Source organism: Blautia sp. MSJ-19, from assembly GCF_018918125.1.
In the GTDB taxonomy this organism is placed as follows: domain Bacteria; phylum Bacillota; class Clostridia; order Lachnospirales; family Lachnospiraceae; genus Blautia_A.
This window is the reverse complement of the sequence record NZ_JAHLQA010000025.1, coordinates 1-57,671: the sequence shown is the minus strand read 5'-3', so window position 1 is coordinate 57,671 and position 57,671 is coordinate 1. Positions and strand designations below refer to the sequence as shown.

Annotated in this window: 44 protein-coding genes and 3 pseudogenes (1 of these 47 running past the window's edge); 31 read left to right on the top strand and 16 right to left on the bottom strand. The window is 39.5% G+C overall.

Annotated features, from left to right (window positions below; all coding sequences use genetic code 11):
• From KQI91_RS09195 to KQI91_RS09090, 23 genes are all read left to right on the top strand, one after another.
• On the top strand, nt 1-1,189 hold the 3' portion of the coding sequence (locus tag KQI91_RS09195; protein WP_216392495.1) for a recombinase family protein. It extends 509 nt beyond the left edge of the window; the window shows 1,189 of its 1,698 coding nt (coding positions 510-1,698); the start codon falls outside the window, past its left edge; it ends in the stop codon at nt 1,187-1,189.
• Between the two features lie 24 nt (nt 1,190-1,213).
• Entirely contained in the window at nt 1,214-1,345 is a 132-nt protein-coding gene (locus KQI91_RS09190) for a Maff2 family mobile element protein (protein ID WP_411328439.1), read from the top strand.
• Nucleotides 1,346-1,349: 4 nt separating this feature from the next.
• Nucleotides 1,350-2,222 carry a VirB6/TrbL-like conjugal transfer protein, CD1112 family gene (locus tag KQI91_RS09185; RefSeq protein ID WP_005426566.1) on the top strand — a complete coding sequence of 291 codons (873 nt, stop codon included), beginning with the start codon at nt 1,350-1,352 and terminating at the stop codon, nt 2,220-2,222.
• A gap of 14 nt (nt 2,223-2,236) precedes the next feature.
• On the top strand, nt 2,237-2,665 hold the full coding sequence (locus tag KQI91_RS09180) for a PrgI family protein (RefSeq protein WP_118516206.1): 429 nt from the start codon (nt 2,237-2,239) through the stop codon (nt 2,663-2,665).
• Between the two features lie 55 nt (nt 2,666-2,720).
• Entirely contained in the window at nt 2,721-5,102 is a 2,382-nt protein-coding gene (locus KQI91_RS09175) for a VirB4-like conjugal transfer ATPase, CD1110 family (protein ID WP_117640066.1), read from the top strand.
• A 27-nt stretch (nt 5,103-5,129) separates the two neighbouring features.
• Nucleotides 5,130-7,970, top strand: a complete 2,841-nt coding sequence (locus KQI91_RS09170) for a CD1108 family mobile element protein (RefSeq protein WP_242999692.1) — start codon at nt 5,130-5,132, stop codon at nt 7,968-7,970.
• 12 nt (nt 7,971-7,982) lie between these two features.
• Entirely contained in the window at nt 7,983-8,231 is a 249-nt protein-coding gene (locus KQI91_RS09165; protein WP_055066060.1) for a DUF4315 family protein, read from the top strand.
• Nucleotides 8,215-9,711: a CD1107 family mobile element protein gene (locus tag KQI91_RS09160; RefSeq protein WP_216392494.1), complete on the top strand. Its 1,497-nt coding sequence runs from the start codon at nt 8,215-8,217 to the stop codon at nt 9,709-9,711. Before KQI91_RS09165 ends, KQI91_RS09160 begins: the two co-directional genes overlap by 17 nt.
• Nucleotides 9,712-9,759: 48 nt before the next feature.
• On the top strand, nt 9,760-11,862 hold the full coding sequence (locus KQI91_RS09155) for a DNA topoisomerase 3 (RefSeq protein WP_216392493.1): 2,103 nt from the start codon (nt 9,760-9,762) through the stop codon (nt 11,860-11,862).
• A complete protein-coding gene (locus KQI91_RS09150; protein WP_216392492.1) occupies nt 11,852-18,589 on the top strand; it encodes a SpaA isopeptide-forming pilin-related protein in 6,738 nt (2,245 codons plus the stop codon). Before KQI91_RS09155 ends, KQI91_RS09150 begins: the two co-directional genes overlap by 11 nt.
• Nucleotides 18,590-18,652: 63 nt before the next feature.
• Nucleotides 18,653-19,123 carry a helix-turn-helix domain-containing protein gene (locus KQI91_RS09145; RefSeq protein WP_216392491.1) on the top strand — a complete coding sequence of 157 codons (471 nt, stop codon included), beginning with the start codon at nt 18,653-18,655 and terminating at the stop codon, nt 19,121-19,123.
• A 130-nt stretch (nt 19,124-19,253) separates the two neighbouring features.
• On the top strand, nt 19,254-19,355 hold the full coding sequence (locus KQI91_RS16095) for a putative holin-like toxin (protein ID WP_015524590.1): 102 nt from the start codon (nt 19,254-19,256) through the stop codon (nt 19,353-19,355).
• A gap of 200 nt (nt 19,356-19,555) precedes the next feature.
• Entirely contained in the window at nt 19,556-27,340 is a 7,785-nt protein-coding gene (locus tag KQI91_RS16490; protein ID WP_216392490.1) for a DEAD/DEAH box helicase family protein, read from the top strand.
• A gap of 54 nt (nt 27,341-27,394) precedes the next feature.
• Nucleotides 27,395-32,212, top strand: a complete 4,818-nt coding sequence (locus KQI91_RS09135; RefSeq protein WP_216392489.1) for a DUF3849 domain-containing protein — start codon at nt 27,395-27,397, stop codon at nt 32,210-32,212.
• Nucleotides 32,209-32,460: a transposon-transfer assisting family protein gene (locus KQI91_RS09130; RefSeq protein WP_117739739.1), complete on the top strand. Its 252-nt coding sequence runs from the start codon at nt 32,209-32,211 to the stop codon at nt 32,458-32,460. The genes KQI91_RS09135 and KQI91_RS09130 overlap by 4 nt, the downstream gene beginning before the upstream one ends.
• Before the next feature lie 277 nt (nt 32,461-32,737).
• Complete coding sequence (locus KQI91_RS09125) at nt 32,738-33,250, top strand: RNA polymerase sigma factor (RefSeq protein WP_021650349.1); 513 nt, start codon at nt 32,738-32,740, stop codon at nt 33,248-33,250.
• On the top strand, nt 33,247-34,011 hold the full coding sequence (locus KQI91_RS09120) for a hypothetical protein (RefSeq protein WP_118012907.1): 765 nt from the start codon (nt 33,247-33,249) through the stop codon (nt 34,009-34,011). Before KQI91_RS09125 ends, KQI91_RS09120 begins: the two co-directional genes overlap by 4 nt.
• 69 nt (nt 34,012-34,080) lie before the next feature.
• Nucleotides 34,081-34,968, top strand: a complete 888-nt coding sequence (locus tag KQI91_RS09115) for an ABC transporter ATP-binding protein (protein ID WP_118012906.1) — start codon at nt 34,081-34,083, stop codon at nt 34,966-34,968.
• Nucleotides 34,955-36,184 carry an ABC transporter permease subunit gene (locus KQI91_RS09110; protein WP_233435751.1) on the top strand — a complete coding sequence of 410 codons (1,230 nt, stop codon included), beginning with the start codon at nt 34,955-34,957 and terminating at the stop codon, nt 36,182-36,184. Before KQI91_RS09115 ends, KQI91_RS09110 begins: the two co-directional genes overlap by 14 nt.
• Before the next feature lie 77 nt (nt 36,185-36,261).
• Nucleotides 36,262-36,648 carry a winged helix-turn-helix domain-containing protein gene (locus KQI91_RS09105; RefSeq protein WP_118012904.1) on the top strand — a complete coding sequence of 129 codons (387 nt, stop codon included), beginning with the start codon at nt 36,262-36,264 and terminating at the stop codon, nt 36,646-36,648.
• 414 nt (nt 36,649-37,062) lie between these two features.
• On the top strand, nt 37,063-39,165 hold the full coding sequence (locus KQI91_RS09100; RefSeq protein ID WP_118012903.1) for a penicillin-binding transpeptidase domain-containing protein: 2,103 nt from the start codon (nt 37,063-37,065) through the stop codon (nt 39,163-39,165).
• Nucleotides 39,166-39,205: 40 nt separating this feature from the next.
• Nucleotides 39,206-40,363, top strand: coding sequence for a DUF6070 family protein (locus tag KQI91_RS09095; RefSeq protein WP_216392488.1), 1,158 nt, complete (start codon nt 39,206-39,208; stop codon nt 40,361-40,363).
• On the top strand, nt 40,350-41,597 hold the full coding sequence (locus tag KQI91_RS09090; RefSeq protein WP_117628249.1) for a DUF6070 family protein: 1,248 nt from the start codon (nt 40,350-40,352) through the stop codon (nt 41,595-41,597). Before KQI91_RS09095 ends, KQI91_RS09090 begins: the two co-directional genes overlap by 14 nt.
• 27 nt (nt 41,598-41,624) lie before the next feature.
• Here the strand turns inward: KQI91_RS09090 and KQI91_RS09085 are convergent, their stop codons facing one another.
• Nucleotides 41,625-43,421: a BlaR1 family beta-lactam sensor/signal transducer gene (locus KQI91_RS09085; protein WP_216392487.1), complete on the bottom strand. Its 1,797-nt coding sequence runs from the start codon at nt 43,419-43,421 to the stop codon at nt 41,625-41,627.
• A 10-nt stretch (nt 43,422-43,431) separates the two neighbouring features.
• Complete coding sequence (locus KQI91_RS09080) at nt 43,432-43,806, bottom strand: BlaI/MecI/CopY family transcriptional regulator (RefSeq protein WP_092073165.1); 375 nt, start codon at nt 43,804-43,806, stop codon at nt 43,432-43,434.
• 118 nt (nt 43,807-43,924) lie between these two features.
• Between KQI91_RS09080 and KQI91_RS09075 the strand changes: the two genes are divergently transcribed.
• Complete coding sequence (locus KQI91_RS09075) at nt 43,925-44,338, top strand: winged helix-turn-helix domain-containing protein (RefSeq protein ID WP_118045776.1); 414 nt, start codon at nt 43,925-43,927, stop codon at nt 44,336-44,338.
• 23 nt (nt 44,339-44,361) lie between these two features.
• Here KQI91_RS09075 and KQI91_RS09070 read toward each other — a convergent pair whose 3' ends face one another.
• Together KQI91_RS09070 and KQI91_RS09065 are read right to left on the bottom strand one after the other, a co-directional pair.
• Nucleotides 44,362-45,741 (bottom strand): relaxase/mobilization nuclease domain-containing protein, encoded by a 1,380-nt coding sequence (locus KQI91_RS09070; RefSeq protein WP_216392486.1) that lies wholly within the window; start codon nt 45,739-45,741, stop codon nt 44,362-44,364.
• Nucleotides 45,690-46,031: a plasmid mobilization protein gene (locus KQI91_RS09065; protein WP_005426517.1), complete on the bottom strand. Its 342-nt coding sequence runs from the start codon at nt 46,029-46,031 to the stop codon at nt 45,690-45,692. Before KQI91_RS09065 ends, KQI91_RS09070 begins: the two co-directional genes overlap by 52 nt.
• Before the next feature lie 400 nt (nt 46,032-46,431).
• On the opposite strand from KQI91_RS09065, the pseudogene KQI91_RS16410 reads away from it, so the two are divergent.
• A pseudogene (locus tag KQI91_RS16410) lies at nt 46,432-46,790 on the top strand (MmcQ/YjbR family DNA-binding protein).
• A gap of 53 nt (nt 46,791-46,843) precedes the next feature.
• Here the strand turns inward: KQI91_RS16410 and KQI91_RS09055 are convergent.
• The 3 genes from KQI91_RS09055 to KQI91_RS09045 all read right to left on the bottom strand — a co-directional run bounded on the left by KQI91_RS09055 (nt 46,844) and on the right by KQI91_RS09045 (nt 47,700).
• Nucleotides 46,844-47,182: a type II toxin-antitoxin system RelE/ParE family toxin gene (locus KQI91_RS09055; RefSeq protein ID WP_019162149.1), complete on the bottom strand. Its 339-nt coding sequence runs from the start codon at nt 47,180-47,182 to the stop codon at nt 46,844-46,846.
• Nucleotides 47,169-47,342, bottom strand: a complete 174-nt coding sequence (locus KQI91_RS09050; RefSeq protein ID WP_005426514.1) for a hypothetical protein — start codon at nt 47,340-47,342, stop codon at nt 47,169-47,171. The genes KQI91_RS09055 and KQI91_RS09050 overlap by 14 nt, the downstream gene beginning before the upstream one ends.
• A 94-nt stretch (nt 47,343-47,436) precedes the next feature.
• Nucleotides 47,437-47,700 carry a helix-turn-helix domain-containing protein gene (locus KQI91_RS09045; RefSeq protein ID WP_015541275.1) on the bottom strand — a complete coding sequence of 88 codons (264 nt, stop codon included), beginning with the start codon at nt 47,698-47,700 and terminating at the stop codon, nt 47,437-47,439.
• A gap of 171 nt (nt 47,701-47,871) precedes the next feature.
• Here KQI91_RS09045 and KQI91_RS09040 point away from each other — a divergent pair, with 171 nt between their 5' ends.
• Entirely contained in the window at nt 47,872-48,207 is a 336-nt protein-coding gene (locus KQI91_RS09040) for a hypothetical protein (RefSeq protein WP_253288477.1), read from the top strand.
• Nucleotides 48,208-48,270: 63 nt separating this feature from the next.
• Here KQI91_RS09040 and KQI91_RS09035 read toward each other — a convergent pair whose 3' ends face one another.
• Nucleotides 48,271-48,630 carry a helix-turn-helix domain-containing protein gene (locus KQI91_RS09035; protein ID WP_015524620.1) on the bottom strand — a complete coding sequence of 120 codons (360 nt, stop codon included), beginning with the start codon at nt 48,628-48,630 and terminating at the stop codon, nt 48,271-48,273.
• Between the two features lie 504 nt (nt 48,631-49,134).
• Between KQI91_RS09035 and KQI91_RS09030 the strand changes: the two genes are divergently transcribed.
• From KQI91_RS09030 to KQI91_RS09015, 4 genes are all read left to right on the top strand, one after another.
• Nucleotides 49,135-49,572 (top strand): RNA polymerase sigma factor, encoded by a 438-nt coding sequence (locus KQI91_RS09030; RefSeq protein ID WP_216392484.1) that lies wholly within the window; start codon nt 49,135-49,137, stop codon nt 49,570-49,572.
• Nucleotides 49,559-49,831, top strand: coding sequence for a helix-turn-helix domain-containing protein (locus KQI91_RS09025; RefSeq protein ID WP_118248127.1), 273 nt, complete (start codon nt 49,559-49,561; stop codon nt 49,829-49,831). Before KQI91_RS09030 ends, KQI91_RS09025 begins: the two co-directional genes overlap by 14 nt.
• Nucleotides 49,832-50,254: 423 nt before the next feature.
• The gene (locus KQI91_RS09020; protein ID WP_021650362.1) at nt 50,255-50,476 is read left to right on the top strand and encodes an excisionase; all 222 of its coding nucleotides are present in this window, start codon (nt 50,255-50,257) and stop codon (nt 50,474-50,476) included.
• Nucleotides 50,477-50,580: 104 nt separating this feature from the next.
• Entirely contained in the window at nt 50,581-51,795 is a 1,215-nt protein-coding gene (locus KQI91_RS09015; protein ID WP_044960653.1) for a site-specific integrase, read from the top strand.
• Nucleotides 51,796-52,022: 227 nt separating this feature from the next.
• On the opposite strand, the gene KQI91_RS09010 is transcribed toward KQI91_RS09015, so the two are convergent.
• Complete coding sequence (locus KQI91_RS09010) at nt 52,023-53,066, bottom strand: MFS transporter (RefSeq protein WP_216392483.1); 1,044 nt, start codon at nt 53,064-53,066, stop codon at nt 52,023-52,025.
• A 146-nt stretch (nt 53,067-53,212) separates the two neighbouring features.
• Between KQI91_RS09010 and KQI91_RS09005 the strand changes: the two genes are divergently transcribed.
• Nucleotides 53,213-53,749 (top strand): flavin reductase family protein, encoded by a 537-nt coding sequence (locus KQI91_RS09005; RefSeq protein WP_216392482.1) that lies wholly within the window; start codon nt 53,213-53,215, stop codon nt 53,747-53,749.
• A gap of 58 nt (nt 53,750-53,807) precedes the next feature.
• Here the strand turns inward: KQI91_RS09005 and KQI91_RS09000 are convergent.
• The 7 genes and pseudogenes from KQI91_RS09000 to KQI91_RS08970 all read right to left on the bottom strand — a co-directional run.
• A pseudogene (locus tag KQI91_RS09000) lies at nt 53,808-54,347 on the bottom strand (manganese catalase family protein); the annotation flags it as partial.
• An 85-nt stretch (nt 54,348-54,432) separates the two neighbouring features.
• Complete coding sequence (locus tag KQI91_RS08995; RefSeq protein ID WP_216392481.1) at nt 54,433-55,875, bottom strand: recombinase family protein; 1,443 nt, start codon at nt 55,873-55,875, stop codon at nt 54,433-54,435.
• A 195-nt stretch (nt 55,876-56,070) separates the two neighbouring features.
• On the bottom strand, nt 56,071-56,535 hold the full coding sequence (locus KQI91_RS08990; RefSeq protein ID WP_216392480.1) for a hypothetical protein: 465 nt from the start codon (nt 56,533-56,535) through the stop codon (nt 56,071-56,073).
• Nucleotides 56,536-56,554: 19 nt separating this feature from the next.
• Nucleotides 56,555-56,854 carry a DUF2442 domain-containing protein gene (locus tag KQI91_RS08985; RefSeq protein WP_216392479.1) on the bottom strand — a complete coding sequence of 100 codons (300 nt, stop codon included), beginning with the start codon at nt 56,852-56,854 and terminating at the stop codon, nt 56,555-56,557.
• Between the two features lie 13 nt (nt 56,855-56,867).
• Nucleotides 56,868-57,095: a type II toxin-antitoxin system MqsA family antitoxin gene (locus tag KQI91_RS08980; RefSeq protein WP_216392478.1), complete on the bottom strand. Its 228-nt coding sequence runs from the start codon at nt 57,093-57,095 to the stop codon at nt 56,868-56,870.
• Complete coding sequence (locus KQI91_RS08975) at nt 57,095-57,415, bottom strand: DUF4258 domain-containing protein (RefSeq protein WP_216392477.1); 321 nt, start codon at nt 57,413-57,415, stop codon at nt 57,095-57,097. Before KQI91_RS08975 ends, KQI91_RS08980 begins: the two co-directional genes overlap by 1 nt.
• A 1-nt stretch (nt 57,416) precedes the next feature.
• Nucleotides 57,417-57,671 (bottom strand): annotated as a pseudogene (locus tag KQI91_RS08970) (hypothetical protein); the annotation flags it as partial.

Here is a 57,671-nt window from a genome sequence, read left to right as displayed (position 1 = left end):
TGTTCCACCACTGGGATATCAGAAAGACCCGGAGGAAAAGGGACATCTCCTGATTGACGATGAGACAGCACCGATTGTCCGGAAAATCTTTCAGTGGGCGGTGGATGGTCATGGGATTAACTTCATATCCAGAGAACTGGAACGCCAGCAGATTCCCTGCCCGTCATGGTGGCACCGGAAACGGGGACTCCGTACCTATTACACAAAATGGGAAAAGAAAGACCCTGAAAATGGGAAATATGTATGGGATGAATCCTATCTGAAATCCCTGCTGATGAATCCCGTTTACTGTGGTGACATGGCTTCCCAGAAGAGGTACTACCGTTTTAAGATTGGCAATCAGGGAGATAAAGCTCCGGAGGACTGGATCACAGTCAGGGATACCCACGAAGCAATCATTCCACAGGATGTATTTGCTCTGGTACAGGCGAAGATGAAAGGCAGGAAACGCCAGACAGAACAGGGAGAATACAGTATGTTTGCCGGTTTACTCCGCTGTGCAGAGTGTGGCGGTGCATTAACATTAAAGAAGACACACACCAAAGACCAACATGAAGTTTATACCTGTTCCACTTATATCCATAAGGGGAAAGCACACTGCACTCAGCACCGAGTGGACGCTGATGATCTGTATGATGCAGTCCTTACCAGAATCCAGGAATGTGCAAAAGCAGTCACCGGAGATGGAACAGAACTGGAAGACAGGGTAAAAGAGTTGTGTGAGGAAGATACGCAGGGACACAGAGACAGTCTGGAGAAGCTGGTATCAAAGCAGAAAGACCGTCTGGAGACGTTAGACCGGCTGATTGCAAAACTGTATGACGACCTCATCAATGACAAGATTACAGAATCTGTTTTTGATAAGATGTTGGAGAAGACGCAGAAAGAGCAGTCGGACATCAAAAAGGAACTTTCCCAGAATGAGAGTGTGCTGAACACAGAAGAAAAACTGGACGCACAGTCCCAACAGTGGATTGACGATATCAGCGAGTATGCGGATATCAAAGAACTGGATGCCAATCTTCTGAACCGGCTGATCAGTAAAATCATTATCTCAGAACCGCAGGAGAAAGACGGAACAGAAAATTACCGCCGTACTCCTGAAACGGTTACAATGGAAATTCATTTCAATTTAAAATCAATACCGGAGCTTGGAACCATCGAAAGAGGTTCCGGCTCCCATAAATAAGAAAAATCTATCAAAATTTAATCTATTTTAATCTTTTCAAGGCTCATTTCGAGCCAATATTTTCTCATAAAAGACATAAAACAGTTGATGGCGGGCGGTGGCATCGTACTGATTGGAATAAACCTGATTCCACAGCTTGCAACTTTGTTTGGATAAATAAATGGGTGGAATAACCGAAAAAATAACAGAGTTCATAAAGGATCTGCTAACAGGCTGGATCACATCAAACCTGGATACCATGTTCACCGATGTAAATACCAAAGTAGAAACGATTGCTACAGAGGTTGGGAAAACACCCCAAAATTGGAACAGTGGCATTTTTTCCATGATAAAAAATCTGTCGGATAATGTCATTGTCCCCATTGCGGGGATGATTATTACATTTGTACTGTGTTATGAGCTGATTTCCATGATTATGGAAAAAAACAATATGCACGATACGGATACGTTTATGTTTTTCAAATACATTTTTAAGATGTGGGTAGCGGTATATCTGGTTACTCATACTTTTGATATTGCGATGGCAATTTTTGATGTAGCGAATCATGTGGTATCCAATGCTGGTGGTATGATAACCGGTTCCGCATCTATTGATGTTACAGAAGCATTGAAAACGCTTCTTGAAACACAGATTGAAGATATGGGAATCGGAGAATTACTGGGGCTTGGTCTGGAAACGATGCTGGTCAGTTTATGTCTAAAAATCATATCAGTCCTGATTACCGTCATTTTATATGGACGAATGATAGAAATATATCTTTATGTCTCTGTGGCACCTATTCCGTTTTCAACATTTACGAACAGGGAATGGGGAAGTATTGGAAATAATTACGTGAAGGCATTATTAGCGTTGGGATTCCAGGGATTTTTTATGATGGTATGTGTTGCGATTTATGCAGTTCTGGTAAATGCTATTACAGTTGCGGATAATCTTCATACAGCTATCTGGTCAGTTGCAGCATATACAGTTATTTTATGTTTCAGCCTGTTTAAGACCAGTTCCCTGGCAAAATCAATCTTCAATGCACATTAGGAGGAAACAAGAATATGGCATATGTTCCAGTGCCGAAAGATTTTTCAAAAATAAAGACAAAATTAGCACTGAATTTAACTAAAAGACAAATTATATGTTTTTCTCTGGCAGGAATTTGTGGTGTTCCGGTCTATTTGCTGACAAAAGCAGGAATGGGAACAGATGTGGCAGCAACGCTTATGATCATAGTGATGCTGCCATTTTTCTTTTTTGCAATGTATGAAAAGGATGGATTTCCAGCAGAGAAAATATTGCTTCACATTATCCGGCAGAAATTTTTAAGACCTGGAATCAGGGTCTATCGTTCCCAAAACTTATATGACCGGATTATAGAGTACGATAAATTAGAGAAAGAGGGTGCATGGCTTGAGAAAAAGGCAAAAGAAGCCAGGGAAGCGAGAAATCCGTTCCATTTCTTTAAAAAAGCAGACCGAAAAAAATAAGAAACAGAAAACCGGGCTTACGAAAGAAGAAAAAAAGCGTCTGAAAGAACTTCGAATGATAAAAGCGGAGAATCAGAAGAAGAGAAAGCCTTTTACAGCGCAGGATACGATTCCATATAAGGAAATATATAAGGATGGTATCTGCAGGACGGATGATAATTATTATTCAAAAATGGTGCAGTTTTACGATATAAATTACCAGTTAGCGCAGAATGATGACAAAGCGGCTATTTTTGAAAACTATTGTGAGTTCCTGAATTCATTTGACAGCTCTGTCGAGGTACAAATTACATTTCTTAATCAACAGGTGAATTTTGATGAGTATGCAAAAAATATTGATATTCCAGAGCAGGATGACTGTTTCAATGATATCCGGAAAGAATATTCGGATATGTTGAAAATGCAGCTTTCCAAAGGAAATAATGGGCTTGTAAAAACAAAATATATTACATTTTCCATTAAAGCGGATAATCTGCGAAATGCAAAATCCAGGCTGGAGAGAATTGAAGCCAGTGTATTGAATAATTTTAAGGTGATGGGAGCCATGGCAGAGCCTTTAAATGGGGTAGAACGTCTGAAAATTCTGCATGATGTGATGAATATGGACACAAAAGAATCTTTTCATTTCCATTATGGGATGGTTGCAAAAACAGGTCTGCAGACAAAAGACTTTATTGCACCTACCGGATTTGATTTTCGCAATGACAGCTATTTTCGGATGGGACAGACTTTTGGATGCGTGTCATATTTACAGATTACATCACCAGAACTTACGGATAAACTGCTGGCAGATCTGCTGGATCTGGAAGAGAATCTTATCATCAATATGCACCTGCGTCCAATTGATCCCAAGGCAGCTATTAAAAGCCTGAAAAGTACGCTGTCAAATATTCAGAAAATGAAAATTGAAGAACAGAAGAAAGCGGTCAGAAGCGGATATGATATGGATATTATTCCAACGGACATTTCTACATACGGAGAGGATGTGGAGGGATTGCTCAATGAAATCCAGTCCAGGAATGAGAAACTTTTTGAACTTACTTTTTTGCTGATGAATACAGCGGACAATAAGAGAAAACTGGACAATATTGTGTATCAGACTGCAGGAATCGCCCAGAAATATAATTGCAATATACGGAGACTTCAATATCAGCAGGAACAGGGACTTGTGGCATCACTACCACTGGGAATGAACCAGACTGGAATACAGAGAATTATGACTACGACTTCTACAGCAATCTTTGTTCCGTTTACCACACAGGAACTTTTCCAAGGCGGTGAAGCTCTTTACTATGGCTTAAATGCACTGTCAAACAATCTCATTATGGTGGATCGGAAACGATTGAAAACACCCAACGGCCTGATTTTGGGTACTCCTGGTTCCGGTAAGAGTTTTGCAACGAAAAGAGAAATTCTCAATGTTTTCCTGATTACAGACGATGACATTATTATCTGTGACCCGGAGGGAGAATATTTTCCGCTGGTAAATGCCTTAAATGGTGAAGTTATTAAAATCAGTGCAAAAAGTAATGATTACATCAATCCTATGGAAGTGAACCTGGATGTTATTTATCATCCGGAGAAATACAGGATTAATGGCGATGTGGAGGATATTGATACCATTATTGCTGATAAAGCAGAGTTTATCACATCTTTCTGCGAGGTCATTATGAAGAAACCTCAAAATGCAGAATTAAATGGTGATGAGGTTTCCATGATTGACCTGTGTGTAAAAGACATTTATAAAAAATATCTTTACAATGATCCAAAACCGGAAAATATGCCGACTTTGCAGGATTTCTATGAACGTCTGAACTTTTATGCACCAGATAAACCAGCAGCACAGAACATTGCCAACAGTCTGCAGTTGTATGTAACAGGATCGCAGAATGTATTCAACCATCGAAGTAATGTCGATACGCAGAACAGAGTGGTATGCTTTGATATCCGGGAACTTGGAACCACACTACGAAAAGCAGGGATGTTGATTGTCCAGCATATGGTTTGGACAAGAGTATCACAGAACCGCAGTCGCAGGAAATCAACCCGTTATTATGTGGATGAATTTCACCTTTTGCTGAACCAGCCACAGACTGCTAATTATTCTATTGAAATGTGGAAGAGATTTCGTAAGTGGGGTGGAATCATTACAGGAATCAGTCAGAATGTAACAGATTTTCTTGGCTCTCTGGCAGTAGAAAGTATTGTGGGAAACAGTGATTTTATCCTGATGTTAAATCAGCACAGCGGGGATCAGAAGATCCTTGCGGAGAAATTGAATATTTCCAAGCATCAGATTTCTTTTGTAAATAACAGTAATGCAGGAGAAGGGCTGCTTTTTTACGGAAATGTAATCATACCTTTTGCAGACAGATATCCGCAGGATACCAGAACCTATGCTTTGATGAGTACTAAACCGGATGAGATTCAGACTTAACGGACAAAAAAGCAGAGGTGAGGTACATTGGGAAAACAAAAATATACGGCGAAAGAGAAGAAAGTCAGCCGTATGACCAGAAATGGTCTGGTTGAGGAAAATCTTGCAACAAAGGAGACCAGAAAAGTTACAAACAGCGATCAGGAGTTGCCTTATAAACAGAAGGATGTAGAACAGGCATTTATTACTTCTGAAAAGAAGAAAAACTCTCATAAAAAAGCTGAAAAGAAACAATTTTCCGAAAAAGTTCAGGAGGGAAATCCTGCCAAAAAAGAAGAGGCTGCAAACAGTCCTCCGGGAAAACGAAAAACACAGGGACGGTACAGATACCGGGACAAGCCTGCAGGTGTATCTGTGGATTCAGCGGTAGAAATACGTGAGCGCAAAGAAAAACACAGGAGCCAGTATCAGCGACAGAAAAAGAAACAGCAGAGACTGCAGTTTGGAAAACTGGAGACAGATGGAAGTCTGAAGAAAGAAAAGAAAACTTCGGCTGAAACAGATGGAGGACATTTTCAGGCAGAGAAGAATGATGTTTCTACAAACCGAAAAAAAGGAAAGCAGAAATATAGCCGAAAAACAATAAAAACTTATCAGGAAGTGGATAAGGCTGCAAGAAAACAGGAAGCTGAGAGGCAGAACAAAATTCCGAAAGATTCTGTTTATACCAAGAAAACAAATGAGGAACAGAAAGCAAAGGTAAAGTACCATTTATATTTCGACAAAAAAACAGGGAAAACGGATGGTAAAAAGAAAACCTTGTCTTCTGTTCCAAAGAAAGCATTAAAAAATGCAGTATATCAGAAAGCAGGCGAAGACGAAAAGGAAAACAGTGCTGTAGATGCAGCACATAAGCTGGTGCGTTCAGGTGAGTGGATATTACAGGAACATAGCAGTAGAAATATCCGGAAGAACCGCAGTCAGATACATAAAGAAAACCGTTTAGAGAAAAGAGTCTGGAAGAGTGCATCCAGGTATCAATATCAGAAATATCTGGAAGAACATCCAGAGATGCAGAAAAAGCTGATCAGAAAATTAATACAGAAGCAGAGGATTAAGCGAGAGTATCAGATGGCATACCGGGCTGGGAAGATTGCAAAAGAAACAAAAGACACCTCAATCCGGTCAGTAAATCTTGCTACTAAAATTGCAAGAAAGGCACAGGAAGTATTTGTAAGAAATGTAACTACTCTGATCTCAATGGGGTTGTTATTGATTTTGCTTCTTTCCGTAATGACAGGATTTGCTTCCTGTTCGGCTATGTTTTCTAATGGAATTTCTACGGTAATCGCTTCCAGTTACATTGCGGATCCGGACGAAATTGAAAAAGCAGAGTTGTATTATACGCAGTTGGAAGCCAGTCTTCAACAGAAAATAAACCAGATGGAAGCCCGGTATCCAGGAAAAGATGAATACAGATATAACATTGGTGAAATCGGCCATGATCCTCATACATTGATCAGTTATCTGACTGCCAGTTATGGGGATTTTAAGTTTGATGAGATAAAAGGAGAACTGGAAACAATTTTTTCTTTACAGTACGGAATCACCGTAGAGGAAAAAAGTGAAACCCGGCAGGAAACATCTACAATACAGGTAGGGCAGTCATTGGGAAATGTTGTGACCAGTGGATACTGTAATTGTCCCATCTGCTGTGGCGTGTGGAGTGGAGGACCTACTGCTTCAGGGGCAATGCCACAGGCTAATCATACGCTTGCGGTTGATGCTGCAAACCCATTTCTTCCAATGGGGACGAAAGTAGTGATGAATGGGATTGAGTACACCGTAGAAGATACTGGAAACTTTGCCCAGTATGGTGTCCAGTTTGATGTTTATTATGATAATCACGCAGTAGCTGAGGCACATGGTCATCAGACCTGGGAATGTTTTCTGGCAGAGGGCAATCAGAACTCTGTGGAAGTTACCCGTACAGTAACTGCAGATGTACTGAATGTTTCTGTTCAGGCAAAACCGCTTAGAAGTGTTATTCTGTCCAGAATGGAAGAGGATGAGCAGGAAATTTATGAAGAGGTCTATTCCAACAGAGGAAATTTACAGACATATAAAACTCCGGTTGAGTTAAACTGGTATGCCTATATCAGTACCTATTATGGGTATTCTGTAAACAATGGAACCGGGCAGACACAACTTCACAGAGGTGTGACGATTAATGTACGACAGGGAACAGAAGTGAAGTCAGCGATGAATGGTTTTGTTGTAGATGTAGGATATAGCGGAACTTTTGGAAATTATGTAGTTACGCAGGATAAAAAAGGTGTGCAGATTAAATACGCTTATCTGCAGAGCATTTCGGTAGCAAATGGTCAGGAAGTAACAACAGATACTGTAATTGGTACAACGGGAAGTACAGGAAGTGCAACCGGAAGCCAGTTATATTTGGAACTGGTCAAAGATGGGGAATATTATAATCCTGTTTTTTATATCAGTACCGGAGATAGCGGGCTGTATGGTGGAGGCGGCAGTTATGATGATGAGACTGTGCGGAGATTATTTGCGGAAGCAGACAAATATCTTGGTATGCCGTATGTATGGGGCGGTTCCAGCCCGGAGACTTCTTTTGACTGTTCTGGTTTTGTAAGCTATGTGTTTACCAATTCGGGTGTCTGCAATATGGGAAGACTTACTGCACAGGGAATTTATGACATTTGTATGTCTGTATCACCAGAAGAAGCAAGGCCAGGAGATATTATCTTTTTCACTGGGACGTATGATGCGGGAGAGCCGGTTACCCACGTAGGAATTTATGCCGGAGATGGACAGATGATCCATTGTGGAAATCCAATTCAGTATACGTCCATTAATTCTGCATACTGGCAGTCTCATTTTTATGCTTTTGGCAGGCCATAAGGAGGGGCGTATTTGAACATTGAACGAATAAAAGAAGAACTTGCAAGAACCTACGCTAAGATTGAAAAGCTACAGAAAAAAGCAAGGGATCTGGAAGAACAGAAGAAACAGGCAGAGGATATGGAGTATCTGAAAATTATCCGAAGCAATGGAGTTTCCGCAGAGGAACTTCAGTTGATGATTGATATCAGCAAGGAGGAACAAAAAAAGATATTGGAAACCAGAGAAAAGGAGCAGACAGAAAATGAAGAAATTTCATAAAAGAGCAGCTGTATTTTTAACCGCAGCTACGTTAGCAGGACTTCCGGCAGGAGCTTTCTTTTATAGTTCGCCCGGAAGTCTGACTGTATGGGCAGATAATGTAGAAGTGGAATCATCAGAAGAAAGCAGCCCGGAAGATGTTGATTTTTCAGATGGATCAGAAGTTGAAATTCATGCAGATCCAGTGGAACAGGCACAGGAAGATGCAGGAAATGATGTGACGGAAACACCAGAAGTAGGGATTACCTTTACAGAACCCGAAGGCTGGCAGACAGATACGGCAACCGTAAAAATTCAAGTGGAAGATACAAAGAATACAGGTGCTTTTTCTATTGCAAAAGTAGAAGCAAGACTTTCAGAAAATGGAGGATGGTCAGACATAACCGGAAATATGGAAGTATCCATCTCTTCTAATTGTAGTGTTTATGTGAGAGTTACTGATCAGAATGGAAATACTTATGAGCAGAATCGTTACATAGAGTGTTTTGATAAAACCAAACCAACTATTATTGCGGCTGCGAAGAATGGGATACTGATCGTGCAGGGAGTTGATGCGGAATCGGGAATTGCTGCTTTGTATGTCAATGGAAATGAATTCACAGAACTGACGAATAATACATTAAATGTCCGTTTGCAAAAAGCGGATACTTCCTATGAATACTTTACCCTGCAGGCAAAAGACAAAGCAGGAAATATGTCAGAGATCTATAAAGTAGGAAACCCTTATTATGAAAATCCAGATGCAGTAAAAGAGAATACAGAGGTTTCCGGAACGGAGCAGAATGCAGCTTCTTTGCCAGCCGATGGAACTGCAAGTAAGCCCACCAGTGCTACGGCAACCGTAACGGAACATCAGACAACGAACGAGACTGCTACTGCACCAACAGAACCAGAAAACACAGGAAATGAAACGGATACAGAAGCAGATACCGGGCGGATGCAGGGAGAAAGTTCTGCTTCCGGCATGACAACAGGAACAGTTCAGGACAAGGGGGGAAAGGAATTTTATACGATCAAGACAAAAAGTGATAAGGTTTTTTATCTGATTGTAGATAAGGATAAAACGGATGAAAATGTTTATCTTCTTACAGAGGTAGGCGAAAATGATCTGTTGAACTTTACGGATACCAACATGGTCACACTTCCACAGAACCAGGCTATTGCAGAATCCGCACTGCCACTTGAAACAGAGAAGATCAAAGAGATACCGGAACCAGAAGTTACGATCATACCGGAAGAAAAGGAAGAACCTGAGAAGAAAAGCAATAATTCCGGCACGATTTTATTAATGCTGCTGGTTCTGGCAGGAGTTTGTGGTGCTTACTATTATTGGAAATTTATGAAAGGAAGAAATACTTCTTTTGATTATGAAGAGGACGAGGACGACGATGAGGAGGAAGATACAATTCGTGAGGATGATGAAGAATTAGAAGAATATGAAATGGAAGGTGAAGTAGAAGACGAAGAATCAGAGGAATAACTTTGTTTCACTTAATTACAGCGACAGGTGCAGAAAGGAGATAGAAAATTGCAGCTTGTAATTGCGGAAAAACCCAGCGTAGCCAGAAACATTGCGAAGGTGCTTCATGCCACAAACGTAAAAGATGGCTATCTGGAAGGAAAAGAGTATCTGGTTTCCTGGTGTATTGGGCATTTGATTGAACTGGCTAGTGCAGATCAGTACCGGGATGACTGGAAAGCATGGAAATATGAAACACTTCCCATGATTCCGGAGAATTGGAAATATCAGATTAAAGAAAGTACAAAAGGGCAGTTTCGGGTTTTAAAGGAATTGCTTCACAGAGCAGATATCACAGAAGTTATATGTGCAACAGATGCAGGAAGAGAAGGGGAGTTGATTTTCCGTCTGGTATATAACCAGGCAGAATGTAAACTTCCCTTTAAAAGACTGTGGATTTCTTCCATGGAGGAAAAAGCAATTCTGGAAGGATTTCAGCAGCTGAAAGATGGACATGAATATGATGATCTTTATTATTCTGCAGTGGCGCGAAGTGAAGCAGACTGGCTGGTAGGAATTAATGCCACCAGACTGTTTACGGTACTGTATCACCATCGGTTGATTGTAGGTCGGGTGCAGACACCTACACTTGCAATGCTGGTGGAACGGGAAAAGAGCATCGAGAACTTCCAGAAAGAGAAGTATTATCTGGTTCATCTTCTGATGGATGGATTGGATGCTGTAAGCAACCGGATAAAAGAGAAAAGTGCTGCCGTTCAGATGATGGAGGATATGAAGGATGAAACTGCACAGATTCTTTCAGTAAAGAAAGAGAAGAAAAAGGTACAGCCGCCGAAATTATATGATCTGACCACATTACAGAGGGAAGCAAATCGTCTTCTTGGATTTACGGCACAGCAAACCTTGGACTATACCCAAAGCCTTTATGAGAAGAAACTGGTGACGTATCCAAGGACGGATAGCCAATATCTTACAGATGATATGGAAGAAAATGCTCTTCTAGTTGTCGGGGCAGTAAATAGTATGTTTCCTGAAATGTCAATAAAGGGTTCAGAACCAGATATAAAGAGACTTTTGAACAGTAAAAAGGTATCAGATCATCATGCAATTATACCAACGGTAGAAATTACAAACATGGATTTAAAAGCACTTCCGGGTGGAGAAAAGAAAATTCTCATGCTGATTGCATCAAAGTTATTATGTGCATCGGAACAGGAATACATATATGAGAGTATTAAGACTGAAATTTCCTGTCATGGAGAACTGTTTACTGCATCTGGAAAGAATGTTCTCCAATATGGATGGAAAGAAGTGGAAGAACGGTTCTTTAAATCATATGGGAAAAATGCAGAAAATCCAGAAGAGGAGGAAAGTGATTTTCCAGATATAAAAATGGGACAGGTATTTGAAAGTGTTGTTGTAAAATTTAGTGAACATTTTACAGCACCGCCGAAACATTATACGGAGGATACGCTCCTTAGTGCCATGGAACACGCTGGAAGCTCGGATATGATAGAAGACGCAGAGAGAAAAGGGCTTGGAACTCCGGCTACCAGGGCAGCGATTATTGAAAAACTGATTGAGAAAGGCTTTGTTGAGCGTAAAAAGAAGCAGATATTACCTACAGCAGATGGAAGAAATCTGATCAGGATTCTTCCGGAAATGATCAAATCACCAAAACTTACAGCAGAATGGGAAAATGACCTGACACTGATTTCCAGAGGCCAGAAAAATGTAGAAGAATTTCTCTTCGAAATTGAAAAAATGGTTACCAAATTGGTAAGTGATAATGGACAGCCAGTGGAAGAATACCAGAAACTATTTTCAGATGGTCGGAAAGAAATTGGAAAATGCCCAAGATGCGGCAATAAGGTTTATGTGGGAAAGAGAAATTATTATTGTTCAGGAAGTGATTGCAGTTTTACTTTATGGAAAAATAACCGATTTTTTGAGAGTCAGGGAAAAACACTTGATGAAGTAACTGTCAGGAAACTGCTGAGTGAGAAGCAGGTGCATTTCAAAGATCTGGTATCAGAGAAAACAAAAAGGAAGTATGAAGCAACTATAAAGATGGAGATTTCAGAAACCGGAAATCCAAAGTTTCAGTTGATTTTCCCGGAACGGAAGAAAGGAAAAAGGGATGAAGAATAAAAAAAATATGAGAAGATTTTTGTCGGGATTCCTGGCAATGCTTACAGTGTTATCTACAATTTTATCACCAATGTTGTCTTATGCGGCAGATGTAGTACCAGTGCCAGAAGAGCCACCGTTATATGAAGAGGTAAAAAATGAGCTGGATGCAGATGAAGTGGTAAAAGCAAAAGATCTGGAACTGGAAACAGGCAGGATTTTTGAAGTGGAGAAAGATTTTACCGGACTGGAAATACCAGATGAAAAAAAGGTGAAGATCACTTTCCATGAGGCAAAAAATGAGGAAAAGCAGGACTTTACAACAGATTACGAAGATACATACAAAGCTGTTTATTATGTAGAGCCAGTAAGTGGCCACCCAATTTATCAGATCAATCGTAAGCTGATTGTAAAGGAAGCGGTGGTGCAGGTTGCTGAATCTGAGAATCAGGAATCTGTAAGCAACCAGGAAGATGAGAATGAAGCAGAAGGCGAGGAACCAGCCATAGGCACTGCAGAGAGTGAAGAACCTGTGCAGGATGAGGTAAATGTAGAAATTCCGTCAGAGGATGAAATCTATGAAGAAGTAACTCCGACAGAAATTCCGGTTGAGGAAGAGCCAATAGATACACCAATCCCGGAAAATCCGTCTGAGGAAGTTTCAACAGAAGAACCTGCCATAGATGATAATCCGGATACAGACAGCACATTTGAAGAAATTACAGATACAGATCCGGAAGAAATGCCAGAGGCGACAGACGACTCTTTTACAGATGGAACAGAGAAAACAGAAGATGCAGATGGAAATTATCAGGTAAATATTGTTCGTGGAGAGGAATTTCATATTGAGCTGAACCATGAAGATGGACAGTATCAGCCAGGAGAAACCGTTGTATTTTCCGGAGATATGCCGCAAGGCAGCTTAATTGCAGTAGGAACAACAAAAGTACAGGCAAACCAGACAGAGAATACAGAAGATTTATTGTATTCAGAGGTGACTTATCACGAAGAATCGGACAAATTCAGTTTTGAAATGCCAGCAGATGACATTGACCTAAGTGTTTCCATAGATCAGGCAGAAAATGGTATCATGTTACTTGCAACCGATACTCCATGGGATGATGCAACAAATATTGAAGCAAATAAATATTACTATTATTCAGATGGCCAGCTTCATCCGTTTGATACAGTTATGGGACAGGGTGGAAATGACAGCTACAAATATGTTCGTTACAAAGCAGGCGGAAAGACTTATACAGTAAATGCGTATTGTATGCAGCACTCCATGCAGTCACCTCCAAGTGGGACAACATATAAAAATATGGTTGAACTGGATGAGGGCGGAGATGATAAGTATCTGCGGAAAGCTTTGTTCTATGGATATGGCGGTCCTGGATGGGGACATACATTCAACGGATATAATGTAAAATCCATTATGGAAAAATATGGATGCAGTTCTGAGACAAGAGCCATGCAGCATTACCTGGTTGACTATTTATATGATGGCGAATCCGGATTTGGAGGTGCGCTTTCTACAACCGCTAAAAATATGCTGAAAGAGATTAAAGCAGCTCTTGCTAAAATGCCTGATCCGACAGCAATGAAACTTCTTCCAGGACTTTCCGTTAATGCAACGGGAAAGGAAACAGAAAGTTTTACCTGGAAGGCAAATGAAGCATTTACCATTACCATTCATCTGGAGAACGGAGTAAGCCTTGTTAATGAAACCACAGGAAAAACGGCATCTGGAAATGTCACTGTAAAGGGTGGAGAGAAATTCCATCTTGTAGCTACAACAGCCAATATGGGTAGCCTGAAAGGAAAGTATGCGATTACATCTAATTTCCCTTTGGATTTCCATGCAATGCTCTTAAAATTGGAGAGTTCACAGGACATTGGTTTTGGCTACTATACAGATTCCTCTGACCTGCAGATTACAGTTGACTGGCCGGAAGAAGCAGTTATTGAAATTACAAAGAAAGATGGAGATACTGGAAAAAATATAGCTGGAGCCGTGTATGGGGTATATAGTGATAACGCCTGCACAAAGCTGATTGCTAAAATGCCGCCAACAGACAGCAATGGTTCTTCACGTGTAACTCTTACTAAGACACAGGATACAGTTTACTTAAAGGAAATTACAGCACCAGAAGGTTATGTTGTCCAGGCTTCCTCTTATGGAGTGAAATTAGTAGTTGGCAGTACGACCAAACAGACTGTAACGGACAAAGAGCAGAAAGGAAATCTGACCGTTTATAAAGAGGGTGAGGTTTTCGTAGGAGCTGTATCTGATGAAAATGGAACTTTATTCCAGTATGAGAAACGCCGTCAGAAAGGAGCCGTTTATAACGTATATGCTGCCGAGGATATTGTAACAGCAGGTGGAAAAACAGTTTACAAAAAAGGCGCAGAAGTAGCGAAAAATCTGATCACAGGTGAGAACGGTTCTGTAACGGTAAAGAATCTTCCGCTTGGAAGCTATAATGTAACAGAAGCACAGGCCCCGGAAAATTTTTATAATGCAAAAGAAACAAAAAAAGTAACCATTTCTTATGCAGGGCAGACTGCAGAAGCGGCTTTCTCAGAGACTACCTTTACAAATGACCGTCAGAAAGCAGTGGTGCAGGTGATAAAGAAAGACAAAGATACTGAAAATACACTATCCGGAGGGCATTTTGCTCTGTTTGCAGCGCAGGATATGAAAACTGTGGATGGAAAAGTAGCAGTAAAAAAAGATGCTCTGATTGAGACTGCAATTACTGGTACTGATGGAAAAGCAGCATTTAAAGCAGATCTTCCAGTGGGATTTTCTTATTATGTAAAAGAAGTCCAGGCTCCGGCTGGTTATGTCAGAAATGAGAAAGATACTTATTCTTTCCAGTTCAGTTATACCAATGATGAACAGGCAAAAATTTCTTTCAGTCATACTTTTGTGAATGACAGGGTCAGTGCTACAATCTCTTTGAATAAAAAAGATGCCGAGACAAAAGAAAATAAGGCACAGGGAGATGCTTCCCTGAAAAATGCGGTGTATGGACTTTATGCAAGAAACGATATTACCCATCCAGATGGAAAAACCGGTGTTATTTATAAAGCAGGAAGCCAAATCGGTACGCTGACCACAGATAAAGAGGGAAAAGCAAGGATAAAGAATCTTTATCTTGGAGAGTATTATATCAAGGAAATTACCCCTTCCGTAGGATATCTGACAGATGAGAATGAATATGACCTTGTATGCAGTGATGAAGGTGATCTGACAGCGGTTGTAGAAAAAGAATGTACTTCGCTGGAAACTGTAAAAAAACAGCCGTTTGAACTTATTAAAGCTGCCAATAATGGAGATACAGATGCTGCATTATTATCCGGAGCTGGATTTAGTGCATATCTGGTATCTTCTTTGGTGGTAAAAGAGGATGGAAATTATGATTTTTCCTCTGCAGAGCCGGTTGTGATCGGTGAAAATGGGGCAACAGAAATTTTTACAAATGAGAAAGGTTATGTAAAATCCATTGCAATTCCATATGGAACATATCTGGTGAGAGAAACTACAACACCCCATAATTACAAACCTGTAGATGATTTTATTGTCCGGATTACAGAGAATAAACCAACAGAGCCGCAGACATGGAGAGTTCTTTTGGATAAAGAATTTTCTGCAAAACTGAAAATCATCAAACAGGATGACGAGACTAAAAAATCAGTTTTAATTCCGGGAACAGAGTTTAAAATTTATGATCTGGATCATGAAAAATATGTAGAGCAGGTAACTACATACCCGACAACCGTTACACATACCTCTTATTTCACAGATATAGACGGATATCTGATCTTGCCGCAGAATTTAAAAATCGGTCATTATAGAATCGAAGAGGTAACAGCACCGGACGGTTATACCATTAACAAAAATTATGTCGAAATACAGGTGGACACCAATACCCTGTATCAGACTGATCCGGTATCAGGTGATGCAATCATTGAAGTTGTATATGAGAATCATCCGGTGAAAGGAAAACTCACTGTACAGAAAAAAGGAGAGGTTCTTTCGACCTATAAGAATGATTTTAAGTATGAAGTTCAGAATCTTTCCGGTGCAGTATATGAAGTGTATGCTGCAGAGGACATTTATACAGCTGATTTCCAGAAAGATGACACAGGAAAAAGAATCCTGGAATATGCAAAGGGTGCAAAAGTTGCAGAACTGACAACGGATGAATCCGGAAAAGCAGATCTTGATAATCTGCCTTTAGGAGAATACAAAGTGGTAGAAAAGACTGCACCAGAGGGATTTGTATTAAATAAAGAAGAACAGAAAATTTCTTTCGTCTATGCAGACCAGGATACACCAGTGATCTCACAGAGTGCAGAGTTTATAAATGACCGCCAGAAAGTAGAAGTGTCAGTTGTGAAAAAAGATGCTGAAAATGAGAAAGGGCTTTCTGGAGCAGAGTTTGGTCTTTACGCAAAAGAGGATATAAAAGCAGGGGATAAGGTACTGGTAAAAGCAGACGAACTGCTTACAAAAGCGGTAACAGGTGAAGATGGAAAAGCTGTTTTTGAGCAGGATCTGCCATTTGGAACTTATTATATAAAAGAACTGGCAGCACCAGATGGTTTTGTATCTTCTGATGAGCAGATTGAGGTGACTGCGAAATATCAGGGACAGGAAGTAAAAACAGTAAAACTGGAAACCGTTTTTAATAATGAGCCGACAACAACTGAATTTACGAAATCAGATATTACAACAGGTGTGGAACTTGACGGAGCAACACTGACGATTTTGGATTCAGATGGAAAAGAAGTAGAAAAATGGACTTCTGTAAAAGGAAAAGCTCATGTAATAAAGAGACTTCATGTGGGAGAAAATTACACACTTCGGGAAGAGTTTGCACCATATGGTTATCTGCAGGCAGAGGAAGTGAAATTTACAGTTTCTGATACTGCAGATGTTCAAAAAGTAGAAATGAAGGATGCTGTTCCGGTTGGACGAATCATCATCAATAAAAAAGGTGAATTTGTCAAAGAAGTTACCTGGAAAGATATGCTGGCAGGCGGCATGGACGCAGCATTTGGTTATGTTACAGGTTCTTTGAAAGATGTTACTTTTGAAATTTATGCAGCGGAGGATATCAAGGCTGCAGATGGGGAAAGCAGTGATTATTATAAAAAGGACGAACTGGTAGCAACAATTACGACAGATGCTCTTGGATATGCGAGATCAGAAGATCTTCCTTTAGGCAAATATTATGTAAAGGAAAAAGAGACGGCGGATGGATATGTTCTGGATGGAGAAATCAGAGAGGTTGATCTGACTTATCGTGATCAGAATACTCCGGTTGTGACTTATGATGAGGACTGGCAGAATAACCGCCAGAAAGCAAAAGTAACTGTAGTTAAGAAAGAAAAAAATGCAGACCGTGTTCTGGAAGGCGGAGTATTTGCACTTTATACAAAGAATGATATTTTAAATGCAGAAGGCGAAGTAATCCTGAAAGCAGATACCATGATCGAGCAGAAAGCTACGGATCAGGATGGAAGAATTGTATTTACGGCAGATCTTCCAATCAATGGCAACTACTATGTAAAAGAAGTGCAGGCTCCTGCTGGATTTGTGACAACAGAAGAAATCAAGGAATTTGATTTTGCTTATGCGGGAGAAGAGGTTGCAGAAGTATCCTTTGAGTTCACTTATGAAGATGAGCCAACTACTTTTGAAATCACAAAATCAGATATTACAACCGGGGAAGAATTACCAGGTGCAAAACTGAAAGTATCCGATTCAGAGGGAAACGTTGTGGATGAGTGGACATCCGGAAGCACACCACACATCCTTAAGGAACTGGAAGTTGGAAAGAAATATACATTAACAGAGACAATTCCTGCTGATGGCTATGCAACTGCAGAATCCATTACGTTTGTAGTAGAAAATACTGCAGATATACAGAAAGTAGAAATGCAGGACGATACAACAAAAATTCTGATCAGTAAAGTTGATATGACAGATGGAAGCAGCGAGGTCAAAGGTGCTAAACTGTATATCCTTAATGAAAACCAGGAAGTTATGGAAAGCTGGACATCTGGTGATCAGCCCCATTATGTAGAGAAACTTCCAATCGGTACTTATACATTATTGGAGGAAACAGCACCGAAAGGCTATATTGTGGCAAATAAAGTGACATTTGAGGTTAAGGACACCGGAGATGTTCAGGGAGCCAAAATGGAAGATGAACAGGCAATGGGAAAGGTAATCTTAAACAAAACAGATAAAGACACCAAGAAGCCAATGAAAGGTGTAGAATTTGCCCTTTGTGACAGTAAAGGTAAAGTTCTGGAAACTCTGGTAACAGACAGTGCCGGCCATGCAGAATCAAAGAATTATCCGGTTGCGACTTTTAAGAATGGGCAGTATAAAAAAGCAATTACATATATCCTGAAAGAAACAAAAACACTGGATGGCTATCAGCTTGATGAAACAGAGCATAAGATTCAGTTTGAATATGTCAATGACCGTACTCCTGTGATTGAATATACTCTGGATCTGACAAATAAGAAAGCTCCGGAAAAAGATACTCCAGAAACATCAGAAAATCAGGAAGGCAGCACTCCTGGTTCCCATGGTTCTGATGCGACTTCTGTATCCAATTCACCAAAAACAGGAGATAATACAAATATTGCTATTTTTGTTCTGACTCTTGCGGTATCAGCAGGATGTCTGGGAACTGTAGTGGCAGTTAAGAGAAAACGCAAATGATAATATAAATAGTGTTCTGGGGCTGTGGTTACTGCACAGCCCCATTTTGAAAAGGAGAAGAAATTGAAATTAGGAGCAAGAATAAGAAAAATCCGTATGTTTCGCAACATAACTCAAAAGGAATTGGGACGCAGATTAGGATATGGGGAAAGTAGTGCGGATGTGAGAATCGCCCAATATGAAAGTGGACAGCGTACACCGAAGCAGGAAACGCTTATCCGGATAGCAGAAATATTGGAAGTTGATGTCCGAAATTTTTTAAGTCCTGGAATTGCGACAATGGACGAATTAATGGAAACTTTATTCTGGATGGATGAAGAAAATAGAGGGCTTTTTCATCTGTTCCTGCTAAATGATTCAGAAAGTGAAATAGTTGGAATCACAATAAGGGATAAAAAAACAATGTCTTATCTGCAGGAATGGATGGGGAAAAAGCAGAAATTGGGCGATGGAAGAATCACAGAAGAGGAATATCTGGAATGGAAACTGCATTGGCCAGAGAATAAGAGAAAAACAGAATATAAAACCGTATGAAGTAAAAAGGAATTGCTTTGCGGAGAGTTACCTGTTAGAATATTACTGGAGTAACCGTGTACAGGGTTGGTAAAAACCTCCTGGATTTTCAGATTCCGTTAAGGGATACAGAAGAAGGGAGGTGGAGCGAATGGATACATACGAAGTCTTGAGCTTATTGTTCTTAGGCGGTACGTTTCTGATTGCTTTGCTTGCCTATTTGGATAATAGGGACAACAAGCGAAAAAAATAGCCTACCCTGTCTGCCAACAGGATAGGCAGCTCTCTTTGAGAGCAAAATAAATTAAAACCTAATCCAGGAGCATCCACCTTGTGGGCGGTTACTCTTTTCAATTAGAATATAGCATTTTCTCTCCGAAAAGTAAAGTACATTTTATGCAGCCAATTCTAAAAAAGAGTGGGCTGTTTTTTTATTGATAGGAGGGAAGTTTAATGTCTAAACTACAGGACATCCGAAACTTGGTGCAGGAACATGCCGTATCAGTGAGCAGTTCGCCAGGGGATTGGATGGATTATATGGACACAGCATCAAGGTTATATCGTTATTCTTTTTCAGACCAGCTTCTGATCCATGCACAGCGTCCAGACGCAACAGCCTGTGCATCACTGGAACTATGGAATGAAAAGATGTTACGCTGGGTAAATCGTGGTGCAAGAGGAATTGCCTTGTTTGATGAAACCTGGCAGAATACCAAACTTCGTTATGTGTTTGATATTTCGGATACCCACATGGTAGCCGGAGGCAGAAGCCCATATCTTTGGAAGATGCAGGAACACCAGAGAGAAGAGATCCTCACCCATCTGGCAGAAGTCTATGCTCTGGAAGAAAAGGATGCGGCAACTTTGCAGGACGCATTGATGGCGGTCGCAAGGGAAATGGTCAATGACAATCTGGAGGAATACCTGGATGGATTGGAATATGCTGTAGAAGGTACTTATCTGGAAGATCTGGATGAGGTGACGATCCGCAGTGATTTTCGTCAGCTGGCAACAGACAGTGTTTACTATCTGCTTTCCAGGCGATGCGGGCTTGACCCGATGGAACTTCTGGAAGAAGAGGACTTCATGCATATCACAGATTATAACCGTCTGTCAGTTCTCACCTTCCTTGGAAATGCGGCAAGCCAGCTCAGTGAGAGTATTCTGATTGATATTGGAAAGACCGTACATAAAATTTCTCTGGAAGAAGCGAGAAAAGAGGTTGAAAAATCCAATGAAAGGAATTATAATAACTTTACCACGTTAATGCGAGAAATTAAAAATCAGGATGCAGAAACGAAAAAAGAAGAAAATATTGAAAATGAAGGAGGAAACGATTATGGAACTGACATATCATCGCAAGGGAGATTACCTGTTTCCGAATCTGACCGTCGAAGAGGAAGAAGTGACGATCGGGAAATATGGGATGCTGCGGAGGACATTTCTGAAAGAACACAAGAACAGCCTTTATCAGAGCCTGTCCCTGACCGGGAAGCTGAACAGCCATCTGGAACAGATCGAGAAAGCAGCACAGGAGAGAATGGACAGCCAGATGGAGAAATTACTGGAGAAGAATCCGGCACCGGACAAGGAAGCAGATCCGATGGCATGGACAGCACACATGAACGCACTGATGGCAACAGCGGAAGAGAGCATCTTGACGGAATTGGTATACAGTTAGTCGAAGATACAAGAGAAGATGGATTGAGTAAAGCAGAGGAAGAGATCGCCTCTGCTTTATCTTTGCCCGAATATCCCACCGCAAATGAACAAAGACGGCAGATCGAGGAAAGGGCAGCTGCCCTTTATGCCGGAGAAATTCCGATTCCAGAGCAAGTTGTTGATGAGATCTTACGGACAGGAGGAAACCGGAAAGCCAGCCAGCTTCGGATCATCTATAATTTCATGAGTGAACAGACACCGGAGGAATATACGGAGTTTGTGAAGCGTGAATACCGTAAAGGTGGAAAAGGTTTTCAGATTGATGGAAATGAATATTCAGTCTGGTTTGATGAAACCGGGATGCAGATCGCAGTAGGGCATACGGTTACAGACCATATCTTAGATAAGGCATTTTTATCATGGGAAGATGTCAGCGGACGTATCCATCAGCTTTTAGACCAGGGTGAATATGCACCGCAGTCTGTATTGGATGCGGCAAGAAGTAATGCAGTAAAAGAACACGCCCAGGCTCTTGCCTATATGAAAGGGGATATGGCAGAAGGAGTAGCGGAGATTGTTTTTGACGAAGAGGACTTACCACATCTTCGCAGTATCTATCCGGAGATTACGGATTATCTGGAAGAAAAGCTGGAGGATCCCCAGTGGCTTTCGGAACTGAATGAAAGACTGGATGCACTGGCAGAAGCCTATGAAGAAAATCATTCTATTATGCGTTTCCATCTTTATAATCCTATAAATATCTCAAAGCAGTTTCAAAAGTTTGCGGATGAGGTGATTCCTTATCAGGCTAGGGACGGCTTTGCCTGGAAAGAACATCCGATGTTCATTACACAGGATGAGATTGATGCTTATCTTGCAGGAGGTGGAGCGTATTCGCAGGGCAGGCTTAGGACGTATTCCTTTTATCTACTTCATGAAGATGAAAGATCGAGGACAGGTTTTATCAAGGAACAGTATGGAATCGGTGGAAGCAGTCATGCACTGTCTGGTGCCGATGATTCACACGCAAACTATGATGGAAAAGGATTGTTTCTTGCAAGAGGTGCTTATGGGAATCCATATACGTCAATTTTATTATCCTGGAATAAAGTTGCAAACAGAGTAGCTTATCTGATAAAGAATGACCAGTTCCTGCAGGCAGAAGATTATGCTCGTATGCCGGAATATGAACGGGAGCAGATGGCGAATAAGGTACTCCGCTTTTATGACCGTCTTCCGGAAGAGATAGACAGACCATTTACGGATGACTTCTTCTGGGAAAAACCAGGAAAAGAAATGGTCGCAGTATTAGAGAATCCAGAGCAGACAGAAGAACTGTTACAGAAGATGGATGCAGCATTGGCAGCTCTGCCATTGGATTTTGAAGCGTATGGGACAAACTATCAGCAGAAAACAGAACTTCTTTCGGAACTCCACCAGTATGCAGAAGGAACTTATACGATATTCCCGACACCGGAAGCAGAACCGTCTTTTGCGGAACTATCCGGACACCAGATGACCATGTTTGATTTCTTGGATACGAAGGCAGTGACAGAACCGACCGTAGTAGATATGTCAGATGTGGAGGAAATAGAAGAGGAAGAGGTTACTGCCAAAGAAGATATTCCGGAAAGTCAGGAACAGGAAAAAGCTGTGTTAGAACCACACAACTTCCGTATCCAGGATAATGACCTTGGTGCAGGCGGACCGAAGTCAAAGTATAAGGCAAATATGGAAGCCATCCATTTGTTACAGACGTTGGAGAAAGAAGAGCGTCTGGCAACACCCGAAGAGCAGGAAATCTTATCCCGTTATGTTGGCTGGGGTGGTATCCCACAGGCATTTGAAGAGAATAACAGCAGCTGGGCGAATGAGTATCTGGAGTTAAAGAATACCTTATCACCGGAAGAATACAGTGCAGCAAAGGCATCGACCTTAAATGCTTTTTATACATTCCCGACCGTGATCCGAAGTATGTATGAAGCACTGGAAAATATGGGACTGAAACAGGGAAATATTCTGGAACCGTCCTGTGGTGTCGGTAACTTTATGGGACTGATCCCGGAGAGTATGGGCAAAACCAATATGTACGGTGTGGAACTCGACCCGGTTTCGGGCAGGATTGCAAAACAGCTTTACCAGAAAAATAAGATTGCCGTGCAGGGATTTGAGGAAACCAGTTATCCGGACAGCTTTTTTGACTGTGTGATAGGCAATGTTCCGTTTGGAGCGTATCAGGTCAGTGACCGCAGATATGACCGGCATCATTTTATGATCCATGATTATTTTATTGCAAAATCCCTTGATCTGGTGCGTCCCGGTGGCGTAGTGGCTGTGGTAACTTCCTGTGGAACGATGGATAAGCAGAATCCGGCAGTGAGACAGTATATCGCAAACCGGGCAGAACTGCTTGGAGCCATCCGATTACCGAATAATGCGTTCCAGAGAAATGCCAATACCAGCGTTGTTTCTGATATTCTGTTTTTCCAGAAAAGAGACAGGGCATCCATTGAGGAACCGGAATGGTTAAATTTAAAGGAAATGCCGAAAGGCTATTCAGTCAATGCTTATTTTGCAGAGCATCCGGAAATGGTGCTTGGTGAGTTTACTACAGAAAGTACCCAGTATGGAAAGCAGGAAGTGACCGTAAAACCAAAAGAAGGAATTACCTTAGAAGAACAATTAAAAGAAGCTGTCCAGAATATCCATGGTACGATCACGGAACTGGAACTTTCGGATACAGAGTTGGAGGAGGATGTTGTCTCTATCCCGGCAGACCCGAATGTAAAGAATTTCAGTTTTACCGTAGTGAATGATGAAGTCTATTACCGGGAAAATTCTGTGATGAACCGCATGGATCTTCCGGCTATGACAGCGGAACGTGTCAAAGGGCTGGTGAATATCCGTGATGTTACGAATGAACTGATCCAGTGCCAGATGGAAGAGGGAAGCGATGAACAGATCACAAAGCTGCAGGAAAAACTCAATGAAGAATACGATACCTTTACAGCAAAATATGGTCTTCTCAGCAGCAATGCCAATAAGAGGGCATTTAGTCAGGACAGTAGTTATTGTCTTTTGACTTCTCTGGAATTTCTGGATGATAAGGGAGAACTGAAACGGAAAGCGGATATTTTTACCAAAAGGACAATCCGTAGGGCAGAAACGGTAACTTCCGTGGATACTGCCAGTGAAGCACTTGCGGTTTCTATTGGTGAGAGGGCAGGCGTTGACCTTTCCTATATGGCACAGCTTTCCGGGAAAACAGAAGAGGAGCTTACTGAAGAACTGGCAGGGGTGATCTTTAAGAATCCAATCGGTGAAAAATGGGAGCCGTCGGACGAATATCTTTCTGGAAATGTGAGGGAGAAACTTCAGATTGCCAAACAGTTTGCAGAAGATCACTCGGAATATCAGGTGAACGTGCAGTATTTGGAGCAGGTACAGCCAAAAGATCTGGATGCGTCAGAGATTGAGGCAAGACTTGGGGCAACCTGGATCTCCGAGGATTACATTACAAGGTTCATGGCAGAGACATTTCATACACCAAGATATTATGTAGGGAGCAAGGTCAAAGTCCAGTATGCCGAAGTGACCGGACAGTGGAATGTTATGGGAAAAAATGTGGACAGCTACGGAAATGCCCTTGTTACTTCCACATATGGAACACAGAGAGCCAATGCCTACCGCCTTTTGGAAGATGCCTTAAACCTTAGAGATACCAAGATTTATGACACGGTACAGGATGCCGATGGGGAACACCGGGAATTAAATCGGAAGGAAACGATGCTGGCACAGCAGAAGCAGGAGCTGATCAAAGAGGAATTTAAGGAGTGGATATTTAAAGACCTGCACCGACGGGAAGATCTCTGTAAAATTTATAATGAACGATTTAACAGCATCCGTCCACGGGAATATGATGGAAGCCATATTCAGTTTGTCGGCATGAACCCGGAGATCACCCTGATGCCGCATCAGAAAAACGCAGTGGCTCATGTGCTGTATGGAAATAATACGTTACTGGCTCATTGCGTAGGAGCAGGAAAGACGTTCCAGATGATCGCAGCCGGTATGGAATCAAAACGGCTGGGACTCTCACAAAAGAATCTTTATGTTGTGCCAAACCATCTGACCGAGCAGTGGGGCAGTGATTTCCTACGTCTCTATCCGGGAGCAAATATCCTGGTGGCAACGAAGAAAGACTTTGAGCCGGCAAACCGAAAACGGTTCTGTTCCCGTATTGCGACAGGGGATTATGATGCCGTGATCATCGGCCATACGCAGTTTGAGAAAATCCCTCTTTCAAGAGAACGGCAGATTGCCATGCTGGAAGATCAGATCGCAGATATTACGTTTTCCATTGAAGAAGCGGCACATCAGGCAGGGCAGAATTATACCATCAAGCAGTTGGAAAAAACAAAGAAAAGTCTGCAGGCGAGGATGAAGAAACTCAATGACCAGACCAGAAAGGATGATGTAGTAACTTTTGAGCAGTTGGGTGTAGACCGGCTGTTTGTGGATGAGAGCCATAGTTTTAAGAACCTTTTTTTGTATACAAAAATGCGGAATGTGGCGGGTATCTCACAGACGGATGCACAGAAAAGTTCGGATATGTTTATGAAATGCCGGTATATGGATGAACTGACAGGCGGCAGAGGAATCACCTTTGCTACAGGTACTCCTGTATCAAATAGTATGACCGAGCTTTACACTATCATGCGTTATCTCCAGTATGACACACTTATGCGTATGGGTATGGGACACTTTGATTCCTGGGCGGCAACGTTTGGGGAGACAGTAACCGCAATCGAATTATCACCGGAAGGAACGGGCTATCGTGCGAAAACACGGTTTGCCCGTTTTTTTAATCTTCCAGAGCTGATCTCTATTTTTAAGGAAGCTGCGGATATTCAGACATCGGATATGCTGAATCTTCCTGTACCGGAAGCAGAGTTTATCAATGAAGTCTTAAAACCAAGTGAAGAACAGCAGGAAATGGTCAGTGCCTTTTCGGAACGTGCGGAAGAAGTAAGAGCCGGTCTTGTGAATCCAACGGTGGACAACATGCTCAAGATTACCAATGACGGAAGAAAATGTGCATTGGATCAGAGGCTATTAAATGAACTCCTTCCGGATGCAGAAAAAAGCAAGGTCAATACCTGTGTGGAAAATGCTTTTCAGGTATGGGACGAGGGAAAAGCAGATCGGACAACACAGCTGATCTTCTGTGACTTGTCTACTCCAAAAGGGGATGGGACTTTCAATGTATATGATGATGTCCGAAACAAACTGGTTGCCAGGGGAATCCCGAAAGAAGAGATTGCGTTTATCCATGAATACAACACGGAGACAAAGAAAGCAGATTTGTTTGCAAAGGTACGGGCCGGGCAGGTGAGAATCCTTATGGGTTCCACTCCAAAACTCGGTGCTGGTACCAACGTACAGGACAGGCTCATTGCCCTTCATCACCTTGACTGTCCGTGGAAGCCGTCTGATCTGGAACAGCAGGAAGGACGTATCTTAAGACAGGGAAACCAGAATGACAAAGTAAAGATATTCCGGTATGTGACGGAGAACACTTTTGATGCGTATATGTGGCAGATTTTGGAGAATAAGCAGAAGTTCATCAGTCAGATCATGACCAGTAAATCCCCGGTCAGGGCTTGTGAAGATGTGGATGATACGGCACTGTCCTATGCAGAGATCAAGGCACTTGCTACAGGCAATCCGTACATTAAGGAAAAAATGGATCTGGATGTGCAGGTAAGTAAGCTGAAACTCTTAAAGGCAAACCATACCAGTCAGATTTACCGTCTGGAATCCGATATTGCAAAGAATTTCCCGATACAGATCAGTGCATTGAAAGAGCGGATTGCCGGGATGCAGGTGGATTCGCAGGTAGTAAAAAGCGTGGATTTACAGGATAATGACACATTTGCCATGACAGTAGGAAATGTCCTTTATGAAGATAAGAAAGAAGCAGGCGAGGCATTGATTGCTGCCTGTGCAGGACTAAAAACCGTTAGCACCGGCGGAAAGGTCGGGGAATATCATGGGTTTACGTTATCTGCTTCCTACAATATGTTCTCCAATGCGTTTGAGCTGACGGTCAAAGGAAAATGCTCTTATAAACTGGAGATCGGAAAAGACCCGGTAGGAAATATGCAGCGTATCCATAACACCCTTTCTTCCATTGACAGGAAGCTGACGGAAAGCGAACAGAAACTGGAAACCGTACAACAGCAGCTTGCGACTGCACAGGAAGAGGTAAAGAAACCATTCCCGAAAGAAGCAGAGCTGAATGAAAAGATGGAACGGTTATCCGAGTTAAATGCGTTGCTGAACATGGATGAAAAGGGCAATGAGACGATTATGGCAGATGAGGATATTGGCAGAGAAGGAAGCAGCACAGATAGCAGGGATGCTGTAGAAGAAAAAGAACTTCCGGAAACAGCAGACAGAATCCATAAGCCATCTATTCTGGAACGCTTAAAGCAGGAGAAGACACAGCAGAATACGGCGGAACAGCCACCTGTACAGAAAACTGCAAAGAAAAAACACGAACAGGAGTTATAAAAGATTTCCCGTCAGAGTTTTCTCTGGCGGGGACATAAAATGGAGGGTTTGTTTATGGCAAATAATATAGAAAAACAGTTAAAAGAAATATCGGAACGGCTGGAGCAGGGAGTAAAAGAAATCTTTACTTCGGAGAGATATACAGAATATCTGAATACCATGTCCAAGTTCCATAATTACAGTTTTAATAACACCCTTCTGATCACCATGCAGAAACCGGAGGCTACTCTGGTGGCAGGGTATCAGGCGTGGCAGAAGAAGTTTAACCGCCATGTAAAGAGAGGGGAAAAAGGAATCCAGATCATCGCACCGGCACCCATCCGTGAGAAACAGGAGATTGAAAAGATTGACCCTGTAACAAAAGAGCCAGTGATCGGGGATGACGGTCAGCCGGAAACAGAGATTGTGGAGATGGTCATTCCAAGGTTTCGTGTGACAACAGTATTTGATGTCAGCCAGACAGAGGGAGAGCCGATTGCAGAACTGGAAGTACCGGAACTTACCGGGAGCGTACAGTTTTATGACACGTTCATGGAAGCATTGCAGAACATTTCCCCTGTGCCAATCCGCATGATGCAGATAGAAGGGGAAGCAAAGGGGTATTACCATCAGACAGAAAAGTATATCGCAATTCAGGAAGATATGAGCAATCTCCAGACCATGAAAACCGGAGTCCATGAGGTGAGCCACGCATTGCTGCATGACCGGGAGGTAATGGATGCGGAAGGAGTCTTAAAAGACCAGACAACAAAGGAAGTGGAAGCAGAAAGTATTGCTTATATTGTCTGCAATCATTTTGGTCTGGATACTTCAGAATATTCGTTTACCTATATCGCCAGCTGGTGTGAGAGCAAGGATATGAAAGCACTTCGAGCATCTATGGATACTATCCGGAAAACGTCTGCGGAAGTCATTGGGAATATCGAAACACAGATACACGAGCTGGAAATGGAAAGACCAATCGAAGATGCAAGTCTTGAAAATATAGAAGAAACAGCTATGCAGTATGCCCACCGGCTGATCGAAGCGGCAGAGGATGCAAGTAGGGGAAATTTTACGGATAGTCAGAGAAATCTTATTGTGAATTTTGCATATAAGATGGACGACAAAGACGAAGTGCTTGGACTGGTGAACCGTATGATGACTGCAATCCGCAGACCGGGAAGTGAATATACGAGAAGCCTTATGAATGAAACACAGGCACAGATTGACAATTTCCCAGATGGCGTGATCGGTTTTACAGAAATGCACGAAGCAGGAATCCGACTGGAACACATGTATCCTCTTGAAAAAAACAGGGCAGTAGAATTGTATCGTGAGGGTGCGGAAGTTTTTCTCTTACATGGAAATCCAGACAATCCAGAGCAGGCAGGACAGATTCTTGCAGAAACAGAAAATGCAATCCTGGGACATGACGGTATTTTTGGTATCACGGAAGCAGAATGGGAAGTACATAAAGAAAGAGAAGCAGCTGCCGCCAGACAGGAAAAACTGGAACAGGACAGTGCAGAAAAGATTGATGAGACACTTCTTCTGCATGGAGAAAGCAGAAGGTTTGCTATTTATCAGATGGATAGTGGAGATGAGCATATTTATCAGTTTATGGGAATAGAATCCGCAAAGAGTCTGGGCTATACCATTGACGGAAAGGATTACCGAATGGTTTATGCAGCACCGTGGATGCCAACGATCACGTTAGACAATATATTTGAACGCTTTAACATTGACCGACCGGAAGATTTCCGTGGTCATTCCTTATCGGTAAGTGATGTGATCGTGATAAACAGGGGTGCAGAGATCACAGCCTATTATGTAGATTCTTTTGGATTTCAGAAACTTCCGGAGTTTGTCCAGCAGAGAATGAACATACTGGAACATAATTCCGTCAGGGCATATCCGCCAGTTTATAAAGGAACATTGGAACAGGCAATGGGAGAACGGGATGTGGATGCTTATCTGGATTCCAGAAAGTTAAACCTGGACTGTAAGAAAGCAATCGAAGAAGCCATCCGGGAGAATTTTGATGGGCTGCACTTAAAGCAGGATGCGGCAAAAGAAGTCGTGGAACGCTTCGGGGAAGAACGTATGAATTTTGTTATGGCAAATACCATCCGTGAACTTTCCCATGATGGAAGATTTTCCAGACAGAACAAAGACTGGGCGGAGCATATCGAAGTCCCGGAAAATGTCAGCCGGGGTAGAAATCTAAACCTGGATTATGTGATCGAAAGCCACCCGGCAGTTTTAGATGGGTTTATCGACATGGCAAGAGCTGAGATCCGGATGCAGAGGATAGAACAGGCGATAGGAGAAAACGAAGTGACAATCACGGCAGAGACAAGAGGATATGAAGCAGAAGGACATAACGGGACATGGCATACGGTTGATGAAAAGGAATATGCGGGGGAGAAGTTCTTCTTAATGGAACATGATGAATTTGGCTCCGATGTGGCAGGGATTATCGTAGCAGAAAATGGAAAGCTTGTAGCGGAGGATTTATGGAATGGGTTTGATGCAGGAGCGTTAGAAGCTGTATCAGAATATTTGCAGGAAAATGGAACAACACTTTATGACTTGACGGAATTCCCGAAAGATTCTGTTGTAACCCTGCGGAGTGGACAGACACTTACAATCGAAGAAATACAGGCAGTACAGAAAGATACCTGGGAAGAAACGATGGCAGGAAAAAATGAATCTGGAACGGATGTCCGGTTTAATTTCCATGCAGTCAGTGAGGTGCAGCTGCCAGAAGGCATAAAGTTGAAAATGCCAGAGATTCATTACGTTGATAATTTTTATGTGATGGAAGATGTAAATGCAGAGGGTGTAGTAAAAGTAAACCGGTATGAATCACTGGATGAAGCGATGCAGGAATATTTACACCTGCCAAATCATCAGGAAAAAGTGCTTGGTATCCAGAATACGGAAACAATGCAGGAAAGCATGGATTTTATCCGATGTGAAAACGGAATAGATCAGCTGACCCATGCATATGAACAGATCGGAGGGTGGCTGAATCCGGAAATATATGAAGCGGTAAATAAAATGGAAAATATGCTGGACTGGAATGAGGTACAGATTGCATATCAGATTGGAAAACAATACTTTACAATCCAGACTGCTGAAGATGGCTATGATTATACATTTTACAATGAAGATTATCAGGAGGATGATGGAGGAATCTATGACAATCCGACAATTTATGTAGATGAAGCTGCCAGTGATATTTTGGAAGATAAAGGGTACTCATTGGAAGACGCAAAAGTAGTGGATTATGAAGAACTGATGGCAGATGTGGAAGAAGTTCAGGAAGAACAGATGCAGCGGATACAATTAGAAAAAAACTGCCCAGCAAGTATTTTTGAAGGATTTCGCAGGGAAGAAGCAATGCAAACCTATGAAGGAATCGCAATGCAGTTTATCAGGAGTAAAGGGTATCTGACCATACAGGCAACAGAAGAAGGATATTCGTTTATTTTTTATGACTCTGATCTGCATGAAATCCAGAGTGGTGATTACGATAATCCAGACGCATCCATTCAGGAAGCTGCTTATGAAATCCTTAAAAGTGAAAGAATGGATGACCTGGAATGTGTCAAAGTGGATTATAAAGAATTTGAAGAAATGACGATCCAGCACTCTAAGGATTTATTGCAGGAGGGGGAACTTCGTGCGACTTCTGAGATTGGAAGAAATGAACTGGCATTAAATAGCCTGAGCAGGGCAGAAGTTGAAAGAGGTGTCCTGTATCATGCACAGGCAGTATTAGAAGATATGGGAATGGAACAGGAGGTAGAGCTGCTTGCTGCAAGAGTGTATGGTTCCAGAAGCAGACAAGACCTCTACCGGGAAGATTCTGACCTTGATGTAGTGCTTTCTTATCGTGGCAATATCCGTGAAGACAGTTTCTTCAATGAATTAAATGCTCATGGTATAGCAATGGCAGGCATTAAGGTGGACATCAATCCTATCGCAGAAAAAAGAATCACTCTGGCAGAATATATGAAGGAAGCAGATGCTTACCTTGATCAGCAGGAGATTAAAAAGCTGGCGGTGGATTTAGATAATTTCAGCTATGAATATGACACTTACGAATATAAAGATACCGTTGAGAACAGGGAAGAACAGGTGGAGAAAATCACAGAGGACATTCTGAATAAGAAAACAGAGTGTTTAAAGGACTGGCTGGTTGAAGTATCTGAAGAATCCGATATAGACAGCGATGTTATAACTGCCCGTTCTTTACTTTCCCGTTTGGAGGACGCAGAGAGATTTTCTATCTTTGACAAACAGCCAGAGCAGGAACAGCCAGAAGCCACGATCAGTTTTTATGTCGCAGAGTGCATGGAGTTTCCGGTCATGGGAGAGTACCATAATAACCTCACTTTAGAAGAAGCCATTAAAATATATGAGAGTATCCCAGCAGAGAGACTGCATGGGATTAAAGGAATCGGATTTGATCTGCAAGATGGTGATGAAGATTATTCCGGGGAATATGGACTCATGAGTGGAGACAGGATAGACAGGGATCTGATTGATATGATTCCACATTATAAGGAAAGCCCATTGGTACAGAAAGCAATCAATGACATGGAAAAGTATCTGAATGAGAAACATGGAAAAGTGCAGGAGGCAGAACAGACCGTGGAAGTGAAACAGAAAGTTTCAGAAACACCATTCAAGAAAGAATCCGTATCAGTAGAACCGAACCGGGAACAAAACAAAGAGCCTGCAAAGGGTGGAAAAGGGGAACTGAAAAAATCCGTGCTGCAGTCGTTAAAAGAGTTCCAGGCAAGAGCAAAAGCACAGGAGCAGAAAGAAATGGCAACTGAAAAATCCAAAGCACATAAGAAGGGGAATGTAGAATTATGATGAATCTGGCAATGAACTTTGATACAGATGAATGCTTAGTGACCGCAATGTTTGATAAAGGCAACCGAAATGATACGATGGAAGCTATCGACAATATCATTCCATTTCTGAAGGGGGATGCGGATATGATCGGGCTGGTCTGCAATACCATAAGAAAGCTGTTCTGCATGAGTGATGAAGGCTATGAGATTTTTCTTATGGATCTGGAAGATTATAAAGTGGATTTGGAAGATAATTATAAAAAATAGAGAATATTTTGTGTGAATTAGTGTTAGATAGAATTTATTTAAATTGGAGAAAGTAGCCAATCCGATTAAGAAACTGGCACATATTATTAATATCATAAATTTTATTATTGACTTTTAAATTTCACAATGCATCATAGTAAAATAAAGCGAGTATGTAAAAGAGCAGTGTAATTAATGATGTAATAAAAAGCAAGAAAAATATTTTTGACTATCTTTTTGTACAATTTATTCGTTATATATAATAGAAAGTGCTTTCAGTAGAAAAAGGAGGAAAGAAGTGGATGCAGATTTTCTTTTGATTCACAAAATGAAAAATGGTGATGAAGAAGCTATAGAGGTATTCGTAAAAAAATACTATTCAACTATACGGAATTATTGTCGATTACATACATACACAGACTGTGATGCAGAAGATATTACTCAAGCAACATTTGAACACTTTTTTCGATCATTTAGGTCGTATCATCATTTAGGAAAGACTGCTAATTATTTGTATGTGATTGCTCGAAATTTATGTCGGGATAGTTATAAGAAAAAAAGAGATATTGTGATGGAAGCGTTACCAGATAAGGGGGAAAATCCAATTGCTGTAATTGAGAATAAAATAGATATAGAAGAATCAATAAAAAAACTTCCAGAAGATTTGCAGGAAGTAGTTATTCTACATTATTTTCAGGATTTGAAATTAAAAGAAGTAGCAGATATTATTGGCATAGGACTTCCTCTTGTAAAATATAGGATAGGAAAAGCAAAAGAATTGTTGAGTGTTTATCTGGGGGATAAGAAATGATGATGACAGTTGATGAAAAATTGCATGCGTATGCAAAAAATCAGAAGGATAGAAATATAGATGAGAAAAAATTACAACAGACCATTATAAAATCGAAAGAAGCATATTGGGATGGAGAAATCGAAAGAAATATGTCATGGTTAGAATTTTTATATCAGCAAGCTTCGTATATACAGAAGCACTGGTGGTTTGCTCAAGGGGCAGTATTACTAATCCTTTGGATGACAATGTTCTTATCAGACAGTAGTATTTATACAAGGCGCTGCATGGGGATTTTGGCACCGAGTTTTGTAATATTGATACTTCCGGAACTCTGGAAAAATAGAAGCAATGGGGCTATGGAAGTAGAAGGTGCAACATTTTTTTCCATAAAGAATATATATGCCGCACGAATGCTACTCTTCGGCATGGTAGATGTTTGCCTATTGAGTGTGTTTTTGATAACCAGCACTTTTGTGTTACAGATTGCATTTATGGATATCTTAATACAATTTATTTTGCCAATGAATGTGACATGCTGCATATGTTTTCGATTACTTTGCAGTAAAGGAGATGATTATGTATCTTCCACATTATTTTCCTGTCTGATTTGGATCGCTGTTTGGACGCTTGTAGTTCTCAAAGATAGTATTTATGAGCATATATCTACATCAATATGGTGTGGAATGATGATATTATCTGTTTTATGTTTGTGTTACAGTATTTGGCGAGTATGGAAATGCAGTGAAAGATATTACGAGAGTAATGGGGCAAGTGTATAAGACTATTATGGTGTCAATTACGAGAAATCACACAACGGTCGTAATCAGAGAAATGTGAGGAATTTGATTATGGAATTAGAATTGAAAAAATTAACAAAAGAATTTCAGGGATTTAAAGCAGTTGATGATATCACGCTGACGATGAGTAATGGAGTTTATGGGCTTCTTGGTGTCAACGGTGCTGGAAAAACAACGCTGATGAGAATGCTCTGCACACTTATTAAACCTACTTCGGGAAGCATATTATGTGATGGAAAAGATATTTTTGCATTGGATGGCGAATATAGGAGAATTCTTGGTTATTTACCTCAAGAATTTGGATTTTATCCGGAGTTTTCGGTTCATGATTATTTAATGTATATTGCGTCAATTAAAGGAATGCGAACAAGTATTGCACGAAAGCGTGTAACAGAACTTCTGCGGCAGGTTGGGTTGGCTAAAATGCAGAATAGAAAAATGAAAAAATTGTCTGGAGGAATGAAACGCCGTGCAGGGATTGCCCAAGCTATGCTAAATAACCCAAAGATTTTGATCCTCGATGAGCCTACTGCAGGTCTGGATCCGAATGAAAGGATACGTTTTCGAAATCTGATCAGTGAATTGTCACAGGATCGTCTCGTGCTATTATCAACACATATTGTGTCGGATATTGAATACATTGCCAACCAGGTGTTATTGATGAAAGATGGAAAGATTAGCCATTCAGGAACACAAGAAGAGATTATTCAGTCAGTACCAGTAAAAGTATGGAGTTGTGTAGTTGCAAATAATGAAGTTGAAATGTGGCAAAAACAGTTTAAAGTCTCAAATATGAAAACACTTTCGGATGGAATAGAATTACGCATTTTGTCTGAAAAATCTCCACACTATAATGCGAAAGAGGAAACGATGACTTTGGAGGACATATTCTTATATTATTTCGGAGAGAAAACAGGTGATGATTATGACGTATTATGAAATAAAAAAAGTTTTTTCAAAAAAAGGAAGTAAGGTTGCGCTGATATTTATTTTTATTGTAATTTCAGTAGTCTTGTCTTTTATCATCGGGGATAATAAATATGTGAATCGTAATGGTGATGCGGAAAGTGGAATATCGGCTATGTTAAAGGTTCGTGAGTTGAAAAAAGAATGGTCAGGAGAACTGACAGAGGATGTGCTTAGAAAAATTATTGAAGAAAATGTCAGGATTTCACAGACACCGGAAGCTAAGTCGAATGATTTTAGACAGAATGATATAGCATATAGTCAAAGACAGGGTTTCATGGATATAAGGGATTTACTAAATTGTGATTATGGAGAGTTTAACGATTATAATTATTATCTGGCAGATTCTCTTTCTCCTGATGAAGCAGTAGATTTTTATTCTAATCGTATCAAAAATTTGAAAAATTGGTTAGAAACTGATGGAAAGGATCAGTTTTCTGAAAAGGAAAAAAGTTATTTAATAAGAGCGTATGAAAAAATGAAAACCCCTTTATATTATAATTATCAAGCGGGATGGAAAAACTTATTTCAATATTCACCCTCAATAATTATGATTTTGACATTGGTATTAGGTTTCCTTTGTGCAGGTATTTTTTCAGGTGAATTTCAGCTGAAAGCGAATGCAGTTTTTTATTCTTCTTATTATGGCAGAAATAAGGCTGTATGGGCAAAAGTGAAAGCAGGAGCAATCATAATAACGGCTATTTACTGGGCGGTTATGTTGTTATACACTATGCTTGTTTTGGGAATTCTTGGTGTAGACGGAGCAAATTGTCCCATACAGTCTAGTATGAGTGGGTGGAAGAGTATTTATAATATCACGAATGCTCAGGAATATATTTTGATAGTTCTGGGTGGATATCTGGGATGTTTATTTATGCAATCTCTAACTATGTTGGTTTCTGCGAAGACAAACTCATCAGTAATAGCGGTAATCGTGCCTTTTATTTTGATTTTTCTTCCATCATTTTTATCAGGAACAAGTCTACCATTATTAAATAAAATTTTGGGACTTCTTCCAGATCAAATGCTTCAAATGAATCAGGTAGTTAAATTTTTTAACTTGTATGAAATCGGAGGAAAAGTGTTTTGCGCAGTTCCTATTTTAATAATATCGTACTCCATTCTGCTATTATTGATTGTTCCAGTTATTTATTTTATATATCGCAGAAAAGAAGTTTATAATTAGATGAAGAAACATCTGTTAGAGGGAGTGAAAACATAGGAAAAATATTATTATTATCGTTTAAAGATAGTGAAGAAGAAATGATAGAGTCTGTTCTTGCTGCTTTGAAAACCGGACGAAATATATATTGTGATGAAAAAAATATAAATCCATTGAAAATACATTATGGAGATATTGTTATTTTATTAGCCACAAGAGAATTATTCCGAAAGCAGAAAAAAATAGATCTGTCTTTTACAGAGTTTGAAATTTTGCATTTATTAATGCGAAGTCCTGGAAGAGTGTTTAGTAAAGAACAAATATATGATATAATCTGGAATGAACCCTATTCGGGTGATTACAATGTTGTTATGCGACATATCTGCAACATTAGAGAAAAGATAGAAGATGATCCTAGACATCCGGTATATATACAAACGGTGCGCGGTGTAGGATATCGGTTTAACGGAAATTTAGGCAGCGAGTGAAATCGCTGCCTATTATTATGGTTTTACAAAGAAGGAAGTTTGTTATGAGAAGATCTTTGTATTTCAGGAGCATCCTGTTTGAGATATTTGGACAGGTTTTGATGTATCAATTCCAACTCTTTTGTTTCTTGCTTAAAGGAAACGTATTGAGTATTTATTGACTTCTTTTTGGAAATAAGATTTGAAAGTTGCTCCTGTAACTTATTAGTATTAAGATGCTTGGGAAACATCCGGAGAAACCATTACCTCAGGGTGTCGTAAAGTTCTTTATCAAAGAAGGCTTTGAGATGCCCTTTCTTTTTTTATCCAAATCTTTCCTCTTGTTTACATATATAAACCTAAGAAAAAGCTTGACGTTTAAATATTACAAGTGTAATATTTAAGAAAATATGAAAAAAGGAGAAATAAAACTATATGAGAAAAAAGAAAAGAAAAAAACTCACGAAGATTATCACAAAAATAGTTTTATTTAGCGGTATATTGATTGGTGGTGAAATCGGTATTGTAACAATAATGAATTGTAATGTTCCTGAAAAAAGACTAATGGAATATATGAAATATATTGAAAAAGGGGAATATGAGCAAATGTATGCCATGCTGGATCAGAAAAAAAGCAGCATGAACAGTAAGGAAGAATTTATAGAACGAAATTCTAAAATATATGAAGGCATTGAGATGTCTGATCTGTCCATAACCGATATTACAGTAAAAAGACAAGAAAACGGAAATGCGGCAGTTTCCTATACAACAAATATGCAGACTGCTGCAGGAAATGTAGAATTTACCAACGATGCGGTATTTTCACATGATTGGACAGGATATCATTTAATCTGGCAGGATCAGTTGATTTTTCCAGAGTTATCTGCAACGGATAAAGTTCAGGTAACGTCAGAAGAGGCAAAGAGAGGAGATATTTTAGACAGAAATGGTCGTCAGTTGGCTGGAGAGGGAACTGCATCTTCGGTAGGAATTGTTCCGGGCAGGATGGAGAACAGAGAAGATACAATAAAAAAACTGGCAGAGTATCTTGGAATTGGAGCAGACGAAATTGAGGATAAGTTAGAAGCCGGTTGGGTAAAAGCAGATTCTTTTGTACCAGTAGCAACAATTCCTAAAATACAAGAGGTCGATCTTCTGACAGTGAATCCGGATAAAACTGTTCTGGAAGAAAAAGAAAAGCAGGACACATTATTGAAGATTCCAGGTATTATGTTATCTGATGTAAAAGTACGAACTTATTATCTAAAAGAAGCTGCCTCTCATCTGGTAGGGTATGTACAGGCGGTTACAGCCGAAGATTTGCAGGAACATAAAGGGGAAGGGTATCGTACAAACAGTGTGATTGGAAAGACTGGACTGGAAACGCTTTATGAAAAAGAACTAAAAGGAACAGATGGGTGTGAAATCTGTATTGTAGATGCAAATGGAAATAAAAAAAGTGTTATTGCATATGAGCCTAGAAAAGATGGAGAAGATATCCATACTACGATTGATGGTGATCTTCAAAGTACTCTTTATGAACAATTTAAAGAAGACAGAGGATGTTCTGTGGCTTTGAATCCTTACACAGGGGAAGTATTGGCGTTGGTAAGTACGCCATCTTATGATGATAATGATTTTGTACGTGGAATGGACAACAGCCAGTGGAGTGCATTAAATGAAAATGAAGATAGGCCTTTATACAACCGCTTTCGCCAGACATGGTGTCCTGGCTCAACTTTTAAACCTGTAATTGCTGCAATTGGATTAAAAGTGGGGGCATTTACTGCAAATGACGATTTTGGAAATGAGGGTCTGGCGTGGCAGAAAGATTCCTCGTGGGGAGATTATACAGTGACTACACTTCATGATTATGAACCTGTGATTTTGAAAAATGCGCTTATTTATTCAGATAATATTTATTTTGCAAAAGCAGCATTAAAAATTGGTGCGGATCAACTGATGCAGTCTCTAAATCAAATAGGATTTAATCAGGAACTTCCATTTGATATTAAAATGTCAGAGTCCAAATATTCTAATATGGACAAGATAGAAACAGAAATCCAGCTTGCTGACAGTGGGTATGGACAGGGACAGATTCTGGTAAATCCTTTGCATCTTGCAAGCATTTATACGGCTTTTCTAAATGATGGAAATATGATAAAGCCATATCTTCACGCGGATGGTGGAAGCACTTCCAGTGAAATCTGGATAAAAGATGCTTTTTCACCACAAATTGTTTCGGAGGTTATGGAGGGGTTAGAGGGTGTAGTGAATAACCCGGAAGGAACTGGTTATGGAGCATGCAGGGAAGACATTAGATTAGCAGGAAAAACCGGAACAGCGGAACTGAAAGCTACAAAAGAAGATACATCTGGAACAGAAATTGGCTGGTTTACAGTTTTTACTACAGACAGAGATACAAAGAATCCTATTTTGCTCATCAGTATGGTAGAGAATGTGAAAGATATTGGAGGAAGCGGTTATGTGGTGGAAAAGGATAAGGCGATACTGGATGAATATCTTGGTAATGAATAATTTTTACCTTTAAATATTACAAATGTAAGAGGAAAATGATATGAAAAAAATTTGGAAAATATTTGTGGGAGTTATTTTTCTTGCTGTCTGTAGTGGATGTGGCATAAAGAAAGAGCAGAAAAAGACAATTGAAGATACGAAAGAAAAAATTTACAGAGAGTGTGAAATGCTAGCAGAAGGCTATCAGAGCATATATGAGAATGCTGTGAAAGAAAATGCACTATATGAGCTGAGTACAATACAAAAAAGTATGGATTATTTTGGAAAATATGGATATGCAGTAATTGATTCCTACAATCAGCTGGATATGGTTCAAAGTATTAAAGTAGATGATTTTTTGAAAAAAGCAGAAAAAGAGAAAAATGGAAAAACTACTATATTTCAAGTTATAGCAGGGGATCATTTTATTCGGTATGATCTGAAAACCAAACAGGGGAAAATAGACGTTGAAGTAAGCTCTTTTAAATGGAAAGAGGATACTTGGCAGGAAACATATTATCATGAGTTTAGAGCTAATTCATGGAAATATACAGAAAACGGGTATTTCTTTATGGAAGAATATCATCCGGCTGGATATGATGGACCGTCTGGATATCGGGCCTTTCGGGTAGTGCCGTTAAATAAAAAATGCAGGGAGCTGAATCGAAAATATATACTTCCTTTTGGATATACACTTAATAAATTGTTTACTTCTAATTGGAGTGAAAAAAATTATGATGGAATAAATTTTTATGATGTTTTTGACCGTTTACTTTCAATGGAAGAAAAAGCTGATGAATTTAAGGAAGGAAAGACTTATGAAATCCCAAAAGAATCATTTGAAGCGATATTTCAAAAATATTTTAATATAAGCGCAGAGATACTGCAGACAGGAACGGTATTTCACACGGAAACACAGACATATCGGTATCGAACCAGAGGAATCGTATATGATTTTGCTTCCACACCATATATTCCATATCCGGAAGTTGTTTCCTACATAGAAAATCAAGATGGAACAATAACACTGGAAGTAAATGCGGTATGGCCACAAAAAGAATTAGATCAGGCGTTTTGTCATAGCGTAACCATTCGGCTGTTAGATAAAGATAGATTTCAATATGTATCCAATTATGTATCAAGGTCAGAAATAGAGGTTACCTGGTATACGGAAAGATTATCAGACGAAAAGTGGGAGGAATGTTATGGAGATAATTGATATGAGTACAAAAAGAAAACTGAAAAAGATGGTGAGTGTTTTATTTATTTTGGGATGCTTTTTCATAGGAAATACAAAATGTAAAGGGGCTGATTTAGAATATATTTCACAGGAAACTGCGAATTATGCTGTACAAGAAAGAGGATATGATTTGCCAGTAGATGAAGTCGTGAAAGAAGAAGCTATTGAAGATTGTAAGAATGTTATGAATCAGATGAAAGCCATTTATCAAAAGGCGGATAAAGGAACTTCATCGAATGTAGTAGTTTCTGAGACAGTAATGGAAGAAATGCAGGAAGTATTAAAGGAAAAAAATGTCCCTGTTATTACATCAGCGCCGTATTCAAATATGGCTAATTATTCTAAAATGGAAGAATTTCTTTTCAAGGCAGAACAGGATCTGCCAGGAGATATCGTCTTATATAGGATTAACAGGGATGGTGGGATAGAAAGACTCAAATTCAATTATGATGGGACAGATATGTATTTGCTGGCTGTGAAAGTTGTTTGGGGTATGAACGACAATCCATCTATTGTATATGTTTCGTATACAAGGATAGAAGAATGGAAATATACAGAAAAAGGCTGGTTTGGTTATACGCTATGTGTTCCAAAATATCCGGAAGTATCAGAAGCGGTTGATGGCAGTTCTATGATAAGAATTAAACCTTTAAGTGATGAATGCAGGGAAGTTTCAAAGAGGTGTGTGTATTTGCTTGGATATCAGGGGAATAATCTTTTATGTTCTGATTGGGATAGATCTGATATGGAAGGGTTAGATTATAATGGTTTATATGAATATTTATATCGAATGAAATACGGGGAGAGATATGAGTTTTCAGGTAACTCAAGTGGAATTCCGGCAGAAGAGTTTGAAAATCTGATAATGGAGTTTTTGCCGATAACAGCGGAGCAAATTAAAAAATGGGCAGTATTTGATTCGGAACATCAAACTTATGACTGGGAACGATTAGGTTGTTTAAATTATAGCCCTACTTATTTTGGAACATCTTTACCGGAGGTCGTTGAAATAAGAGATAGCGGAGAGGGAAACAATGTGCTGGTTGTTGATGCTGTATGTGATACATTTATATGTAATGATGCCGTTATTACAAGTGAGCTGACTGTTAAGTTCAACGATGATAAGAGTTTTAAATATATGGGGAATAAAATTCTGAATAATGGTACGAAAGAAGTTCCCAAATATCAATATAGAATAAAAAGAAAGAACTGATAACAACTATCAGCCCTTTCATATTTGTTAATTCCATATATGTAATTTTTTTAAGATATCAGAAGTGATTTCAAATGCCTTTTTGCCAGTTGCATTAGAATCACTTTGGATATTGGTTGCAAAATAATAGCTGTTATCGGAAGTTTCTACATATCCGATAAACCAGCCGTTGATATCCTGTCCGTTGACACGACCGGTTCCAGTTTTTCCGTAGAAATTACCATTAGGTGTACTGGCAATTTTTATAGCATTTTTAACAGAAAATACATTTTGGGAATTTAGATGGAATTCATTTGTGTTAAATTTTTTCAATAATGTTACTTGCTCTAAAGGCGAGATTTTTAATGAAAAATCGGACCAGTATAAATCCAGATTTGAACTGGTTGTCTGGTTTCCATATTCTATTTTATTCAAAAATTCCTGGACTCTGTTAATTCCGAGCTGCGAATCAATTGCCTGGAAATACCAGTTAACGGAATTTTGCATAGCAGAGTTTAAATCCTGATCAGCTTCCCAGGATGGAAAAGGAAAGGCATCACCATTCCATGTCATGGAAGAGTGTTCTGGTGTGATGATTCCGGATTCCAACCCTAATAATGCATCGTATATTTTGTAGGTAGACTCTGGCGGAATACGTTTGGTGGCTTCTTCAAGATCGTATATTTTCCAGGAATCCAAATTATTGTCATACAAAACAAATGATCCATCATATGTTCCAAATGTTTCGGATATATCTAACAGGGAGATATTTTTGTCTGTATCACTAAAATGATATACGCTTTGAGTAGAGGCATCAATGGATAAAATGGGTGTACATCCAATAAAAACAGCACTAATGACCAGATAAATTATCAATGCTCTCATTTTTTGATAAAGAGTTTCTTTCCTAAAAACGGCGATGTTGAGAATACGTCGTTTCATCTGCCTGAAATTTCCGGACATTCCAACTGCCAGTGGAGAGGAAAAAGAGGATATTTTTTCTGCAAAATTAATCAGTGTAGTTCCATAAGCTTGGTATTCATCAGCAGAAATCATCTGCAATACAGCAGAATCACAGGCTATTTCACGGTCACAGAAAATTTCTTTTAAAGTGTACCAAACAAAAGGGTTAAACCAGTAGAGTATATTACTTATGACCATGAGGAAGCCAATAAATGTATCTTTGTGACGGTAATGCTGTAATTCGTGTAGCAGCATAAAACGCATATCATCAGGATTCAGTTCGGAAATTAAATGGATGGGAATGTAAATCCTGGGATGTATTATTCCGATTAAAACTGGTGATTTTAAAAATGCAGTACTGTAGACTGATACTGGGTGAGAGATTTTAAGTTCCTTTAAACAATTGTAATAAATAGTTTTTACCTGCTGATTTTGAAGCGGGAGAGCAGATCTTTTTATGGAACGTACATAGTTTAATGAATGAAGGGTGAGGACTGACATAATCATAACACCCGTTATCCATATTAGAAAGAGTATGGTATTCAAGCCTCCAGAAAATTGACTACTGATGGAAACTGAAAAATCATTCACCTGGTTTAACAAAATATTTTGTGTATTACTGGTAAGTTCGGATAGCGTGTCGGTACCAGAGTTAAGTCCTGAGTCAGTTTGAAAAAAATGTAACCATGAAAAAAGTTGTGAGCCATGAATCTGTACAGGAAAAAATGGCACGGCAAGTAATAAAAATAAAAGAAAACAGAGATGGTACTGTGTAGCCGCAGATAAATATTTTTTCAGAAGTTTTTTTGTTCCGATTATTACAAGTGTAAAAATACATATGAAGATATTACTGATTAAAAAGTGGATGATCCAGTTGCTCATTCAAAACCTCCTATTTCTGATGTTTTGATAATAAATGGCGTAAGTTATCAATTTCTGTTGAAGAGAGCTTATCGTCTTCAAGGTAAGAAGCCAGCATAGAAGAAAGATTTCCATTATAATATCGCTTTAAAAAAGAATTGCTTTCCTGGCGTATATATTCATCTTCTTGGACTAATGGAGTATAGACAAATACCCGGCTTTGTTTTTCGTAGGAAAGAGCTTTTTTGGAAACAAGTCTCTTGATAAGAGTTTGAATTGTTTTTGGACTCCAGCTGGTAGTTAGAGTAAGTTTTTCTGTAATTTCATTTGTATTGATGGGAGCATATTTCCATACAATTTTCATAACTTCAAATTCGGCTTCTGAAATCTGGGGTAGTGACATAATAAAATCCTCCTGCTAAATCCTACATATGTAATAAATATATTATATTACTTGTAGAAGAAAAAAGTCAAATGGCAGATGATATATAGAATATAAAATTAATAATGTAGAGGCAATAAAGGTGAAAAAGGTAGAAATTATTGAGAGAATCACAGATGCTAATGGAAGCATAAGTGAAAACATATTGACTAGCTGGGAACATAAAAACCAATTCATACCGGAAATTATAAGGTTTGGAGAATTAAAAATATATCTACAGGAACGAATTGTTAAAAAGAATGATAGTGATGTTCATCTTTCAAAATATGAATATGATATTTTACTTCTTTTAGCGAAAAGTCCAGGTAGAATATTTGGAAAAGAAATGGTTTATGATCTGGTATGGAATGAACCTTATTCCGGTGATTATAATGTGGTCATGCGACATATCTGCAATATCAGAGAAAAAATAGAAGATGATCCTGGACAACCATTATATATACAAACAGTACGAGGTGTAGGATATCGGTTTAATGGGAATTTAGGCAGCGAGTGAAATCGCTGCCTATTATTATGGTTTTACAAAGAAGGGAGTTGGTTATGAGAAGATCTTTGTATTTCAGGAGCATCCTGTTTGAGATAATTGGACAGGTTTTGATGTATCAATTCCAACTCTTTTATTTCTTGCTTAAAAGAAACGTATTGAGTATTTAGTGATTCCTTTCTGGAAATAAGATCTGAAAGTTGCTCTTGTAACTTATTGGAATTAAGATGTTTCAGGTCTATACCATTTTCCTGTAAAATATGTTCAGCACCAGCGAAAAGAATAATTTGAGATTCATATTTACGGAAATAACGATCCGGATCTTTGGAACTTTTATAATGGTCATCGTAAATTTTATTTTTCTGATATTGTTTGGCATATTTTAGCATTTCTCGAAGATGACGTATCTGAGACTCGAGAGAAACAACAGAGGTATTTACCTCTTTTTGCTGCATATGTAACAAGGCTATGCGGTCTTCAAGTTCTGAAAAATTATGTAGATTATGTGTGAGCATCTTGTTATATTCAGCAGAGACAATTTTTAAATTTTCCTTATTTGCCCATTTCTGAAGCCCAATGTTTCCTGCTATATTGGGAGCATTGGTATCTATTAATTTGTTATGAACAGAAGGAAAAATAGCTTTCTGACGTTTATTTTCAATGCGTTCTTTGATACGTTCTTTAGTAAAATTTTTTCCTAAAGATTTAGCACTTCCACGCACTGGACGGGACATATCGGGAGAACGAAAGGTAATGTATTTTCTGCTGTTTTCGCCAAATTCTGCGTTTTTTATTTCATATCCTTTAGCTTCCATAAATGCAAGAAATTCTGAGTAAGTGGAAACAATTCGGATTGTCTGGTTGATATCTTTTCGCAGCTGCGCTTTTTTACTGGATTCAGATTTATTTGCAGCCCATTCATTGTATTTCATTCCTTTTTTACCATCTGGCATAATTGTGGACAGGTTATGTTCTTGGCATAAAGTGTCGCTGAGATTTCGTATTTTCCAGTAATTCTTTTTACAGTCATGGTAATGAGAAAAAGTGATGTTATCTGCAGAACAGAAAATTAAATGGTTATGTACATGACCTTTATCAGTGTGTGTTGTCAGAACATAGGAGTATTTTCCCTCCAGTAAGCGATCCGCAAGTTCTTTGCCAATCTGATGGGCTTCTTCATAGGAAACTTCACCAGGGGAAAATGCCTGAATCAGATGAAATGCCTTATTTGTATTGTGCGGATCTCTGCAGTCATGTGTATGATCCAAAGTGTATTTAAAGTCAAGAACGGCTGTTTCGGGAGAGCAGGCAAAGGAAGAAATATATAGATTCTGGTCAGTTTTATCTGGATTGCAGATGTATTCTATTGCTTTATCAACGGTTGTTTTGATACCATGGATTTTTGTAACTGCCATATTTTTTCCATTAACTCCTTTATATCGTCCAGGTCCTTTGGGTAAACTGTATTGGTACTGTTTATACGATGGGTGATCTGATTCAAATTGCTGCTGATATTGCCCAGCAGGGTATTCATTTTTCGGATATGAGAGTAGTCTACTTCATATACAAATCCATATAAGATCATTTTCCGTAGAAAGGCAGATTTGCTTTTCATCCTGGAAAGACGATATTTTTCTTCTAAAATGTATTGTTCGTCATCATTCAAATAAAATTGTACGGGATGAATTCTGGTACGTTTGCTCATTGAAATCCTCCAATTCGTTTTTTTCTATAAAAAAGAGTACAAAAAAACTGTCTAACCAGTTCGGCTATGACAGTTATGGTACTTGGTTTTTTGTTGGTTTGGACAGATATATCTGTAAGTTATTTTAACAGGACTGGGTGAAAGCGTCAAATTAAGAAATTATAAAATATGAGAGGGCCAGGGATACTCCCTGATACATTTTGGTAGAATGAACCGGAAAGGGAATTTGACAAAATGAGCCAGTTGTCATGACACTGGCAGTGCTTGCTTCTTTTGGGGTGTAGCCTGCTTTGCAGGCTATGCAAAAGCTATAAAACATAAATGGAACTGTGAGAAGTGGTTGAGAATATAATCCTGATAGCGTATAATCAAAGCAAGAAATCGTAAGTGAGGGATAAATTTGAAACGTGAGGAAATTTTTCAATATGTGAAAGAGCAATATGGAACGGAACCGGAATATTTATGGAAAAAAGATCCTGATTCTGCGGTGCTTCGACATAAAAATGGAAAATGGTATGCTATAATTATGGCAGTGGAAAAGAAAACACTGGGATTAGAAGAAGATGGAAAAATTAATATCCTGATGTAAAATGTGACCCTGATCTGGTTGGGATGTTAATTCAAACGTATGGATTTTTACCGGGGTATCATATGAATAAGCGACACTGGATTACGATTCTTTTGGATGAATCTGTCAGTGAAGCTAAGACGCTAGATTTTCTGGATATGAGTTATGATTTAATTGACAGTGGGAAGTAATTAAAATTAAAAAGGAAGCCTTTCAGAAAAATCTCTGATCGGCTCCCAGGTATTCATTCTGGATATGTATAAGTTGATCTTTGCAACAGGATATTTTCCCAATCTCGTTCATGGCGCAACACTCGGAGAATATGAATCTCTTTTGTTTCTTCCATTATAATATAAAAAATAATAGATGGCGGAAAAGATCTTTTATGTATGGAATATCCTCTGTACAGAATTTGAGTTCGGGGAAAGGCAGTACTGAACTGGCCTAAATTCTGCATTTGTTCTTTCAGATCAGATTGAAAACGGTCAGCACGTTGCTGGCCGAATTCTTCTTCAATATAATCTGCAATGTCTGTGACATCGTAAATTGCTTCCCAGGTTAAAATAATTTTATATTCTTGCATTTCTTCGTGCATCCCTTAATTCTGTGATTTTGCGAAAAGCATCTTCCAGTGGCAATTCACGACCAGCTTCCATATCATCAATTCCCCGGTCTAACATGCGGAGAAGATGATTGTTTTCCTGGTTTTTATCGGTTGTAGGGACTTTTTTTGTTAATTCCATGAAATCACTCCAATCATACGGTTTATAAATAGTGTATGTTGTTCAGAAGTATCTATCCATAGTTTAGCATAGAATGGGCAGCAATACAATTGAATTATTTTGCAGGAGCGTCCGTCAGACCAAGAAGATATTCGCAGGAAACATTAAATACTTCGGCCAGTGCGACAACTTCGTAGTCGGGAACGAAACGTGTGCCTTGTTCAATTCGCAGGATTGCCAGATCATTAAAATCATATCCTGCAAGTTGTAATTTGGCAGCGAGTGTTTTCTGAGTAAGATTATGAGCCTTTCGTAATTCTTTTACCCGTTGTCCTATTCTGTTTTTACTGTTCGTTTTTTTATCCCAATAAATAATCATTCTGATCCTCAAAAGTTTCTAAAGATGAAGTATTGTTATTGATTTTAAGGAAAAATATTGTTACTATACTTCTAAAAATGAAGTTTTTGGAAAGTTTATTTGATTTTTGAAATAAGAAAATGATAATGCTGCCTGTAATGAGAAATAATTCTAATGAGAGGTGGAAAGAAGATGAATGAATTTTATGAAGCAGTATCGAATTTATTTGAGGAATTGCGCTGTGACTCCGGAGAAAGAGAATATACAGTAGAGCCGGAAGAATGGAAAGAAGCAGAGAAGAATTTGAAACAAATACAAAAGAAGCTACCACTACATCTGGAAAAAATCCCAGAGCGTGAGCAGAATTTCTGGAATAAATATCTGGATCAGTTAGAACATTTCCATTATGAAGAGGAGCAGCGGGCTTATTACCAGGGAATGATGGATGTAGTTGAGTTTCTTATTAATATAGGGGCAATAAAGAAATCCACGAATGTTAAGAGAATGATAGAAAAATATGCACGTTAAGAGTGGCGGTATGGGAAACCATACCGCTTCTTCAGAATAATTCAGATAGAATTCAAATGAATTTCAGGGATCTTGTTTATCGTGATCTGTAGGAATTTTGTATGTGCGCAGGTATGCTTCTACGATGGCAAGGATAGCGGTAATTTGCTCATCGTTGCATTTTGACAGGTACATGAGCAGGCGTTGATAATCAAGATTATCTGTATGATTGTTTGGATAAAACAATGGTTCAGGAGGAACATTTAAAGCGCGTACCAGTTTTCTGATTTTATGAAAACTGGGAACTCGGCCCCCATTTTCAATTTCCTTTAAATATCGGCTGGACATTTCTGCTTTTTCAGCTAATTCTTCATAAGTCAATTTTTGCTCGTGTCGGGCGTTCTTAAAAAACAATCCCAGTTCTTTATCTGTTTGTTTTGGCATATGATACACCTCCATGTTTAGTGTATAGTTCCCTTTCTTGAAAGAAAATGAACTAATAATTCACTAAAAAAGAGGGTGATATTTCACTTTTTAAAAGACATATAAAATTCTGAATTTCCGTAAAACAGATCCGGAGGTATTGGAAAGATTAAGAATTTTATTGTCTGGTATCATATCCGTCATTACGTGACGGATGAAATAGATAAATAGTTCAAAAAAGCAAATAAATTTCTTTACCTCAAAAAGTGAATTATATGCCACAAGAAATGATGGCAAAATATTATCTTTTGATATAAATAGCGTCCGATGGGCTAAAAACTACCCATTAGGACGTTTTTTATATACCTCAAAATACAGGAAAAACAATTTTCTCGTATTTATTAAGAAATTTTTTAAAAATTTCTTCCCACACCCCGACAAATGCACTTATCCGTTTGGGATATGTGTGAAGGGGAAGCAAGAACTTTGCTTATTGCCTACCGGCGGGGAAGGAGGTGAACTCTTATGGAGCAATCCTCTTTTCAAGATGAGCAGACAGTCAGACATCAGTTTGATTCTCTGTGCAAGCTGGCATTGAAAAGCGAAGTTATTAATTATGAAAAGCATATGGCATATCGCCAGAAGTATGAAGTGATGTTGTCAGAATTATCAGAAAAGGAGTTGAGCAGACTTTTTATAATGGATGAGCATGAAATGGAAACACATCGTTTTCAGGTCCTGGGTTACGATATAGAAGTCAAAGATGCATTGATTGCTGAAGCACTGCAGACACTTACTGAAAAGAAAAGGAATGTTGTGTTATTATCATATTTTATGGATATGAGTGATACAGACATTGCCAGAGAAATGAATCTTGTACGCAGCACAATTAATGAGCATCGTAGACGATCACTGGAACTGATGAGAAAAAATATGGAGGAATCTGCAAATGAAAAAAAGTAAAAAACAGAAATGCGCATTTGATTTGCTGCCATTCCATGTTATTGAGGCAGCATCAACTGGTGATACTGAGGCAATCCAGGCAGTGTTAAAGCATTATGAAGGGTACATAACAGTTTTGGCTACCAGAAAAATGTTTGACGAATTTGGACAGGTGCATTACTGTGTAGATGAAACTCTGCGTCAACGCCTGGAAACAAAACTGATTACTAAGACCTTGGGATTTGATACGAAATCATATGTAAGGAAAAGTAATCAGTAAAGGGAGTATTTAATATAGATTCCTTTTCCCCTTCAGGAATTTTGTACCTTGAAAATTGTATATTGTTTTACATACAGGACGTGAAGATATGTAGAGCCACTAGGTAAATCCGCCATGATATATCTGCTCTGTTAATGGAGTAAATACGAGGAAATGCTGAAATATAACATTGAAGTAAAGGTATGGAGCGAGAAGAATTTGACAAAATGTGTAGCAGCTGCACAGGGCGACGAAGCATATCTGTGATAATGATACTTCCAGAAAAAATCTGGTCATATTTAATGACGGTGCAAAACCGATGTGGGCAGAGTACTGAACTGCCACCTGTATTGTAATTTTATCTGCCGATGACAGTGTATAAAATTGTAAATTGTCATGGGCAGATAAAAATGTTTTGTCCAAAGAGAAAAGGAGGAGAGAAGAGTGGCGATTAAAATTGAAAAAGGTAAGATTCCAATTTGGGAAAAATATATGCTTACGGTGGATGAAGCAGTGCAATATTTTGGAATAGGTGAAAAGAAAATAAGGATGCTTATTTCGGAACATCTAAATTCAGAATGTTGCTTTACAGTCCAGGTGGGGTGTAAGTCGTTGATTAACCGTAAGAAATTTGAGGCCTTTCTGGATCAGACTACGTCTTTGTAAAAAATATACGAACAATTTAACACTTTAAAGTGGAAATGTTAGCCCTGGTATGATATAATACCTATATCGTGCTAGGGCTTCTTCGTAGAAAGGGGCGAAGACGTTTGGGTAAAACAAAACGTGACCAAAAACGACGAGATAAAAAAGGTCGAATTTTACGAAACGGAGAAAGTCAGAGAAAAGATGGAAGATATGCGTTTGTATATACAGATTGTTATGGAAAGCAGAAGTTTTTGTATAGTTGGAAATTAGAGCCAACAGATTCTCTGCCAACTGGATGCAGACCATGCTTAGCTCTAAGGGAAAAAGAAAAAAATATCCAAAGAGATTTACATGATGGTATAGTACCTTACGGAGGAAATTTAACAGTTTTGGATTTGGTTCAAAAATATATTGGACAAAAAAAGGGGGTTCGTCATAACACTCAGGCGAACTATGATTTTGTGATCAATATAATAAAAAAAGAAGAATTCGGAACCAGAAGAATAGATAAAATAAAATTGTCGGATGCAAAAGCATGGTTTATTAAGCTGCAAGCAGATGGAAGAGGATACAGTTCCATTCACAGTGTGCGTGGAATTGTAAGACCTGCATTTCAGATGGCAGTTGAAGATGATTTACTGCGCAAGAATCCTTTTGAATTTCAATTATGTACAGTTGTCGTAAATGACAGTGTTACAAGACAGGCAATTACAAAAGAACAGGAAGAGTTATTTCTGGAGTTTATCCGAAATGATGACCATTACTCAAAATACTATAATGGAATGTTTATTTTGTTTAAGACTGGACTTCGTATTTCTGAGTTTTGTGGATTGACAGTGAAAGATATTGATCTTCAGGAGAGAAAAATCAATGTGAATCATCAGCTTCAGAGAACCAGAGGAATGCAGTACGTCATTGAAGATACCAAAACTTCAAGTGGAACACGAATGTTACCGATGACAGATGAAGTTTATGAATGTTTTGAACAGATTGTGAAAAACCGTAAAAAAGTAAGGGTTGAGCCGATTATAGATGGATATAGTCGATTTCTATTCCTGGATAAAAAAGATATGCCTGAGGTAGCACTTCATTGGGAAAAACATTTTCAGTGGGCGTTAGGAAAGTATAATCGTACTCATGAGGAACAAATGCCAAAGATCACGCCTCATGTATGCAGGCATACATATTGTTCCAATATGGCGAAAGCTGGAATGAATCCGAAAGCACTCCAATATTTAATGGGACATTCTGATATAGGGGTTACGTTAAATGTATATACGCATCTGGGATTAATTGATGCAAAAGAAGAGATGAATAGGATTGCAAAACTGGCATAGTATGATAAAATAATAGAAAAAAGAATTAAAAATAATCTGATTATAAGGTTCTTAGAAAGCCTGTTTTCCAGGCTGATTATTACTAAGAAGTTACTAAATTTGGATAAGAAAATATACGAATTTATGCTGTGATATACAGGAAAATGACAGGATTGAAGATTATCGGAAAATGCCTGCAAACAGCGTAAATACAGCATTTCAAGGAGTTTTAAGCAATGATAAGTGTGTTATTTGTCTGCCATGGCAATATATGCCTGACCTTTGATCGCATCTTCTGGTTCCATGATCGCATTTACATAGTAGACAGAAGAAGCGGCCATCAGCCCCCAGCCAAGCATCTGAAATACCTGGATTCCATAAAAGACAGGCATGTTTGGAGCCAGGAAAGTACCGAAGGCTTTTAAGGTAAAAAAGATTCCTGTAATGCGGAACCATATGTCGCAGCGGAGCTTTTTGACCATGTGTGCAAAAAGAAATAGAGTTGGCAGTTCGCACATTGCAGCGATGGCGACGGCGGTTCCCATTTCGGAGCTTCCACCGCCTTTGCTTTCTACTATCTGGAAAGTAAAACTGTTTAGAAGAACATGTCCGATATAGACAAAAACGCAGCCAATAAGAACCATTGTGAAGCGTTTGTATTTGATAAAAAAGGACAATGGGTTCAGGCTGGATTTTGTACTGGATGTTTTGACAGGACTGACAGGTGTTTTGGAAAATGGAAACAAAGTCAGACAGCCCAGTAATACCAGTGTGATCAGAGTAATGCATACCGGGACTGCTGTGATACCGGTTCTGGCAGTGATCAGTCCAAGAACGTAGGAGAGTGCTGCATATGCAACAGATCCCATTCCGCGCGCAATGCCGAAGTTGAGGCTTTTGCCCTGGTTAATGCTTTCCATGCCAAGAGCGTTGATGAAGGGTGTCAGCAGCTGCAGAAGTGTAACGCCACATCCGTAAACAAGCCCGGTCAGGAGAACTGTTTGACAGAAAAGCAACAGGACTCCTAAAAGTAACTGCAGGATGAGAAGTAATTGCAGGAATTTTTTCAGGGACGGACTGTCGGGGCGGTCTGCATAACTTGCGAGTGCAGGCTGAAGAACAGCAGAGAGAATACCGGCAATGGCGATGATAATACCAATTTCTGTATTGGAGAAGCCGCTGCCCAGCAGATAAAAGCCGGAGTATCCCATGATTGCAGCAAAGTTCATCCAGTATAATCCCTGGATAAAAGAATAAAAGACAGTGAGATTTTTTTGTTTGACAGATGACATGACTGAAGTCTCCTTTATATGAATTACTTCTTATTATACAGGCAAAAGGAAATACGTGAAAGTATAAAATACTTGCGGATTTCTTTTTTTAATTTAAGATAAAATGCAGAAAAAGAGATTTGCAGAAAACAGGAGGAAACAGAAGCATGAAGAAAAAAATAGATGTGTATGAATATATGGGAGAAATCCTCAAAGGAGTCAAATCAGGCGTGCTGGTAACAGGTAAAGCGGATGGCAGAGTAAATTCCATGACGATTTCCTGGGGAATGGTTGGCATTGAATGGGCCAAACCTGTATTTGTGACATTTATCAGAGAGAGTCGTTTCACAAGAAGTCTTATTGAGAAAAACGGAGAATTTACAGTTAATATTCCGATAGATGACAGTGCAAAGAAAATCCTTGGTTTCTGTGGTTCAAAATCCGGAAGAGATGTAGATAAGGAAAAAGAACTTGGTCTTACCTATGAAGAACCGGAAACCATCTCTGTGCCTGGAATCAGAGAACTTCCGCTGACTCTGGAATGCAAAGTGGTTTACAAACAGACACAGGACATCAGTGCAATGACAAAAGAGGATCAGGAAAAATTCTATCCACAGAACGTAGACAGTACATTTACCGGCTCCAACAGAGACACACATGTGGCATATTACGGTGAGATCGTAAATGCGTATGTGATCGAGTAAAGATGAAATCATGAAAAGGACAGCTCCCCGGTCGAGGGGAGCTGTTTTGGGCTTACGGTCATGAATTTTTGCACGAGGCTTCACATGGACAGTCAAAGCTCGGATTGAATGCATAGAAATTTTTGGCATCAAGCTGTTCCTGCACAGAACGCAGGGCTTCGCCGAATCTCTGGAAGTGCACGACTTCTCTTGCACGGAGAAAGCGGATTGGATCAGCAATTTCCGGGATATCGCGGACAACACGAAGAATATTGTCATAGGTTGCCCTTGCTTTTTGCTCCGCGGCAAGATTTTCAAACAGATCCGTGATCGGGTCGCCTTTGCTCTGGAATTCACATGCGTTGAAGGGGACTCCGCCTGCGGCCTGCGGCCATACGCCAACAGTATGGTCGATATAGTATGGTCCCAGTCCGCTTTTTTCAATTTCTTCCATAGAAAGATTTCTGGTAAGCTGATGGACGATCGTGGAGACCATCTCCAGATGAGCAAGTTCCTCTGTACCGATATCGTTCAGCACAGCCATTGCCATGCGGTTGGGCATTGTAAAACGCTGGGAAAGATATCGCATAGATGCGCCAATCTCACCGTCCGGTCCACCAGAGTGTAATACCCTATAATAGTGCCGAAAACCCAGTATTTATGCGGGTTTCAGGCACTTTGCAAGGGAGAAGAAGGTATGAAAATTATGATACGATAATGTCAAAGTACATCTTGCCAGATTCTTTGTCGTAAACAATCTGGTCAACAATTGTCCGTATCAGAGTTCCTTTTTCTTCATAGCTTACATCTGGATTTTTCAAAATATCATTCACGGATTTGATCTCGTGAAGAACATCATCTTTATTCAATTCTTTTTCTTCCTGCTCCTTTTGCAGTGTTTCCAATTTGTTTTCGAGCTGTAGTCGGTTACTGATCAGCCGGTCTTTGTTGACCTTGTATTCTTCCAGCGTGTCGATTCCACTTTCGTATGCATCACGGATCCTGGTCTCGCGGGTGGAGAGTTTGGACAACTCCCTTTGAATTTGTTCAATTGCAGCAGTGTAATCTGTGGTTGGTTCATCCTTACGGACATATGTAAAATCTGCTCCGGAAAGAATCTGATCGAAATATGCAATCACAGCTTCTTCTGCTTTCTTGACAGACAGAGCAACGGAAGTCTTATGGAATCCCTTTGCATATTTCCAACACTGGAAGTATGGACACTTGTTATTTCCGGTATAGGAGAGCGTAGCACCACAGACAGAACATTTCAGCAATCCGGATAACCAGTGCTTGCACGTGGAAACATTCCGGGCTTTCATGGGACGCTTACGGGATGCAATCAATCTTTGTCTCCGGTCAAAACGTTCTTTCGAAATCCGAACCTCATGTGTGCCCTCAAACTCTACACCATTCCATGACACGATTCCGCAGTAAAAAGGATTCTGCAGGATCCGGTCAATGGTTCGTCGCTCAAATGGATTTCCACGTTTGGTCTTATAACCCAGATCATTACATTTTCTTGCAATGGCGGTTTCATCCATGTTCTGGTTATCATATAGGTCCATGATATAAGATACCATGGCATACTCAGCTTCGTTGATCCGATAGGGCTTTCCGTGTCCTACAGCCTCATATCCAAGGCAGGGAGAAGTCTGGTAGCCGTTTCGCAGTGCTTTCTCCTTCATGCCCCGCAATACTTCTCCAGAGAGACGGATAGAGTAGTATTCATCCATCCATTCGATGATGCGCTCGATCAGAGACCCAAAAGGACCGTCTATAAGAGGTTCAGATATACTGATTACCTCCACATGGTCTTTTTTAAGCATACTTTTGTATACAATAGATTCCTCCTGGTTACGAGCAAATCTGGAAAACTTCCAGACAAGGATCACATCAATAGGATGCTCTGGGGATTTTGCAATCCCGATCATTCGTTGAAACTCGTGCCGGTTTTTCGCTTTGCGGCCGGAAACACTTTCAACAAAGATAAATTCCTTTGGGACTATAATATTGTTTGCTTTGGCATGTTCCAGTCCGAGCCTGATCTGAGCATCCGGGGATAGTTCATCCTGTTCGTGTGTGGAAACACGAATATACAATGCTCCAATGAGAACAGATCTTGGACTGTCTATTACTTGAGCCATGATATCACCTCGGTTTTATAAAATATGTAAAATTGGGTACAATACCAATAACAAGCATTGTCAATCCAATAGGAGGGGATATCACAATGCCGAAAAAAGTAAAAAAGAAAAGTAATGCAATAAGCCAAGTTTGTAGATACCATTTCTTTTTCATAAGTAAAACTCCTTATATTATATTTTTTATGCTGAAATGAATTAATCTGTAGCGATTATTCGCATAACAGCAAATGGTTCAAAGTAAACAACATAATTGTCAACAGCAGTACACACACCGTATTTAGATTTGTAGCACTGGATAGCTCCTTTCAGGTATTCCTCAGTCGCATCCAGAAAGTCTGCCATCTCATATAAATTCCTGCATCCAGCTTCATAGGCTCTGATCAGACCGGTTAATCCAATTTTAAGGTTATAACCATAGAACCGTGCGCGATATTCCTGTTTACGGTTCATGATGTCGGTCTGATCCAAAATGTCACCGGCACTGGTACAGTGATGACCAATTTCCTCTGCAAGTACACAGGATTTTTCTGCTTGTGTTTCTATATCTTTTCGGATTGCTATCCGTTTGCCCCTGAGCAGACCATCATGATCTGTCAGAGGCTGTTCTTTTACTACCAAATCATTCTGATCGGCAGTAGTTAAAAGTTGCTCGTAGTTCAACGGGCTCACCCCTTTTAAATCAAATTGCGGACTTTAAGGATGGATATGCATAGCTATGTTCATACATGTACTCAGGAGCACAGTCAATGTCTTCATCCATCCATGTAACAACACCGTCTACTATTTTGCAGTCGTTAAAAATCTTCTCATCAGACAGTGGAGTGAATGCAGGACCAGTCAAAATGGTTGCATCAAACAAACGCTGTTCTCCGGTTGAGAAAGTAAGAAGCATCATCATGTCATCCAACGGCTTGGCAGAAAGTATCTGGATGGTTTCAGGTCTTTCACTGGCGTATACAGTTCCATTTAATGTAAACATAAAACAGTTCTCCTTAAGCTGTTTGCTTGTAATCAATAACCGCAATTTCAGTCAGCATACCTTTAACTTTTTGAATGATTTTTTCGATTTGTTCAAGTGTTTCACCATTGAGATATTCTTCACCGCATTGAGAACACTTTTCGCAAGGAACATTCTTGATGATGATGTAGCAGCCCTGATAATCGGTCATATAAGTTGTTGTGGAAGGTTCAATATCACCTTTGCAATAAAAACAAGTCATTATGCATGCTCCTTTCTGGTTTTGAAATCAGCTTCCCATTTATCAACACTTGGGAAATATGCTGTTATAAGAAACAAATCAGATTCATGATGTCCGATAACTACATGAAGATACTTATCTTCAATGCTCATTCCTAGAATTAAACAACTGGGATAAGGATAATCATCTGGATATTGCTCAATAATCTCTCCATTCATAATACAGGCCATCACATCTTTTAAAAATATTCCTCGCTGTTCCAATCTTTTGGCAGCGTGAAGTGTAATATGAATATTTTTAGGTATACATAGTTTACGCAATTCCAATATATCTAATGCCATGTCATTCCTCCCATTCTGAATCATCATTCATAATATCAAGATCATGCTGAATACCTTCAGATGTCTGTTCAACATCTGTGCGAGCGTGGGCGGCAAGAACGTCTTCCTCCATCTGCTGGGTGGAGAGAAGATTCTGTGAGTATGTGAGTATTCTATCCTGATTATGCTTATTCAATTTCCTATAAGAAAGAATAAGCTCTGATTCTTCTTTAGTGTCACAATGGACATTGTATAATTTGATAGTGGCAGCAGGGGT

Excerpts from the sequence above, each read along its gene's own strand:
- KQI91_RS09180 (WP_118516206.1), top strand. The coding sequence starts at position 2,237 with ATGGCATATGTTCCAGTGCCGAAAGATTTTTCAAAAATAAAGACAAAA.
- KQI91_RS09010 (WP_216392483.1), bottom strand. The coding sequence starts at position 53,066 with ATGTCATCTGTCAAACAAAAAAATCTCACTGTCTTTTATTCTTTTATC.
- KQI91_RS09150 (WP_216392492.1), top strand. The coding sequence starts at position 11,852 with ATGAAGAATAAAAAAAATATGAGAAGATTTTTGTCGGGATTCCTGGCA.
- KQI91_RS09115 (WP_118012906.1), top strand. The coding sequence starts at position 34,081 with ATGGAATTAGAATTGAAAAAATTAACAAAAGAATTTCAGGGATTTAAA.
- KQI91_RS09045 (WP_015541275.1), bottom strand. The coding sequence starts at position 47,700 with ATGATTATTTATTGGGATAAAAAAACGAACAGTAAAAACAGAATAGGA.
- KQI91_RS09095 (WP_216392488.1), top strand. The coding sequence starts at position 39,206 with ATGAAAAAAATTTGGAAAATATTTGTGGGAGTTATTTTTCTTGCTGTC.
- KQI91_RS09040 (WP_253288477.1), top strand. The coding sequence starts at position 47,872 with ATGAATGAATTTTATGAAGCAGTATCGAATTTATTTGAGGAATTGCGC.
- KQI91_RS08985 (WP_216392479.1), bottom strand. The coding sequence starts at position 56,854 with ATGTTTACATTAAATGGAACTGTATACGCCAGTGAAAGACCTGAAACC.
- KQI91_RS09090 (WP_117628249.1), top strand. The coding sequence starts at position 40,350 with ATGGAGATAATTGATATGAGTACAAAAAGAAAACTGAAAAAGATGGTG.
- KQI91_RS09055 (WP_019162149.1), bottom strand. The coding sequence starts at position 47,182 with ATGCAAGAATATAAAATTATTTTAACCTGGGAAGCAATTTACGATGTC.
- KQI91_RS08995 (WP_216392481.1), bottom strand. The coding sequence starts at position 55,875 with ATGGCTCAAGTAATAGACAGTCCAAGATCTGTTCTCATTGGAGCATTG.
- KQI91_RS09035 (WP_015524620.1), bottom strand. The coding sequence starts at position 48,630 with ATGCCAAAACAAACAGATAAAGAACTGGGATTGTTTTTTAAGAACGCC.
- KQI91_RS09130 (WP_117739739.1), top strand. The coding sequence starts at position 32,209 with ATGATGAATCTGGCAATGAACTTTGATACAGATGAATGCTTAGTGACC.
- KQI91_RS09175 (WP_117640066.1), top strand. The coding sequence starts at position 2,721 with ATGATAAAAGCGGAGAATCAGAAGAAGAGAAAGCCTTTTACAGCGCAG.
- KQI91_RS08980 (WP_216392478.1), bottom strand. The coding sequence starts at position 57,095 with ATGACTTGTTTTTATTGCAAAGGTGATATTGAACCTTCCACAACAACT.
- KQI91_RS09025 (WP_118248127.1), top strand. The coding sequence starts at position 49,559 with ATGAAAAAAAGTAAAAAACAGAAATGCGCATTTGATTTGCTGCCATTC.
- KQI91_RS09105 (WP_118012904.1), top strand. The coding sequence starts at position 36,262 with ATGATAGAGTCTGTTCTTGCTGCTTTGAAAACCGGACGAAATATATAT.
- KQI91_RS09005 (WP_216392482.1), top strand. The coding sequence starts at position 53,213 with ATGAAGAAAAAAATAGATGTGTATGAATATATGGGAGAAATCCTCAAA.
- KQI91_RS09120 (WP_118012907.1), top strand. The coding sequence starts at position 33,247 with ATGATGATGACAGTTGATGAAAAATTGCATGCGTATGCAAAAAATCAG.
- KQI91_RS09100 (WP_118012903.1), top strand. The coding sequence starts at position 37,063 with ATGAGAAAAAAGAAAAGAAAAAAACTCACGAAGATTATCACAAAAATA.
- KQI91_RS09160 (WP_216392494.1), top strand. The coding sequence starts at position 8,215 with ATGAAGAAATTTCATAAAAGAGCAGCTGTATTTTTAACCGCAGCTACG.
- KQI91_RS09110 (WP_233435751.1), top strand. The coding sequence starts at position 34,955 with ATGACGTATTATGAAATAAAAAAAGTTTTTTCAAAAAAAGGAAGTAAG.
- KQI91_RS09050 (WP_005426514.1), bottom strand. The coding sequence starts at position 47,342 with ATGGAATTAACAAAAAAAGTCCCTACAACCGATAAAAACCAGGAAAAC.
- KQI91_RS16490 (WP_216392490.1), top strand. The coding sequence starts at position 19,556 with ATGTCTAAACTACAGGACATCCGAAACTTGGTGCAGGAACATGCCGTA.
- KQI91_RS08975 (WP_216392477.1), bottom strand. The coding sequence starts at position 57,415 with ATGGCATTAGATATATTGGAATTGCGTAAACTATGTATACCTAAAAAT.
- KQI91_RS09065 (WP_005426517.1), bottom strand. The coding sequence starts at position 46,031 with ATGAGCAAACGTACCAGAATTCATCCCGTACAATTTTATTTGAATGAT.
- KQI91_RS09185 (WP_005426566.1), top strand. The coding sequence starts at position 1,350 with ATGGGTGGAATAACCGAAAAAATAACAGAGTTCATAAAGGATCTGCTA.
- KQI91_RS16095 (WP_015524590.1), top strand. The coding sequence starts at position 19,254 with ATGGATACATACGAAGTCTTGAGCTTATTGTTCTTAGGCGGTACGTTT.
- KQI91_RS09030 (WP_216392484.1), top strand. The coding sequence starts at position 49,135 with ATGGAGCAATCCTCTTTTCAAGATGAGCAGACAGTCAGACATCAGTTT.
- KQI91_RS09070 (WP_216392486.1), bottom strand. The coding sequence starts at position 45,741 with ATGGCAGTTACAAAAATCCATGGTATCAAAACAACCGTTGATAAAGCA.
- KQI91_RS09135 (WP_216392489.1), top strand. The coding sequence starts at position 27,395 with ATGGCAAATAATATAGAAAAACAGTTAAAAGAAATATCGGAACGGCTG.
- KQI91_RS09085 (WP_216392487.1), bottom strand. The coding sequence starts at position 43,421 with ATGAGCAACTGGATCATCCACTTTTTAATCAGTAATATCTTCATATGT.